At 63.9% G+C, this 55,607-nt stretch carries 57 protein-coding genes and 2 pseudogenes; 26 read left to right on the plus strand and 33 right to left on the minus strand.

Annotated features, from left to right (window positions below; translation table 11 throughout):
• Positions 1-307: 307 nt before the first annotated feature.
• A complete protein-coding gene (gene carB, locus RFM41_RS00005) occupies positions 308-3,811 on the plus strand; it encodes a carbamoyl-phosphate synthase large subunit (RefSeq protein ID WP_320245496.1) in 3,504 nt (1,167 codons plus the stop codon).
• 146 nt (positions 3,812-3,957) lie between these two features.
• Positions 3,958-4,239 (plus strand): hypothetical protein, encoded by a 282-nt coding sequence (locus RFM41_RS00010; protein WP_320245497.1) that lies wholly within the window; start codon positions 3,958-3,960, stop codon positions 4,237-4,239.
• Here the strand turns inward: RFM41_RS00010 and RFM41_RS00015 are convergent.
• Complete coding sequence (locus RFM41_RS00015; protein WP_320245498.1) at positions 4,226-4,828, minus strand: hypothetical protein; 603 nt, start codon at positions 4,826-4,828, stop codon at positions 4,226-4,228. The two genes, RFM41_RS00010 and RFM41_RS00015, sit on opposite strands and share 14 nt — an antisense overlap.
• A 333-nt stretch (positions 4,829-5,161) precedes the next feature.
• Between RFM41_RS00015 and RFM41_RS00020 the strand changes: the two genes are divergently transcribed.
• A complete protein-coding gene (locus RFM41_RS00020) occupies positions 5,162-5,578 on the plus strand; it encodes a hypothetical protein (RefSeq protein ID WP_320245499.1) in 417 nt (138 codons plus the stop codon).
• A 241-nt stretch (positions 5,579-5,819) separates the two neighbouring features.
• On the opposite strand, the pseudogene RFM41_RS00025 reads toward RFM41_RS00020, so the two are convergent.
• The 8 genes and pseudogenes from RFM41_RS00025 to RFM41_RS00060 form a co-directional block, all read right to left on the minus strand.
• Positions 5,820-6,105 (minus strand): annotated as a pseudogene (locus tag RFM41_RS00025) (Rid family hydrolase).
• Positions 6,106-6,186: 81 nt separating this feature from the next.
• The gene (locus RFM41_RS00030; protein WP_320245500.1) at positions 6,187-6,741 is read right to left on the minus strand and encodes a DUF4142 domain-containing protein; all 555 of its coding nucleotides are present in this window, start codon (positions 6,739-6,741) and stop codon (positions 6,187-6,189) included.
• Positions 6,742-6,854: 113 nt separating this feature from the next.
• Complete coding sequence (locus tag RFM41_RS00035; RefSeq protein WP_320245501.1) at positions 6,855-7,610, minus strand: DUF899 family protein; 756 nt, start codon at positions 7,608-7,610, stop codon at positions 6,855-6,857.
• Positions 7,611-7,734: 124 nt separating this feature from the next.
• Positions 7,735-8,559, minus strand: coding sequence for a carbohydrate ABC transporter permease (locus RFM41_RS00040; protein WP_320245502.1), 825 nt, complete (start codon positions 8,557-8,559; stop codon positions 7,735-7,737).
• A 1-nt stretch (position 8,560) separates the two neighbouring features.
• Positions 8,561-9,475 (minus strand): carbohydrate ABC transporter permease, encoded by a 915-nt coding sequence (locus RFM41_RS00045; protein WP_320246188.1) that lies wholly within the window; start codon positions 9,473-9,475, stop codon positions 8,561-8,563.
• A gap of 23 nt (positions 9,476-9,498) precedes the next feature.
• The gene (locus RFM41_RS00050) at positions 9,499-10,755 is read right to left on the minus strand and encodes an ABC transporter substrate-binding protein (protein WP_320245503.1); all 1,257 of its coding nucleotides are present in this window, start codon (positions 10,753-10,755) and stop codon (positions 9,499-9,501) included.
• Positions 10,756-11,172: 417 nt separating this feature from the next.
• A pseudogene (locus tag RFM41_RS00055) lies at positions 11,173-11,669 on the minus strand (GNAT family N-acetyltransferase).
• Positions 11,670-11,709: 40 nt separating this feature from the next.
• Entirely contained in the window at positions 11,710-12,702 is a 993-nt protein-coding gene (locus RFM41_RS00060; protein ID WP_320245504.1) for a transglycosylase SLT domain-containing protein, read from the minus strand.
• Between the two features lie 164 nt (positions 12,703-12,866).
• Here RFM41_RS00060 and RFM41_RS00065 point away from each other — a divergent pair, with 164 nt between their 5' ends.
• Positions 12,867-13,436 carry a methylated-DNA--[protein]-cysteine S-methyltransferase gene (locus tag RFM41_RS00065; RefSeq protein WP_320245505.1) on the plus strand — a complete coding sequence of 190 codons (570 nt, stop codon included), beginning with the start codon at positions 12,867-12,869 and terminating at the stop codon, positions 13,434-13,436.
• A 15-nt stretch (positions 13,437-13,451) separates the two neighbouring features.
• Here the strand turns inward: RFM41_RS00065 and RFM41_RS00070 are convergent, their stop codons facing one another.
• Positions 13,452-13,778 carry a hypothetical protein gene (locus RFM41_RS00070; protein ID WP_320245506.1) on the minus strand — a complete coding sequence of 109 codons (327 nt, stop codon included), beginning with the start codon at positions 13,776-13,778 and terminating at the stop codon, positions 13,452-13,454.
• A 339-nt stretch (positions 13,779-14,117) separates the two neighbouring features.
• Between RFM41_RS00070 and RFM41_RS00075 the strand changes: the two genes are divergently transcribed.
• On the plus strand, positions 14,118-14,330 hold the full coding sequence (locus RFM41_RS00075; RefSeq protein ID WP_027168154.1) for a cold-shock protein: 213 nt from the start codon (positions 14,118-14,120) through the stop codon (positions 14,328-14,330).
• A gap of 611 nt (positions 14,331-14,941) precedes the next feature.
• Here the strand turns inward: RFM41_RS00075 and RFM41_RS00080 are convergent.
• The 3 genes from RFM41_RS00080 to RFM41_RS00090 form a co-directional block, all read right to left on the minus strand.
• A complete protein-coding gene (locus tag RFM41_RS00080; protein WP_320245507.1) occupies positions 14,942-15,550 on the minus strand; it encodes a glutathione S-transferase family protein in 609 nt (202 codons plus the stop codon).
• A 117-nt stretch (positions 15,551-15,667) separates the two neighbouring features.
• A complete protein-coding gene (locus RFM41_RS00085) occupies positions 15,668-16,528 on the minus strand; it encodes an EAL domain-containing protein (RefSeq protein ID WP_320245508.1) in 861 nt (286 codons plus the stop codon).
• Positions 16,525-17,427, minus strand: coding sequence for an EAL domain-containing protein (locus tag RFM41_RS00090; protein ID WP_320245509.1), 903 nt, complete (start codon positions 17,425-17,427; stop codon positions 16,525-16,527). Before RFM41_RS00090 ends, RFM41_RS00085 begins: the two co-directional genes overlap by 4 nt.
• 219 nt (positions 17,428-17,646) lie before the next feature.
• Here RFM41_RS00090 and RFM41_RS00095 point away from each other — a divergent pair, with 219 nt between their 5' ends.
• Positions 17,647-18,849: a pyridoxal phosphate-dependent aminotransferase gene (locus tag RFM41_RS00095; RefSeq protein WP_320245510.1), complete on the plus strand. Its 1,203-nt coding sequence runs from the start codon at positions 17,647-17,649 to the stop codon at positions 18,847-18,849.
• Between the two features lie 68 nt (positions 18,850-18,917).
• On the opposite strand, the gene RFM41_RS00100 is transcribed toward RFM41_RS00095, so the two are convergent.
• Positions 18,918-20,435: an MFS transporter gene (locus RFM41_RS00100; RefSeq protein WP_320245511.1), complete on the minus strand. Its 1,518-nt coding sequence runs from the start codon at positions 20,433-20,435 to the stop codon at positions 18,918-18,920.
• Positions 20,436-20,575: 140 nt separating this feature from the next.
• On the minus strand, positions 20,576-20,971 hold the full coding sequence (locus RFM41_RS00105) for a (R)-mandelonitrile lyase (protein WP_320245512.1): 396 nt from the start codon (positions 20,969-20,971) through the stop codon (positions 20,576-20,578).
• Positions 20,972-21,278: 307 nt separating this feature from the next.
• Between RFM41_RS00105 and RFM41_RS00110 the strand changes: the two genes are divergently transcribed.
• From RFM41_RS00110 to RFM41_RS00120, 3 genes are all read left to right on the plus strand, one after another.
• The gene (locus tag RFM41_RS00110) at positions 21,279-22,808 is read left to right on the plus strand and encodes a putative bifunctional diguanylate cyclase/phosphodiesterase (RefSeq protein WP_320245513.1); all 1,530 of its coding nucleotides are present in this window, start codon (positions 21,279-21,281) and stop codon (positions 22,806-22,808) included.
• Positions 22,809-23,030: 222 nt separating this feature from the next.
• Positions 23,031-25,079, plus strand: a complete 2,049-nt coding sequence (locus tag RFM41_RS00115; protein ID WP_320245514.1) for an elongation factor G — start codon at positions 23,031-23,033, stop codon at positions 25,077-25,079.
• 679 nt (positions 25,080-25,758) lie between these two features.
• Complete coding sequence (locus RFM41_RS00120; RefSeq protein WP_320245515.1) at positions 25,759-26,256, plus strand: methyltransferase family protein; 498 nt, start codon at positions 25,759-25,761, stop codon at positions 26,254-26,256.
• Between the two features lie 15 nt (positions 26,257-26,271).
• Here RFM41_RS00120 and RFM41_RS00125 read toward each other — a convergent pair whose 3' ends face one another.
• Positions 26,272-27,168 (minus strand): LysR family transcriptional regulator, encoded by an 897-nt coding sequence (locus tag RFM41_RS00125; RefSeq protein WP_040989587.1) that lies wholly within the window; start codon positions 27,166-27,168, stop codon positions 26,272-26,274.
• 72 nt (positions 27,169-27,240) lie between these two features.
• Positions 27,241-28,215 carry a thioredoxin-disulfide reductase gene (gene trxB / locus RFM41_RS00130; protein WP_320245516.1) on the minus strand — a complete coding sequence of 325 codons (975 nt, stop codon included), beginning with the start codon at positions 28,213-28,215 and terminating at the stop codon, positions 27,241-27,243.
• 220 nt (positions 28,216-28,435) lie between these two features.
• On the opposite strand from trxB, the gene RFM41_RS00135 reads away from it, so the two are divergent.
• Positions 28,436-28,912: an Lrp/AsnC family transcriptional regulator gene (locus RFM41_RS00135; protein WP_278049391.1), complete on the plus strand. Its 477-nt coding sequence runs from the start codon at positions 28,436-28,438 to the stop codon at positions 28,910-28,912.
• A gap of 69 nt (positions 28,913-28,981) precedes the next feature.
• Here RFM41_RS00135 and RFM41_RS00140 read toward each other — a convergent pair whose 3' ends face one another.
• The 6 genes from RFM41_RS00140 to RFM41_RS00165 all read right to left on the minus strand — a co-directional run bounded on the left by RFM41_RS00140 (position 28,982) and on the right by RFM41_RS00165 (position 33,124).
• On the minus strand, positions 28,982-29,611 hold the full coding sequence (locus RFM41_RS00140; RefSeq protein WP_320245517.1) for a D-glycero-alpha-D-manno-heptose-1,7-bisphosphate 7-phosphatase: 630 nt from the start codon (positions 29,609-29,611) through the stop codon (positions 28,982-28,984).
• Positions 29,604-30,176: a D-sedoheptulose-7-phosphate isomerase gene (locus RFM41_RS00145; protein ID WP_320245518.1), complete on the minus strand. Its 573-nt coding sequence runs from the start codon at positions 30,174-30,176 to the stop codon at positions 29,604-29,606. Before RFM41_RS00145 ends, RFM41_RS00140 begins: the two co-directional genes overlap by 8 nt.
• A gap of 7 nt (positions 30,177-30,183) precedes the next feature.
• Complete coding sequence (rfaE1, locus tag RFM41_RS00150) at positions 30,184-31,668, minus strand: D-glycero-beta-D-manno-heptose-7-phosphate kinase (RefSeq protein WP_320245519.1); 1,485 nt, start codon at positions 31,666-31,668, stop codon at positions 30,184-30,186.
• 148 nt (positions 31,669-31,816) lie between these two features.
• Positions 31,817-32,449 (minus strand): LysE family translocator, encoded by a 633-nt coding sequence (locus RFM41_RS00155; protein ID WP_320245520.1) that lies wholly within the window; start codon positions 32,447-32,449, stop codon positions 31,817-31,819.
• 32 nt (positions 32,450-32,481) lie between these two features.
• Complete coding sequence (locus RFM41_RS00160) at positions 32,482-32,895, minus strand: hypothetical protein (RefSeq protein WP_320245521.1); 414 nt, start codon at positions 32,893-32,895, stop codon at positions 32,482-32,484.
• Positions 32,888-33,124, minus strand: a complete 237-nt coding sequence (locus tag RFM41_RS00165) for a type II toxin-antitoxin system Phd/YefM family antitoxin (RefSeq protein ID WP_320245522.1) — start codon at positions 33,122-33,124, stop codon at positions 32,888-32,890. The genes RFM41_RS00160 and RFM41_RS00165 overlap by 8 nt, the downstream gene beginning before the upstream one ends.
• Before the next feature lie 140 nt (positions 33,125-33,264).
• Here RFM41_RS00165 and rfaD point away from each other — a divergent pair, with 140 nt between their 5' ends.
• Genes rfaD through waaC form a run of 3 tightly spaced genes read left to right on the plus strand, consistent with a single transcriptional unit; the run spans position 33,265 to position 36,187 of the window.
• Entirely contained in the window at positions 33,265-34,215 is a 951-nt protein-coding gene (rfaD, locus tag RFM41_RS00170) for an ADP-glyceromanno-heptose 6-epimerase (protein ID WP_320245523.1), read from the plus strand.
• A complete protein-coding gene (gene waaF, locus RFM41_RS00175; protein WP_320245524.1) occupies positions 34,188-35,195 on the plus strand; it encodes a lipopolysaccharide heptosyltransferase II in 1,008 nt (335 codons plus the stop codon). Before rfaD ends, waaF begins: the two co-directional genes overlap by 28 nt.
• Positions 35,192-36,187: a lipopolysaccharide heptosyltransferase I gene (waaC, locus tag RFM41_RS00180; RefSeq protein WP_320245525.1), complete on the plus strand. Its 996-nt coding sequence runs from the start codon at positions 35,192-35,194 to the stop codon at positions 36,185-36,187. The genes waaF and waaC overlap by 4 nt, the downstream gene beginning before the upstream one ends.
• Here waaC and greA read toward each other — a convergent pair.
• Positions 36,180-36,653, minus strand: a complete 474-nt coding sequence (gene greA / locus RFM41_RS00185; RefSeq protein ID WP_027168132.1) for a transcription elongation factor GreA — start codon at positions 36,651-36,653, stop codon at positions 36,180-36,182. The genes waaC and greA overlap by 8 nt on opposite strands.
• Before the next feature lie 260 nt (positions 36,654-36,913).
• On the minus strand, positions 36,914-37,450 hold the full coding sequence (locus tag RFM41_RS00190; RefSeq protein ID WP_320245526.1) for a tetratricopeptide repeat protein: 537 nt from the start codon (positions 37,448-37,450) through the stop codon (positions 36,914-36,916).
• A gap of 178 nt (positions 37,451-37,628) precedes the next feature.
• Between RFM41_RS00190 and RFM41_RS00195 the strand changes: the two genes are divergently transcribed.
• From RFM41_RS00195 to RFM41_RS00230, 8 genes are all read left to right on the plus strand, one after another.
• Positions 37,629-38,054: a DUF3775 domain-containing protein gene (locus RFM41_RS00195; protein WP_320245527.1), complete on the plus strand. Its 426-nt coding sequence runs from the start codon at positions 37,629-37,631 to the stop codon at positions 38,052-38,054.
• Between the two features lie 114 nt (positions 38,055-38,168).
• Positions 38,169-39,176 (plus strand): extensin-like domain-containing protein, encoded by a 1,008-nt coding sequence (locus RFM41_RS00200; protein WP_430691494.1) that lies wholly within the window; start codon positions 38,169-38,171, stop codon positions 39,174-39,176.
• Between the two features lie 167 nt (positions 39,177-39,343).
• Positions 39,344-40,171 (plus strand): extensin-like domain-containing protein, encoded by an 828-nt coding sequence (locus tag RFM41_RS00205; RefSeq protein ID WP_320245529.1) that lies wholly within the window; start codon positions 39,344-39,346, stop codon positions 40,169-40,171.
• A 64-nt stretch (positions 40,172-40,235) separates the two neighbouring features.
• Positions 40,236-40,943, plus strand: coding sequence for an LssY C-terminal domain-containing protein (locus RFM41_RS00210; protein ID WP_320245530.1), 708 nt, complete (start codon positions 40,236-40,238; stop codon positions 40,941-40,943).
• A gap of 168 nt (positions 40,944-41,111) precedes the next feature.
• Complete coding sequence (locus tag RFM41_RS00215) at positions 41,112-42,422, plus strand: hemolysin family protein (protein WP_320245531.1); 1,311 nt, start codon at positions 41,112-41,114, stop codon at positions 42,420-42,422.
• A gap of 49 nt (positions 42,423-42,471) precedes the next feature.
• On the plus strand, positions 42,472-42,648 hold the full coding sequence (locus RFM41_RS00220) for a hypothetical protein (protein ID WP_320245532.1): 177 nt from the start codon (positions 42,472-42,474) through the stop codon (positions 42,646-42,648).
• 98 nt (positions 42,649-42,746) lie between these two features.
• Positions 42,747-42,971: a hypothetical protein gene (locus tag RFM41_RS00225; RefSeq protein WP_320245533.1), complete on the plus strand. Its 225-nt coding sequence runs from the start codon at positions 42,747-42,749 to the stop codon at positions 42,969-42,971.
• A gap of 286 nt (positions 42,972-43,257) precedes the next feature.
• The gene (locus tag RFM41_RS00230; RefSeq protein WP_320319240.1) at positions 43,258-43,482 is read left to right on the plus strand and encodes a hypothetical protein; all 225 of its coding nucleotides are present in this window, start codon (positions 43,258-43,260) and stop codon (positions 43,480-43,482) included.
• Between the two features lie 30 nt (positions 43,483-43,512).
• Here the strand turns inward: RFM41_RS00230 and RFM41_RS00235 are convergent, their stop codons facing one another.
• The 4 genes from RFM41_RS00235 to RFM41_RS00250 all read right to left on the minus strand — a co-directional run bounded on the left by RFM41_RS00235 (position 43,513) and on the right by RFM41_RS00250 (position 47,893).
• The gene (locus RFM41_RS00235; protein ID WP_320245535.1) at positions 43,513-45,075 is read right to left on the minus strand and encodes a DHA2 family efflux MFS transporter permease subunit; all 1,563 of its coding nucleotides are present in this window, start codon (positions 45,073-45,075) and stop codon (positions 43,513-43,515) included.
• 7 nt (positions 45,076-45,082) lie between these two features.
• Complete coding sequence (locus RFM41_RS00240) at positions 45,083-46,171, minus strand: HlyD family secretion protein (RefSeq protein WP_320245536.1); 1,089 nt, start codon at positions 46,169-46,171, stop codon at positions 45,083-45,085.
• Complete coding sequence (locus RFM41_RS00245) at positions 46,168-46,716, minus strand: winged helix-turn-helix transcriptional regulator (RefSeq protein WP_320245537.1); 549 nt, start codon at positions 46,714-46,716, stop codon at positions 46,168-46,170. Before RFM41_RS00245 ends, RFM41_RS00240 begins: the two co-directional genes overlap by 4 nt.
• 169 nt (positions 46,717-46,885) lie before the next feature.
• Positions 46,886-47,893: a quinone oxidoreductase family protein gene (locus tag RFM41_RS00250; protein WP_320245538.1), complete on the minus strand. Its 1,008-nt coding sequence runs from the start codon at positions 47,891-47,893 to the stop codon at positions 46,886-46,888.
• On the opposite strand from RFM41_RS00250, the gene RFM41_RS00255 reads away from it, so the two are divergent.
• A complete protein-coding gene (locus tag RFM41_RS00255) occupies positions 47,883-48,440 on the plus strand; it encodes a winged helix-turn-helix transcriptional regulator (RefSeq protein ID WP_430691485.1) in 558 nt (185 codons plus the stop codon). The genes RFM41_RS00250 and RFM41_RS00255 overlap by 11 nt on opposite strands.
• On the opposite strand, the gene RFM41_RS00260 is transcribed toward RFM41_RS00255, so the two are convergent.
• Positions 48,437-49,042, minus strand: a complete 606-nt coding sequence (locus RFM41_RS00260; protein WP_320245540.1) for an NADPH-dependent FMN reductase — start codon at positions 49,040-49,042, stop codon at positions 48,437-48,439. The genes RFM41_RS00255 and RFM41_RS00260 overlap by 4 nt on opposite strands.
• Before the next feature lie 90 nt (positions 49,043-49,132).
• Between RFM41_RS00260 and RFM41_RS00265 the strand changes: the two genes are divergently transcribed.
• Positions 49,133-49,501, plus strand: a complete 369-nt coding sequence (locus tag RFM41_RS00265; RefSeq protein WP_320245541.1) for a winged helix-turn-helix transcriptional regulator — start codon at positions 49,133-49,135, stop codon at positions 49,499-49,501.
• A gap of 169 nt (positions 49,502-49,670) precedes the next feature.
• Here RFM41_RS00265 and RFM41_RS00270 read toward each other — a convergent pair whose 3' ends face one another.
• Together RFM41_RS00270 and RFM41_RS00275 are read right to left on the minus strand one after the other, a co-directional pair.
• A complete protein-coding gene (locus tag RFM41_RS00270) occupies positions 49,671-49,874 on the minus strand; it encodes a hypothetical protein (protein WP_320245542.1) in 204 nt (67 codons plus the stop codon).
• A 118-nt stretch (positions 49,875-49,992) separates the two neighbouring features.
• The gene (locus RFM41_RS00275; protein ID WP_042646168.1) at positions 49,993-50,388 is read right to left on the minus strand and encodes an acyl-CoA thioesterase; all 396 of its coding nucleotides are present in this window, start codon (positions 50,386-50,388) and stop codon (positions 49,993-49,995) included.
• A 188-nt stretch (positions 50,389-50,576) separates the two neighbouring features.
• Here RFM41_RS00275 and RFM41_RS00280 point away from each other — a divergent pair, with 188 nt between their 5' ends.
• From RFM41_RS00280 to RFM41_RS00290, 3 genes are read left to right on the plus strand one after another with little or no spacing between them, the layout of a single operon-like run.
• On the plus strand, positions 50,577-52,193 hold the full coding sequence (locus tag RFM41_RS00280; RefSeq protein ID WP_320245543.1) for a GMC family oxidoreductase: 1,617 nt from the start codon (positions 50,577-50,579) through the stop codon (positions 52,191-52,193).
• A complete protein-coding gene (locus tag RFM41_RS00285; protein WP_320245544.1) occupies positions 52,190-53,401 on the plus strand; it encodes a mandelate racemase/muconate lactonizing enzyme family protein in 1,212 nt (403 codons plus the stop codon). The genes RFM41_RS00280 and RFM41_RS00285 overlap by 4 nt, the downstream gene beginning before the upstream one ends.
• A complete protein-coding gene (locus RFM41_RS00290; RefSeq protein WP_320245545.1) occupies positions 53,398-54,315 on the plus strand; it encodes an NAD(P)-dependent oxidoreductase in 918 nt (305 codons plus the stop codon). The genes RFM41_RS00285 and RFM41_RS00290 overlap by 4 nt, the downstream gene beginning before the upstream one ends.
• A 73-nt stretch (positions 54,316-54,388) precedes the next feature.
• Here RFM41_RS00290 and RFM41_RS00295 read toward each other — a convergent pair whose 3' ends face one another.
• Positions 54,389-55,327 (minus strand): diacylglycerol/lipid kinase family protein, encoded by a 939-nt coding sequence (locus RFM41_RS00295; protein WP_320245546.1) that lies wholly within the window; start codon positions 55,325-55,327, stop codon positions 54,389-54,391.
• Between the last annotated feature and the right edge of the window lie 280 nt (positions 55,328-55,607).

The raw sequence follows: 55,607 nt of genomic DNA on the forward strand, positions 1-55,607 counted from the left end.
ATCGCTACATCAACATGGACGACCTGCGCGAGCACAAGAAGCTCGCCCTACGCCAAGCCGCATGACCAGCAACAGGGCCGCCCCTTTTTGCTGAACTTGACGCACACAACCCAACGCGCTCGAGCCCACCCCCTACTCCCCTACTCCCCTACTCCCCTACTCCCCCTCATTTTCGGGGTTACATCCGCCAAAACTCTTCCCTATAAGGCCCTCCTAGCCTGATACCAGAATCGCAAGCACAACCGGCCGGGTCCTCCCCCCCGTCCCGGTTTTTCGTGCAAGCCGCTCGCCGAACGGATTTTCGAATATGCCAAGACGCACCGACATCAAGTCGATCCTGATCATCGGGGCCGGCCCCATCGTCATTGGCCAGGCTTGCGAGTTCGACTATTCCGGCACGCAGGCCTGCAAGGCGCTGAAGGAAGAGGGTTTCCGCGTCATCCTGGTCAACTCCAATCCGGCCACCATCATGACCGATCCGGAGCTGGCCGATGCCACCTATATCGAGCCGATCACGCCCGAAGTGGTGGCCAAGATCATCGCCAAGGAGCGGCCGGACGCGCTGCTGCCCACCATGGGCGGCCAGACGGCGCTCAACACGGCGCTCTCGCTGCGCCGCATGGGCGTGCTCGACCGCTACAATGTCGAAATGATCGGTGCCGATGCCCATGCCATCGACAAGGCCGAGGACCGCGCGCTGTTTCGCCAGGCGATGAGCAAGATCGGCCTGGAGACGCCGCGCTCGATGCTGGCCAACGCCACCGACGTCAAGAACGCCGACCGCAAGACGCATGAGGCCGAGCGCGCGGCGCTTAAGGCGGAGAACCCGGAAAACCTCGATGCCGCGCTCGATGCGCTGGAAACGCGCTGGAACCTCGGCGAAGGCGACCGCAAGCAGCGCTATATCAGCCACGCCATGGCGGTCGCCGCCCAGGCGCTCGACCATGTCGGCCTGCCGGCCATCATCCGCCCCTCCTTCACCATGGGCGGCACCGGCGGCGGCATCGCCTACAACCGCGCCGAATTCTACGACATCGTCCAGTCCGGCCTCGACGCCTCGCCCACCACCGAGGTGCTGATCGAGGAGAGCGTGCTCGGCTGGAAGGAGTATGAGATGGAGGTCGTCCGCGACAAGGCGGACAATTGCATCATCATCTGCTCGATCGAGAATCTGGATCCGATGGGCGTGCACACGGGCGACTCGATCACCGTCGCGCCGGCGCTGACCTTGACCGACAAGGAATACCAGATGATGCGCAACGCCTCGATAGCGGTGCTGCGCGAGATCGGCGTCGAGACCGGCGGCTCGAACGTGCAGTTCGCCGTCAACCCGGCCGACGGCCGCCTGGTCGTCATCGAGATGAACCCGCGCGTCTCGCGCTCCTCCGCTCTCGCCTCGAAGGCGACCGGCTTCCCGATCGCCAAGGTCGCGGCCAAGCTCGCCGTCGGCTACACGCTGGACGAGCTGGAGAACGACATCACCGGCGGCGCCACACCGGCCTCGTTCGAGCCGACCATCGACTATGTGGTCACCAAGATCCCGCGCTTTGCCTTCGAGAAATTCCCCGGCGCCGAGCCGGTGCTGACCACCGCCATGAAATCGGTGGGCGAAGTGATGGCCATCGGCCGCACCTTCCAGGAATCGCTGCAGAAGGCGCTGCGTGGTCTCGAGACCGGCCTTACCGGCCTCGACGAGATCGAGATCCCAGGGCTTGGCCATGGGGACACCCCCGCCAGCCACGCCGACGACCGCAACGCCATCCGCGCCGCGCTCGGCACGCCGACGCCGGACCGTCTGCGCATGGTGGCGCAGGCGATCCGCATGGGCACGTCGCTGGAAGACGTGCACGCCATGTGCAAGATCGACCCGTGGTTCCTCGAGCAGATCGCCGGCATCATCGCCATGGAGGAGCGTATCCGCGAGCACGGCCTGCCGCAGGATGCCGTCAATCTGCGCATGCTGAAGGCGATGGGCTTTTCCGACGCCCGCCTCGGATCGCTGACGAAGACCGACCCGGAGGTCGTTCAGAAGGCCCGCGAGAAGCTCGACGTTCATCCGGTCTACAAGCGCATCGACACCTGCGCCGCCGAGTTCGCCTCGCCGACCGCCTATATGTACTCGACCTATGAAGTGCCCTTCGCCGGAGCGCTCGACAACGAGGCGCGCGTGTCAGCGCGCAAGAAGGTCGTCATCCTCGGCGGCGGCCCGAACCGCATCGGCCAGGGCATCGAGTTCGACTATTGCTGCTGCCACGCCGCCTTTGCGCTGCGCGACGCCGGCTATGAAGCGATCATGGTCAACTGCAATCCGGAGACGGTCTCGACCGACTACGACACATCCGATCGCCTCTATTTCGATCCGCTGACGGCGGAGGACGTGCTGGAGATCCTGCGCGCCGAGCAGGCCTCGGGCGAGCTCGTCGGCGTCATCGTCCAGTTCGGCGGCCAGACGCCGCTGAAGCTCGCCGACGCGCTTGAGAAGGCCGGCATCCCGATCCTCGGCACCTCGCCCGACATGATCGACCTGGCCGAGGACCGCGACCGCTTCCAGAAGCTCTTGCACAAGCTCAACCTCACCCAGCCGAAGAACGGCATCGCCTATTCGGTCGAGCAGGCGCGCCTCGTCGCCGGCGAGCTCGGCTTCCCGCTGGTGGTGCGCCCGTCCTATGTGCTCGGCGGCCGCGCCATGCAGATCATCCATGACGAAAGCATGCTGCAGACCTACCTGCTCGACACCGTGCCCGGCCTGGTGCCGGAGGACATCAAGCAGAAATACCCCAACGACAAGACCGGCCAGATCAACACGCTGCTGGGCAAGAACCCGCTGCTGTTCGACACCTATCTGTCAGGCGCCATCGAGGTCGATGTCGACTGCCTGTGCGACGGCAAGGAGACCTTCGTCTCCGGCATCCTGGAACATATCGAGGAGGCCGGCATCCATTCGGGCGACTCGGCCTGCTCGCTGCCGACGCATTCGCTGCACCCCGACCTTGTCGACGAGCTGGAGCGCCAGACCGCGGCGCTCGCCCGCGCGCTGAACGTCGGCGGCCTGATGAACGTGCAATACGCCATCCAGGACGGCACGGTCTATGTGCTGGAGGTGAACCCGCGCGCCTCGCGCACCGTGCCCTTCGTCGCCAAGACCATCGGCCGTCCCATTGCGAAGATCGCGGCCCGCATCATGGCCGGCGAGACGCTGGAAAACGCCTTCGCCCATTACGGCGCGATGCCCGACCCGCGCAATCCCGGCCACATCGCGGTCAAGGAAGCCGTCTTCCCCTTCGCCCGCTTCCCCGGCGTCGACATCCTGCTCGGCCCGGAAATGCGCTCGACCGGCGAGGTCATGGGCCTCGACCGCGATTTCGCGCTGGCCTTCGCCAAGAGCCAGCTCGGGGCGGGTGTTGATCTCCCCCGCGCGGGCACGCTGTTCGTCTCGGTGCGCGACGAGGACAAGAAGGGCATCCTGCCGGCGGTCAAACGCCTCGCCGGCCAGGGTTTCAAGGTGCTGGCCACCTCCGGCACCGCCCGCTTCCTCGCCGAGAACGGCGTGACGGCGGAAAAGATCAACAAGGTCCTCGAAGGCCGCCCCCACATCGAGGACGCCATCCGCAACCGCCAGGTCCAGATCGTCTTCAACACGACCGATGGCCAGAAGGCGGTGTCGGACTCGAAATCGCTGCGCAGGGCAACGCTGATGCAGAAGGTGCCGTACTATACGACGCTGTCGGGCGCTGCGGCGGTGGCGGAGGCGATTGCGGCGTTGCGGGCGGGGAACCTGGAGGTGAGGCCTCTGCAGGAGTATTTTGGGTGAGGCCACCAGCTTATCTCTCGCCATAAGCAAGCCCTGTGCTGTGCTAACTCAGACATTATTTAATAGGAATTTTCCTTCTAAGTCCGCGAATTGCGCATAGTTTAATTTCGAGTCATTCTACCCGCCGCCAACTACGGGAGGGGATGATGGCAAAGAAGCCAGGAAGAGTAGGCGAAGCAGATATCGGGACTGCCGTATTAGCGATCGTGGATGCGCAGCCCGGTCGTCAAATTACGACCACCAGACTGATTGCAGAGTTGCGGGATCGTATCCGGCTAAACGCCGAGGATGAAGAACAGCTCGACGGCCGAAACGACGATCGTTTTTCGCAGATCGTTCGGAACATCAAGTCTCATAGGAACCAGCCCGGCAACCTTATCTACGAAGGGCATTTGATTTCCATCCCCAGAGGGTTCAGGAGACCTTAGAGAACTTGGCCTTGTAACCAGGCTTGAACCACTTCAATTCTGTTTGAGTTTGGGCCTCTTTGTCCCAGACGAACCATGCATATGCTGTTGTTCCCGAACCACCTTGGACGGCCCCAGCTGGATAGAACGTAATCCGCTCGCTGAAAACCCAGACGCGAGACGGAGGGCATTTTGCAAAGATCGTATTCGCGCGGTTTGCACCCTCTAGGAAGGCAAGCCGAAGCAATAGCGCAAACTTCTTCCGGGCAAGTTTGACCCCGGAGTGCACAAACCCCTCAGCGCTATTATAAGGAGGATTCGTCACAATATTGTCGGCGGCGATCTTGGTTGCATTGAAATCTATGCCAATCTCGCCAAAGCCTCGATTATACAAGTCCGAACTGCGGACATAGTTCCCGTCGCGCGCCAGTACCCGGGACATCGCCCCATCTCCGCATGCGCACTCCCAAATCTCCCCACGAAAACGCTCGTTTTCCATAAGGGCATGCGTTGCCCAGGCAGGCGTTGGGAAGTAGTCGGGGCCGGCAAGATCAGCAAACCGCTTCATTGTCGGCTTGAAGCCGCCGTTGAGATTATACGTCGCGTCCATTTGATTCGACTCCCACTGATGGAAAAACATAACAGAATCATATGGTTAAATAGTTGTTAACGTGGTGCGGCGGATTGACTCAGCCAACTCATCAACGCACCTCGTAAAGCACTAGACCTGCGGCGGGAGGGCTTTCATGGTCACTCGACTCCATTAAGGACTCGTTAAGCATGACTCGCTCAAAAATCGATGGATTTCCGCTGACGAAGGCTTACTGCGCGTAGCAAAAGCCATGCCAGATGCATCCGACAGCTTTCGAGAGAGGACTCATTAACCATGACTCGGAGTCCGATTTTCCTTGCAACGGCGTCGGACTTGCGCTAGACTACCCTTATGGCTTCACTGAATGAATTTCTTGCCTTGCGGCACAGAGCATTGATGCGAGCACGCGCAGAAAGGCAGCTCGAACTTGCGTCCATAGAAGAGGAAATTGCACAGATTGAAAGAGCAGCAGAAGCCGCAAATATAAGCCTAATTGTTCCCGACGACGAGCATGGCTTTACAGAAAAATCCGCGCGTTCTCGAATACGACTACCGAAGACCATCAAGGATGCGGCTATCGAAGCTTTATCTGAAAAGAAATTAGGGATGACGGCGCACGATATTCTTAAAGTTGTAAATGAAAAACTTGGAACTGACTATCCAAGGTCTAGCTTAAGCCCCCAACTCTCGCGCCTCAAAGGTGAGGGTATCGTTTACAGAGAGGATGACCGCTGGGTGCTCGTACCTAACCGCAATTCGCCGGCCTAAGCGAGAAAGGGGCACCCGAAGATGCCCCACACACCTACGATCGTGAAAGATTACAGTCCGGGCGATCGGTGTTCTCTGACCCAAATAGAGAGGCCTTACATGCAGCCGCCTTAGTTCCAACCCTGGCTACGCATGACTCAGTCATCCGTAGCGAGCAGCCGGGGAGCCCGGCAGTGGTGGTGCGTGCCTGCAACACGCATCACCACACACTAGTTGATCATGCGGTCAACGCCGTTAGATTTCACGCCACCGCCACGCACTCAATCTCGATATCGAACTCCATCGGCCACGACGCCACCGGCACGAAACTGCGCGCCGGCGGATTGGTCGCAAAATACTTCGCATAGACTCGGTTGATGGCGCTGTAGAAGCCGGAATTGACAGCGTAGATGCGCACCATCACCACCTTGTCCAGCGAGGTGCTGGCCGCTTCCAGGCAGTGTTTCAGCGCCTTCAGCGACGCCTCGGTCTGGGTTTCGATGTCGCCACGCACCATCGCCGGTCTCCACCGCCGTCTAGCATGGCAGGCCGAGCGAGCGGACGTTGGAGGAGCGGCGAGGGAACGCCAGCCTTCACTTCTCCCCTTGCGGGAGAAGGAAAATGCGCCCTCACTGATGCGCCACCGCCAGGTCCTTCGCATGCTTCTCGTGCATCTTCAGCACCGGCAGCGTCTTCTTGGCGAATTCCTTCAGCGCCGGGTCGTCGCCGGACTTGGCGTAGGTGGAGAACAGCGCCACCGCATCCTTATGCGCGTCGGTCTGCATCTTGATGTATTTGGCGTCGAAGTCCTTGCCGGTGGCAGCCTTCAAATCGTCGAGCATCTGCTGCTCCTTCGGCTGCAGCGCCGGGCCGGCGGGCTTGATCGACGCAGTAGTCTGGCCCTGGCTCAGCGCCGCCTTGAAGTCCTCGCCGGCCTTGCTGTGATCCTTGATCATCTGCGCGGCGAAAGCCTTGACGTCGGCCGATGCCGACTTCTCTTCAGCCAGCTTGCTCGACTGGATCTCGAACGCGTTGGCGTTGGGCACCGTGGCGACGAAGGTCTGGGTGTCGACCTTGTTCTCGGTCACCATCGGTCCCACGGCATCTGTGTCGTTCGATTGGGCGAACGCGGCGGGCGCGCCGGCAACAAGCGCGACGGCGACCAGGGGCAGCAGCGTTTTCATCTCGATCTCCGGTCCGAAACAGCCCCTCCGCCTTCCCCAACGCGGCACCGGCCCCCTGGTTGCCTAGAAGGTTGCCTCAAAAAGAGCGTGCGGGCCGAGCGCCCGCGCCGCCTTCAGTGGCAGTGTGCGCTGGCGGGCTGTCCGGCATATTGCAGCTGCTCGTGCCAGTCCGGCCGGCCCTCCGGCGTGAAATCCATCAGGTTCCACAGGATCTCGCAGATGCCGATGGCGCGAGCGTCCTGGCCGGGTTCGGACGGCGCGAAGTCGAGCTCTGACGACCAGAAATGCCGGATGCCGTCGCCATCGCGGTGGAACACCGAGAGCAGCGGTATCTGCGCGCCTTCGGCGGTTTCGGAATTGTAGTCCCGCTTGAAACCATTGCCCGCCGAAGAGACCAGCCGCATGTTTTTCCAGCCGCGATCACGGCCGAGCGCCGTCAGATTGTCGAGGGCGGTCTTCGCCACCACGGCGAAGTTGAAGCCTGCGGCTTCGAGATGGCCGATCGCGCCGTCGAACTGGTCGAGCAGCGCGGTGCAGGACGGGCATGGCTGGTCCTGCCGGGCAAGCTTCGCTGTCTCGCCGCTCGCCGCCACCTCGCGCGTCTCCTGTGGATGGCGCGGGAACATCATCTGGTAGAGGATCAGCGTATCCTTGCCCGGCGCGAAGAGGTCCGACAGCTTGACCTTCGCTGGCTGGCCGTGGTCGTCCAGGGCGTCGAACACATAGTGCTGCGGCACCAGCCCGCCCGGCGGCAAGGCGCGCCTCGCTTCAGCGACCGCCTCCATGGCGCGGCGCAGCTCGATTTCCTTGCCCAGCAGCTTTTCGCGGGCCGTGCGGTATTTGGCGGATTCATTGGGAAAGGTGATCATGGTCGTCTCCTTGGCCTTTCGCGCCGGCGTCCCGGCGCGGGTTGCTCTACCGCCCAAGGACGCGCCACACGGAAGCGTTCCGACATTTCGGCACACGCTTTCCGGTCACTTTTTCAGGTCGCATCTAGCCTTTCACACCGCCAGCCGTGAGACCCGAAACGATGCGGCGCTGGAAGATCAGCACCAGCACCACCAGCGGCACGGTGACGATCACCGAAGCGGCCATGATGTTGCCCCAGGGGATCTCGAACTGCGAGTTGCCCGACAGAAGCGCGATCGCCACCGGCACGGTGCGCTGCGTGTTCGTGGAGGTGAAGGTGAGCGCGAAAAGGAACTCGTTCCAGGCGCTGATGAAGGCGAGCAGCCCGGTGGTGGCCAAAGCCGGCCACATCAGCGGCAGGAAGATGCGCGTGAGGATGATCCACGGCCCAGCGCCGTCGAGGATCGCCGCCTCCTCGATCTCGACCGGCAGGTCCCGCACGAAGGTGGTCAGCACCCAGACGGTGAACGGCAGCGTGAAGATCATGTAGGACAGGATGAGCGCCAAGAGCGAATTGTAGAGATGCAGCGCCCGGATGATCTCGAACAGCCCGGCAAGTGCCGCGACCTGGGGAAACATCGACACCGACAGGATGGCGAGCATCAGCGCCGAGTGCCCACGGAAGCGGATGCGCGCCAGCGCGTAAGCCGCGGTGACGCCGAGCAGCAGCGAGACCGCCACGACCGCGCCGGAGACGACGAGCGAATTGGCGAGATTGCGCAGAAAGGGACCTTCGGTCAGCACGTTGCGGTAATTGGCGAGGCTGAACGATCGCGGCCACAGGCTCGCCTGGAACAATTCGGTTCCCGATTTCAGGCTGGTGACGATAGCGTAGTAGAACGGAAACACCGCGACGAAGACGATCGCCAGGAGCAAAAGATAGAAGGCGGCGCGCTTCAGCATTTTCATGTCAGCGCTCTCCGTCGAAACTCAGCCGGCCGATCCGGATATAGGCGATGGTGAGCAGGCCGATGATCAGGAAAAGCAGCGTCGAGGCGGCCGAGCCATAGGCGAACTTGTCGAATTCGAACAGGTTCTCGCGCGCGAAGATCGACATCGACTTGGTCTGCACATTGTTCGGCGTCAGCACATAGATCAGGTCGAAGATGCGCAGCGCGTCGAGCGCGCGGAAGATCACCGCCACCATCACCGCCGGGCGGATCAGCGGCAAGGTCACCCGCCAGAAGATCTGCCACGGGTTGGCGCCGTCGAGCTTCGCCACTTCGAGGATCTCGCGCGGCAGCATCTGCAGGGCCGCCAGGATCAGCAGCGCCATGAACGGCGTCGACTTCCAGATATCGACGATGAGCACCGCGATCATCGCGGTGTCGGCGCTGGCGGTCCAGGCGATCTTGTCGTGGATCAGGCCGAGATTGAGGAGAACGACATTGATAATGCCGAACTGGTCGTTGAGCATCCACTGCCACATCTTGGCCGATACGATGGTTGGGATCGCCCAGGGGACGAGGATCGCAGCGCGCACGATGCCGCGTCCCGGGAATTCGGCGTTGAGCGCCAGCGCGACTACCATGCCCAGCACCGTCTCGCAGGCCACCGAAACCACGGCGAAGCGAACCGTGTTCCACACCGCGCGCCACCAGACCGGATCGACGAGCAACCCGTTATAGAGCACCCGGCCGCTCGGCAGTCGCAACACCGAGAAATAATTGTCGAAGCCCACCCATTGCCGGGCATCGAGATCGGCCAGCGAAGCGTCGGTGAAGCCGTAATAGACCGTGCGCAGGAACGGCCAGCCGGCGACGACGGCGAGCGTAAAAAGCATCGGCGCCAGAAACAGCCATGCCGTGCGCACGCGCCGGCGCATCAGCGGCGATCGCCTTGCCGCGGTCACCAGCCCTTGCCTTTCAGCCTGTTCAGCCTTGCCTCGAGCTCGGCCAGGTTGTCGGCGGCGGTTCCGTTCCCGGAGATCGTGTTGTGCACGGCCGTCCAGAACTGGCTCGATGCCTCGTTGTATTTGATCCTGGCGGTTGCCGAGGGACGCGGCTGCGCGTTGAGGAAGATCGGCTTCCAGCGCGGCACGATTGGCTGCTGTTTGGCGATGTCGGGGTCGTCATAGAGGGCTGCGATGGTCGGCAGGTTGGACGTTTTCAACGTCCGGTATTTCTGCATTTCGGGCGAAGCGATGAACTTGACCAGGTCGATCGCCTCGTCCGGATGTCTCGAATATCTGGAGACGGCAAGGTTCCAGCCGCCGAGCGTCGCCGCCGGCCGCCCGCCGTCGCCGGCCGGCAACGGCGCCACGTCGAACTTGCCCTTGATCGGTGAATTCTCGCTGTTGCCGAGCGCATAGGCATAGGGCCAGTTGCGCATGAAGACCGCATTGCCGGTCTGCCAGACGCCGCGCGCTTCCTCCTCCTGATAGGCAAGCACGCCCGGCGGCGCGATCGTGCCGATCCAGCCCTTCACCATGTCGAGCGCGGCGGCCGCCTTTGGATTGTTAATGGAGATTTCGCCGTCCGGCTCGAGGATCCGGCCGCCGCCATTCGACATCACCCATTCGAGCGCGTTGCAGGTCAGCCCCTCATAGGCGTTGCCCTGGAAGACGTAGCCCCAGAGGTCCCTGTTGCCGGCCGCCCGCTCCTTGTCCATGACAAGCTTCGCGGTGTCCTGCAATTGCTGCCAGGTGGTCGGCACCTTGGCGCCATATTTGTCGAGGAGATCCTTGCGGTAATAGAGCGCCGGCGCGTCGGTGAAGATCGGCAGCGCGACCAGCCTGCCGTTGACCGTCTGCGATTGGATGATCGACGGGAAATGCTCGCCCACCACATCCCTGGTCGCCTCGGTCAGGTCGACCAGCTGGCTGGCCAGTTGCGGCGCCCAGATGACGTCGGTCTGGTAGACGTCGATATCGCTGCTGCCGGCGGCAAGCCAGAGCCGGTATTGGCCGAACTGGTCGGTGCTCGAAGGCGGGATGACGACGATGTCGGCCTTGTTGCCGCTCTTCTTCTCATAGGCGTCGAGTATCTCGCGCAGCACCTTGATGCCGTTGCCGGTATCGCCCGACACGATCGACAGTTCCACGGCTCGCGCTTGAACAGCGCCCAGCATGATGCCGGCGGCCAGGAACGCGGAAACAAGTTTCACGGAAATTGCGGACCTCCGTCGGCGGCCGCGACGCACAGGTCGCGGCTCATCAAGGCCCCTGCGATGAATGCGCGACGCCGCTTAGGGTTCCCGTGCTTGTGCATGTGGATCAGGCGGCGGGTTGGTGAAGCCGATCTCGGTTGGCTTGACCGCTTCGGTGGCCCGTTCCGTCCGCTTCGCTTCACGCAAAGCGGACGGGCTCCGAAACCCCCGCCCCGGAGCCCGCCTGGGAGTGGCTGACGCATGCCGGCACAGCCGCCTCCGACGCCTTGCCAGCGTCGATCCGCCGATCGGCCGCCCGGCACGACGAGGCATTAGCATGCCCTAACGTCAGCCTATGTGAAGCCGTTCACAATGCCGGGGCGCAGGTGGCTGCAACGCCGCGCCGTGGACTTTCACTGCGTCGCGCTTTGGGCGTCAGCCTTCCCAGTCGACCGGGATCATGCCGAGCCGCTCGTAGAGCCTGAAGGCCGCAGTGTTCTTCACCGTGTTGGTCTTGAGATCGACATGGGCCGCCCCGCGCTCGCGAAAGGTCAGGAACACGTGCCGCATCAGCGCTTCGCCGATGCCTTGCCGTCTGGACTCCGGATGGACGGCGAGGTCCTTGACGAAGCCGGACGTCCAGCAGAGTGCTGCGCCCGCAAGCAGGCCTCTGCCGTCGATCACCAGGAAACAGAGGGCGGGGTCGAATTCCGCATCGCCGGCAATGCGCGCCCACCAGTCGTCGAACGGTCCGTCGGCGCCGTCGTCGAACACCTCTTCCAGCAGCGCATGGAGCGCGTGCGCGTCACGGCGCTCGAACGCGCGCATGACAAAACCCTCAGGCCAATGCGGCGCGGCGAGCGTATCGTCGAGGACCTTGGCAGGCGGATGTCGTTTGGAGCCGGCGGGCGGGGCGTCGTGTTCTCATGCATGGCGCTGTCTCGAACGCCGCGCGCGACCTGGCCCGTCGGCTCAGGCGTCGGGTTGCAGGCGCCGCCGCTTGCGGTCGACGCCGAGGCCCGTCGCCTCGAGCAGGCCCTTGCGCTTGGCGTCGTAGTAGTAGCCGGTCTGGTAGAGCATGTCGGCCCGCTTGGCGTTGCCGCCCGAAACCAGCCAGGCGCCGCGCAGATATTTCACCGCGTATTTGAGATTGGTCTCGGCGTCGAACAGGCCAGCCGCGGGCCCGTCATAGCCCATGCCGCGCGCCGTCGCGTGCTTGATCTGCATCAGCCCCCAATGACCGTGATTGTAGGCTTTCGGGTTGAAGGTGCTCTCGCGGTTAACGACATGGCGCACCAGCTCGACCGGCACTTCGTAGATCACCGAATATTTTTCGATCAGCCGCTCGATCTCGCCGCGCGGACCGCTGGCATGCTGCTCGGGCTGCCCGGGTGCGGCCAACAGCGCCGGATTGTCCGGCGCCACAAAAGCAACCTGCTGGACGCCGGGCATCGGGGCGATTTTCGCCGACTGGCCGGTGACCGGCATGGCGACGCCCGCGGTCCTATAGAGCGCCGCCTGCTTGATGGATGCCGCTTGCTTGATGGATCCTGGACCGGTCGGCGAGCCACCGGCCGTCAGCACCGGCGGCGGCGGAAACTGGCCGGCCATCGGCGTCGCTCCGGCGAAAGCTGCGGGCTGAGCCATAACCATGGCAGATTGGGGCGAGCCGGGTTGGACAGGCGGCGGCAGAGGCGCGGCCGTCGCCAGCGCGCCGGGCGTGGTGGTCATGGCGACGGCATCGCCGGCCAGCGCCGCGGTCTGTACCTGGGCAAGGCCCGAAGGCTCCGGCAATACCGCCACCGTTTCGGGCAGCGCGAGGGTCGGCGTGTCGTCCGCGACAGCAGGCGTCGAGGCTACCGCAAGCGCCAGCGCGGCCTTCATCTGCGAGGTCGAGGTGCAACCGCTGAGACCAGCAGCGGCAACGAGCACGCCGAGCGCGGTGAATATGATTTTAGCGGGCAAGCCGTGCGGTCCGGTTTGTCGGTTGTTAAGGAGTCCTTACACCAGCGATTCACACCCCGCAATCGGGGCCACCCGGCGGTTTTCGGGTGGCGATGACAGGGCGGAAATGCCATATTGTTCTGGATATGTACTGGTTTTTCGCTGTTTTGCGGAAGGAAAACGCCATGAAACCCACATCTGCGATCACGGCCGGCCACGCAGTGTTAGAAACAGTGATCGGCTTCATGGGCATCGCCTGGAGCGAGAAGGGCCTGATCCGGCTCTGCCTGCCGGAACGCAGCCGCGAGGCGATCGAGCGCCGGCTGTTCCGCCATGCCGGCGTCTCGACCTCGACAGACCAGCCGCAGTGGGTGGTCGAGCTGATCGCCTCGATCAAGGCCTACGCGGCCGGCGAGGACGTCGACTTCTCCGGCGTGCCGGTCGACCTCGACGGTGTCGACGATTTCCGCCTAGCCATCTACGACGCAGCGCGCAAGCTCCGCTTCGGCGAGACCACCACCTATGGTGAGTTGGCCAAGCGCGCCGGCCATGCAGGCCTTCCGCGCGAAACGGGCGCGGCGCTCGGCGCCAACCCGGTGCCGCTTGTCATCCCCTGCCACCGTATCCTGGCGGCCGGCGGCAAGATCGGCGGCTTCTCGGCGCCCGGCGGCTCGGCCACCAAGGAGAAGATGCTGGCCATGGAAGGCGTTCGCGTCGGCCCGCCGCCCGCCGCGCAGGCCTCATTCGGTTTCTGAGGTTCCGCCGAGCTGTCAGTGGCGACGGAGGAATCGCCGGCGGAAATGGTCGAAGTCCGGCCGCTTGCAGACATAGACGGCACAGGATTTCGTGTCGGCGCTGGGCACATAGGCCCGTGATCTCACTTCGCCCGCATTGCAGAAGCGTTCGTCGCGCACATAGCGATCGTAGAGCGGCAGGCCGGGCACGCGCGCCGACTGGTAGCGCAGGATGACGGCGCCCTGTCTGGCGATAGTCGCCTGCACCCGCTCGCAGCTCATGCGCGTCGGATCGTAGCGCGACACCGCTTGCGCCTCCGCGGCCAGCAGCAGGAAGCAGGCGGCAAGCAGGATTGTCTTCATGGTCCCTCTCCTAAAGCAATCCAGGAAAAGTGCGTAGCGGTCAGGTTCGGCGTCTTCGCCGTAGCCTTCTATCCGGATTGCGTCGAACCGCTGTCGTACGGCACGCATCTCATCCCTCCACAACGCGTGGCCGCTGTCAAAACTTCCATGCAGCCGTGAGCGGCACGCCGGCAACCCGTCTTGTATTCTTTCGCAAACTGTCCTATATGCGGTGCATTGAATTTGGCCGATCGATCGGGCCTCGCGATCCTTCGCGTTTGCTGACGTCTCCAAAATTTCGATACCACCGACCGGACTTTGGGTCTGGTCAAACGAAGCAAATGTGGAAGGGCATTTTACATGGCAACTGGTACGGTCAAGTGGTTCAACGCCACCAAGGGCTACGGCTTCATCCAGCCTGACAATGGCGGCGCGGACGTTTTCGTCCACATCTCCGCTGTCGAGCGCGCTGGCATGACCAGCCTCGCTGAAGGCCAGAAAATCAACTTCGAGATCGAGCAGGACCGCCGCACCGGCAAGTCCGCTGCTGGGTCTCTGAGCAAGGCAGCCTGATTTAGCGCAGGGCGCGCGCCGGACGAAGGTTCGGGGCGCGCGGCAAGTCACGGATGTACTGACGGTCGCGCGAGAAGCGCGCCGGAGCGAAAAGACCCGACAAGCTGGAACAGCAGATAGCTGCCAGCCCGGACCAGACGCTCCCGATCAGGCTACCGGCATAGGAAGGCGGGCATTGCCCGCCTTTTTTGTTGTCTGGATTTTGGTGATTGGCCGCCTTCTCCCCGTTTACGCCACTCTGTGCACTCTTCTGTGACTGGCGTGACTGATCAGGCCGAGGCTTGATTGCCACGTGGTTCCCCCAATCCGTCGCTGCTTCGCAGCGCCACCTTTCCCCCCTCCGGAGGGAAAGGAAGGGAGCCTTGCCGGACGAGCGTTGACGGTAAAAGGCTTGGCGCCCTTCCTCTACCCCGTCGATCGGGGGAGAGGTGGCTCGGCGAAGCCGAGACGGAGTGGGGGTCGACCAGCGCTACATTAGACAATGCATGCGCCAGCTGCCATGCACGCTATCGCCAAAAACCAGCCGCTCGGAAATGTGTGTATGCCGTAGCCCGTAAACGGGGAGAAGGGACGCTGCCGCCTACGCTTTCGCCAATCTCCGATGCCGCGCCTTAAGGCACCCACTCGATCGGCGCATGCCCCTTGTCCGCCTCGACGCGCTTCAACCACTCCACGACGGCCGGATAGGCGTCGAGTTGGAAGCCGCCCATCTCAGCCGTATGGGTATAGGCATAGAGCGCAATGTCGGCGACGCTGTAGGCGCTGCCGGCGAAGAACGCGTTTTGCTGCAGGTGGCTGTTCATCACGCCGAGCGCCTTGTTGCCGCGCTCCAGCGTCTGCGCCAGCCGTTCCGGCGTCGCGTCCTTCGCCCGTTCCGGGAAAGTCAGCAGCGCCTTGCGCACCGCGATATAGGGCTCATGGCTGTATTGCTCGAAGAACAGCCATTGATAGGCTAGCGCCCGCTCATATTTGTCGGCCGGCAGGAAGCGCGTGCCTTCGGCAAGATAAAGCAGGATGGCGTTGCTCTCGGCGATGCGCCTGCCGTCGTCGAGCTCGAGCATCGGCACCATCGCGTTCGGATTCTTGGCGATATAGTCGGGCTTGCGCGTTTCGCCGGTATGCGAGCTCACCTCGACCCGGGTGAAGGGGATGCCGAGCTTGGCCATCAACAGCCGCGGCTTGTAGCAATTGCCGCTGTCGGCCATGTCGTAAAGGATCATGCCTCTTGCCCTCTCTGAGTTCTGCCGGAGGGCTCTAACGCGCTGGTCGGGCCTCATCCAGTGATTTGTTTTTGAGAAAAACCATCAGCGGCGCTGATGCGTTTTTTCGGGTCTGCATCAGCGATGCTGATGCAGTGGCACGATCTTGTTGCCGGCGCCAAGCAGGGCATCGATGGAAAGCGGCTCTTCGTTGAAGATCGTGCCGGCAAGCGCCGGGCGGGCGAGATGGAAACCCTGGAGCAGGTCCACGCCGCCCTCGAGCGCGACGCGCAAATGCCGGGCGTTCTCGATGCCCTCGACCAGCACCTTGGCGCCTCGCTCGTGCAGCGTCGCCACCAGCGGCCGGAAGAAACGCTCCGCCGCCGCATGGCGGCAGAGCTCGCCGAACCAGGCGCCATCGATCTTGACGATGTCGGGCGCAAGCAGGTTGATGCGCGCCTCGGTCGAATGCCCCGTGCCGAAATCGTCGATGGCGATGCGGATGCCGTCGCGGCGCATTTCGCGCACCAGGCTGGCAAGAACGTGGTCGTCGGCCGCCTGTTCGGTGATCTCGCAGACCAGCAGGCCGGGCTCCATCTCGAAATCGCTCAGATGCCTGGTCATCAGCCGGATCTCGGCCAGCGCCCGTCCGAGATGGTCGTTGATTTTCGGATTGTAGTTGAAGAACAGCGTCAGCCCCTCGACGCCGATGTTGCGATAATTGCCGAGATGCAGCATCCGGCACATCGTTTCGACGAACAGAAGGTCGGACGCGGGAACGCCGCCGAAGAAGATCGAAGGGGCTACCGGCTGGGCAATACGGCGCGGCTCGATCAGCCCTTCGACGGCAACCGCCCTGAGCGCCTTGCCTTCCGGCGCGAAGATCGGCTGATAGACGCTCCACAGGCGGAACTCGCCATAGACGCCGAACTGGAGGCCGATGTCGTCGGCGAAGATCGCCCCGGCGACATTGCGTCGCCTGTCCGGTTGTTGGCTCATGGCGCGACCTTGCGCCCGAACACTCTCGCCGGCCGCGGTTGCCGGATCGGTGCCGCCGGGCTTGCAGCGGCCGGCCCCTTGTCCGCTGTGGCCGCGGACGGCTGCGCACCTTTGCCGAAGACGCGAAAGCTGGTGGGGGCAAGTTCAGGCCGGGCGAGCACATAGCCTTGCACCATGGAGGCGCCGGACCTCTCTGCAAGCTCCAGCTGCCAGCCTTCCTCGATGCCTTCGAACACGGTGCGAATGCCCTGGTTCTCGAAGCTCTGCACCATCGCCGTCAGCAACGCGAAGCCGGCGCCGGACTCCATCAGATGGGTGATCCAATGCGCATCGAATTTGACGATGTCGGGCTTGAGTTCCTTGACCCGGTTGATGTCGGATTCATCGGCGCCATAGTCGTCCACCGCAATGTGGAAGCCGTTGGCCCGCAGCGCCTCGACGAAGCCGTAGAGCGTTTCCTGCGAGGCCGATTTCTGCTCGGTGACCTCGCAGACGATGCGGCGCGGATCGATGCCGGCTTCGTGCAGCACCAGCCGCATGTCGCGCAGCGCCTTGTCGGCGATGTGGCGATCGGTGAAGACCGACGGGTCGAAATTGACGAAGATGGACGCCTCTTGCGGCAGGCAGGCGCCGGCGTTCAGCAGATGCAGCGTGCGCGTCAGGGCCTCGATATGCAGCCGGTCGGCCGCCGGGCAGGTGCCGAAGAATGCCCCCGGCGATTGCAGCTCGCCGTCGCGGAACGGCCGGATCAGCCCCTCGAAAGCGGCGATCGAAAGCTTGCCCTCCTTGAAGGCGAAGATCGGCTGGAACGCGCTCTGCAGCGTATAGATGCCCCAGACACCCGTCGAGGTGCCGTCGTCATGGCGGATGATATGGGCGAGCCCGATGCTGCGCGACAAGGTTTCCCGCTCCGCGAATAGGCGCGATCCGATCTGCGATCTTGCCAGCCAAGGGTTTACCGGCCGTTGATGAATTTAGCGTTGCCGCTCACGCAGGCTGAGTTTGGTCACGCCTCCTTGACCTCTGGCTCATCGCACAATGCTTGCGCTCGGCGCCATGATGCGACATGAGAGGCGCCGCGGCCGCTCCTGGCCGCTTTTCCTAGGAGACATTTGGTCATGGCCTTTCTCGCCGACGCCCTTTCCCGCGTTAAGCCTTCCGCGACCATCGCGGTGACGCAGAAAGCGCGCGAGCTGAAAAATGCCGGCCGTGACGTGATCGGCCTCGGCGCCGGCGAGCCGGACTTCGATACGCCTGACAACATCAAGAACGCGGCGATCGAGGCGATCCGCCGCGGCGAGACCAAATATCCGCCGGTTTCCGGTATCGTGCCGCTGCGCGAGGCGATCGCGAAGAAGTTCAAGCGCGAGAACAATCTCGACTACCGGCCGGAGCAGACCATCGTCGGCACCGGCGGCAAGCAGATCCTGTTCAACGCCTTCATGGCGACGCTGAACCCGGGCGACGAGGTCATCATCCCGCGCCCTTACTGGGTGAGCTATCCCGAAATGGTGGCGATCTGCGGCGGCACGTCGGTCTTCGCCGATACCTCGATCGACAACGGCTTCAAGCTCACCGCCGAAGTGCTGGAAAAGGCGATCACGCCGAAGACCAAATGGCTGTTGATGAACTCGCCGTCCAACCCGTCGGGCGCCGCCTACACCGAAGCCGAGCTGCGGGCGCTGGCCGACGTGCTGCTCAAGCATCCGCATGTCTGGACGTTGACCGACGACATGTACGAGCATCTGACCTATGGCGACTTCGTCTTCAAGACCATCGCCGAGGTCGAGCCGAACCTCTATGAGCGCACGCTGACCATGAACGGCGTGTCGAAAGCCTATGCCATGACCGGCTGGCGCATCGGTTATGCCGCCGGGCCGGTGCCGCTCATCAAGGCGATGGACATGATCCAGGGCCAGCAGACCTCGGGCGCCTGCACCATCGCGCAATGGGCTTCCGTCGAGGCGCTCAACGGGCCGCAGGATTTCATTGCCAAGAACAAGGCGATCTTCCAGGGCCGACGCGACCTCGTCGTCTCGATGCTCAACCAGGCGCGCGGCATTTCCTGCCCCTCGCCCGAAGGCGCCTTCTACGTCTATCCGTCCTGCGCCGAGCTGATCGGCAAGAAGACCGGGACGGGCAAGGTGATCGACAATGACGAGGCCTTCTGCTCCGAGCTGTTGGAGGCAGAAGGCGTCGCGGTGGTGTTCGGCTCGGCCTTCGGCCTTGGACCGAACTTCCGCATCTCCTACGCCACGTCGGATGCCTTGCTGGAGGAGGCCTGCACGCGCATCCAGCGCTTCACCGCGTCGCTGACCTGACCGACTCAAAGTCGCCAAATAAGAAAAACCCGGCTTCAAGCCGGGTTTTTCTTGAGCGACGATCGACTTCACGCCTGCTGCTTCGCTTGCCTGGCCGCTCGGGCCTCGGCCGGCGCCAGCACGGCAATCAGCAAGGCCGCGGTGAGGAACGCGCCGATCGCCGCCGTCAGCATCGCGGCATGGAAGCCGCCTGCATAGGCAATCGTGAAAAGCTCGTGCACGCCGCTCTCGCCGATCGCCGCATCGGTGGCGAAATCATGCCGCGAGATGGCCGCACGAGCCACCGCATCGGCATTGGCGACGCCGGCATCGCCAAGATAGCCGGCGAGCAGGCCGGTCGCCCGCATGCTCATCAGCGCGCCGAGCAGCGCGATGCCGATGGCAAGGCCGCTCTGGCGGGTGGCGTTGACCACTGCCGACACCATGCCCGAACGCTCGCGCGGCGCGTAGGACATGGCCGCCGCGCTGCCCGTCGGGATCGACAGCGAGTTACCGAGACCATTGACGGCAAACAGCAGGCACAGCACCGCGTAGGACGTCGAAGGCCCGGCCCAGCACATGCCGAGCATGGACAGGCCGATCAACAGATAGCCCACCGTCATCAAGAGCGAATGGCCATAGCGCGCGCTGAGCCTGCCGATCCAGGGCGACACGACGATCTGGACAATGAAGGACGGGGCCATGCGCAGGCCGGTCTGCGTCGGCGACCAGCCCTGCACCTGCTGCAGGAACATCGAGAAGAAGAAGACGCTGGTGTAGGAGGTGAAGCCGAGCGCGAACGAAGCAATGTTGGCGACGGTGAAACGCACGTCGCGGAACAGGCCGAGCGGCAGCATCGGCCGTGGCGTGCGCGCCTCGAAGCCAAGGAAGACCGCCAGGCCGACGACGCCAACGACAAGCGCGGTGACGGTCTTCGGATCGCTCCAGCCGGTTTCGCCGGCCGAGATCAGGCCGAAGGTCAGGGCGCCGAGCCACAGGATGCTGAGCGCAAGGCCGACCAGATCGAGGTGCGCATGCTCCGGATGCGCCGTCTCGCTGATGGAGACCGCGCCAAGAACGACCGTGACCAAGCCGAGCGGCAGGTTGATCAGGAAGATGCTCTGCCAGCCGACAGTCTGCACCAGGATGCCGCCCAGCACCGGGCCGACCAGCAGCGAGACGGCGGCGAAGGAGGCCCAGCCGCCGATCACGCCGGCCCGCTCTCGCGGATCCGGGAAGGCCTGCGTCAGGATCGACAAGGCGCCCGGGATGAGCAGCGAGCCGGCAATGCCTTGCACCACCCGGCCGGCGAGCAACGCCGTCAGGTTCGGCGCCACCGCGCAGATCAGCGAGCCGGCCACGAAGATGCCGACGCCCCACAGCCAGGACCGCTTGCGGCCGTAGCGGTCGCCGATCAGCCCGGACGACAGCATGAAAGCCGAAAGGCAGAGCGTGTAGGCATCGACCACCCATTGCAGGCCGCCAAAATCGGTCTGCAAGGCCTGCTGGATCGTCGGCAGGGCGACATTGACGATGCTGACGTCGAGAAGCGCCACGAAGGAGCCGAGATAAATGGCGGCGACGAGCGGCAATCGGTTCTTCGGCATTATGAATTCCAACGTGACTTGACCGCGACCGTGCTTCTCCAAGAGCTGCATCGGTGGCGATACGATTGAGTGCGGCACACGGAACAAAGCCGAGCTGCTCGCCCTTTCCAGAAGTGCCGGGAGTCGCGAGCGGCGCCCGTTCAGCCGCTATACTGTTCGTTGGAAACTTCTTCCAGCCAATCGGCGTGGACGCCGTCCAACGCCTCCTGCATGGCGATATGGGTCATGGCGGTTGTCAATCCGGCGCCATGCCAGTGTTTCTCGCCCGGCGCGAAGGAAACGACGTCCCCTGCCCTGATCAGTTGGATCGGCTCGCCCCAGGTCTGGGCAAGTCCGGCGCCGGCGGTCACATAGAGCGTCTGCCCCAGCGGATGCGTGTGCCAATAAGTACGCGCCCCGGGTTCGAAACTGACCAGTGTCGCTCTGAGCCGCGCTGGCGCTTCCTTCTCGATGATCGGCGTCTGCAGCACCTGCCCGGTGAAATACCGCTTCGGCGCGACGATCGTCGGCACGCTGCCGCACGCAATGATCTTCATTATTCAAATCCTCGATGTGTTGGCTGGCCAAAAGGCCGCGCAGGTATCCCGTGGTGCAGTTTCATCCTGCGGAGAGGCCGTTGCAACGAGCTTGAGACTGTTGCCGGGCCGCCGCCTCGGCTTCGCGCTCAACCATAAAGTAAGTCGCCGTGTTAGGATGTCTAAAAACTGTCATAAATCATTGCTTTTTAACCATAAAAACTTGCCCGCCATGCAGGCGCGAAAGAACAGGTCGAGGCAGAAGCCGCACTCAGTCTTTCTTAACGGCTGAGGTCCTAGCCATGGCGCGTGCTGTGGGGGCGCGGACATGAGCATCTTGGCGACAATCAAGGATCACAGCGGCCGTATCTATCGCGGCATCCAGGCCTTGCTCGTGATGAGCATCGCCGCCGCCGCGCTTGCCGCCTTCGCGCTGACGGAGAACGCCTCCCGTGCCGGCGCGCTTGCGGTGTCGGTGGCATCGACCTTAATGGCGCTTCTGGTGCTGATGTATATGCGCTCGAGCGTCGTCCAACGCCTGCAATCGGCGGCGGACGCCGAGGACGAGAAGCACCGCTTCCTCACTGTCGATGCCATGACCGGCGCCACGGCCCGGCGCTATTTCATCGAAGCGTTGGGCGACTGGCTGGGCGGCTTGCGCAGCCGTCGCCAGGCGAGCCTGCTTCTGATCGATCTCGATCATTTCAAGCAGCTCAACGACACGTTCGGTCACCAGTTCGGCGATCTGGCGCTGGCCCATCTGGTTGCGGAAGCGCGGCGCATTTTCGAGGACGGTGTCATCGGGCGGCTCGGCGGCGACGAGTTCGGCGTCATGGTTCCGCATGCCGACGTCGCCCTCATCAACAGGGACGCGCGCCGGCTGCTGGATGCCATGCGCGCCGGCAAGAGGCACGAAGGCAAGATCATTCCCCTGTCGATCTCGGTGGGCGTGGCGCTTGCGCCGCTGCATGCCTCGAATGCAACCGAATTGATGCTTTTGGCCGATCTCGCGCTATACGAAAGCAAGGCTGGCGGCCGCGGCCGCGTCACTGTCTTCGACGAGGAGATGCTGTCGGACAAACGCTATCGCCGGCTGGTTGAACGCGAGTTGCGCGCCGCGATCTATCTCGGCGAGTTGGAGCTGCACTACCAGCCGATCGTCGATCCCGACGGCTCCGTCGATGCGCTGGAAGGATTGATCCGCTGGCGCCATCCCGTGCGCGGCCTGATCTCGCCGGCGGAATTCATCCCGATCGCCGAGCGCTCGACGCTGATCGACATGATCGGCGAATGGGTCTTCAAGCGCGCCTGTGCCGATATCGGGCATTTTTCCGGACGGCGCATCTCGATCAACGTCTCCGGCGAGCAGCTGAAGCGCGACGAGATCGTGATGATGTGCGAGCGGGTCCTGCGCGAAACCGGCCGGTCTGCCTCGCAATTCATCATCGAGATCACCGAGACGGTGGCGACGGCCGCGACGCCCGAGGTGCTGAGACGCCTGGAGGCGCTGCGCGGCCTCGGCTTCCACATCGCGCTCGACGACTTCGGCACCGGCCATTGCGGCTTCAACTACCTGAAGTCGCTGCCCATCGACAGCGTCAAGATCGACCGCTCCTACATCCGCAGCCTCGCCCATGACCAGGTGGCGCAGATCTTCGTTTCGGCGCTTGCCCAGATCGCCCGCATCCAGGAGATCGCCATCGTCGCGGAAGGCGTCGAAACCGCGCAGGAATTCACCCTCGCCCGAACGGCCGGCTGCAGCCGCTTCCAGGGCTATTTCTTCGGCAAGCCGGCCCCGCGCGACAAGGCAAGCGCCTTGTGTGTCGCCGGCCGCGAGCCGCTCGCCCTTACGGCCTGACGAACAGGAAATGGCGGCCTGCCGGACCCAAGCCGGCGAACATCCTATTTTTCTTGCCCTCCATGCAAACCCGTGTGACGATGGTTTTGGGAAGAGGTGAAAACCCCGCCCGCGACGGCCGAACAGGCCGGCCGCCGCTCTGCATAGGGTGCGATCGGACGCAAACCGGTTTCCACTTTTGCTGATCGCTCTCTTGGGAAACGCCTGAGTGGAGGTTCAGCCATGGGTACTCGCGCCGGAGGACGACGCACGGGACCGAAATGCATCGCCATAGTCGGTCCCTTTGCAAGCGGTAAGACGACACTTCTCGAAGCAATCCTCGCCCGCACGGGCGCCATTCCCCGCCAGTCACCCGTATCATCGGGCAGCACCGTTTCCGATCATTCGCCCGAAGCCCGCGCCCACGCCATGAGCGTCGAGGCGACCTTCGCCACCACCGATTTCATGGGCGAGCAGATCACTTTCGTCGACTGCCCCGGCTCCATCGAATTCGCCTTCGAGGCCGAACCCGTGCTTGCCGCCTGCGACCTCGCGGTCGTCGTCGCCGAGGCCGACGAGAAGAAGATCCCGGCGCTGCAGCTCATCATGCGCAAGCTCGACGATCTCGCCATTCCGCGCATCCTGTTCCTCAACAAGGTCGACAAGGCGATCGCGGGCGTGCGCGAGACGCTGAAGATGCTGCAGCCGGCAAGCTCGGTACCGCTGCTGCTGCGCCAGATTCCGGTGCGCAAGGACGGTATCGTCATCGGCTCGATCGATCTGGCGCTGGAACGCGCCTACATCTATCGCGAATATGCCGAAAGCCAGGTCGCCGAGATCACGAACGACGACAAGGCGCGCGAGCTGGAAGCGCGATTCTCCATGCTGGAGACGCTCGCCGACCACGACGATCACCTGATGGAGCAATTGCTGGAGGAGATCGAGCCGCCGAAGGATGCGATCTTCGACGATCTCTCGGCCGACCTGCGCGCCGGCGCGGTGACGCCGGTGCTGATCGGCACGGCCGAGAAGGGCAATGGCGTGCTGCGCCTTTTGAAAGCCATCCGCCATGACGCGCCGGACGTCGAGGCGACGAGGAAGCGCCTTGGCGTGCCGGACGGCCAGACGGTGGTGCAGGTGATGAAAACCATCCACACCGCGCATGGCGGCAAGCTTTCGGTGTCGCGCGTGCTTTCCGGCCAATTGGCCGACGCGGCGGAGCTCTTCCTCTCCAATGGCGACACGGCGAAGGTCTCGGGCATCTACAGGATGCTCGGCAAGGACCAGATCAAGCAGGCATCGGCCAAGGCCGGCGACACGGTCGCGCTCGGCAAGCTCGACAACGTCAAGACCGGCCAGACGCTGAGCTCGGCCAAGGGCGGCATCCGGCCATTGGTCATGTTGGAGCCGCCGCAGCCCGTCTTTGCCTTCGCCCTTCGTCCCAAGGAGCGCAAGGACGAGGTCAAGATGTCGGCGGCGATCCAGCGGCTTGCCGAAGAAGACCCATCGCTCAGCCTGCGCCACAACCAGGACTCCGCCGAAACCGTCCTGTCGGGCCACGGCGAAATGCATCTGCGCGTGGTGCGCGAGCGTCTGGAGGGCAAGAACCAGATTCCGATCGAGGGCCATGCTCCGGCGGTGCCTTACCGGGAGACGATCCGCAAAGGGGCGCAGCAGCGCGGCCGCCACAAGAAGCAATCCGGCGGCCACGGCCAATTCGGCGACGTGGTGATAGAGATCAAGCCGCTGCCGCGCGGTTCCGGTTTCCAGTTCTCCGACACGATCACCGGCGGCGTGGTGCCGAAGACCTATATCCAGTCGGTGGAGACCGGCATTCGCGACTACCTGAAGACGGGTCCGCTCGGCTTCCCGGTCGTCGATGTCGCCGTCAACCTGTCGGACGGCTCCTACCATGCGGTCGATTCCTCCGACATGGCCTTCCAGATGGCGGCGAAGCTGGCGATGAAGGAAGGCATGGCCGCCTGTTCGCCGGTCCTGCTTGAGCCGATCATGAAGGTCGAGATCGTCACGCCCTCCGACGCGACCTCCAAGATCATCGCGCTGATCCCGCAGCGGCGCGGCCAGATCCTCGGCTATGACGCAAGGCCCGACTGGCCCGGCTGGGACGTCGTCGAGGCGACCATGCCGCAGGCCGAGATCGGCGACCTGATCATCGAGCTGCGCTCGGCCACCGCCGGTGTCGCCAGCTACAAGGCCGGCTTCGACCATATGGCCGAGCTCACCGGCAGGCTGGCCGACGAGGCGATGAACGCCAACGGTAAGGCTGCCTGAGCAGGTCGGCCTGCCTGATAGGGGCGAAATGAAAACGGCGTCCGGATGATCCGGACGCCGTTCCTATTGCGGACCGTTTTCCTGGGAGGCAACGGATGGTCCGCCGCATCCGGAAAAATGGTTCGGACGCGGTGCTTGCCTGAGCCCGGTCTTCCGAGTGATGCCCCCATCTCCCGAACCGACCAACCGCGTCCTATGGTCTACTTAAACCATAGACTGCGTCTGCGACATGTTACCCGATGTTACATGTCACTGTTACGTGGCGGATTTGGTCGTTTTTTGCCGGCTCGAAGGCATGCGGGCAACAAAAAAGCCGGATCAATAAAGATCCGGCTGAGTTTGATTGGAAGTGCCGATTAGGGCTAACCTCCAGAGGGGAACACTCGAGGGCGCTAATGGGAGGAGAACGCGCCCTGGAGATGGCACTATATATGTGCTCATCATGCCCAAGAAACAAGCATCTATTTTGCAACACACGCATGCAAAAAGACGCAGGCTGTGGTCCAACCTATCCTTGGAACTCATAGGACCAGGAAAATCGACGGTTCCGGGGCGTTTCCGACCCTAAAAGCGACTGCTTAAATGCAAAATCGAGCCGATTTTGCTCAGAAATAGGCGAGTCGGCGAAATGATGTTGATTTCGGCAAGCCGAGTTTATTTTTGCGGCAGGAGACCGATGATGCGAACTTTTTCGGCAATCGCCGGCAGCGCGCTATTCCTTGTGGTGGCGCCAGGCGTTGTCACCGGACTGCTGCCATGGCTGCTGACCGACCATTATCACAAGCCTTTGTCTCTGCCGGGCTTCGTAGCTGCGGGCTCGATTCTTGTGATTGGAGCGGCCGCCATCCTGCTTCATGCCTTCGCCCGCTTCGCCCTCGAAGGCCTTGGCACGCCCGCCCCAGTGGCGCCCACCGAGAAGCTGGTCGTCGGCGGCATCTACCGCCATGTGCGCAACCCCATGTACGTGGCCGTGCTGGCGATCATCCTTGGCCAGGCGCTGATCTTTTCGAGCTGGGCGGTGCTGGTCTACGGCCTCATCGCCGCGGCAGCGATGATCTCCTTCGTCAAGCTCTACGAAGAGCCGACGCTCGCCAGCCGCTACGGCGAAGAATACGAGATCTATCGCCGCGCCGTGCCCGGCTGGCTGCCGCGGCTGACGCCTTGGCGTAGACAGTAGTCTCGGCCAGCCATTTCAGTAAGACCAGCTGCGCGCCTTCGCGATGATGAAGTCGCGAAAAACATGCAGCTTCGCCTGGTTCTTCATCGCGTCGGGATAGGCGAAATAGGTGTCGAAGGACGGCACCTCGGTCTCCGGCAGCAGCTGGACCAGGTTCGTGTCCTTGCTGATCACATAATCGGGCAGCATGGCGATGCCGGCGCCGCCCTGCACCGCCCGCTTGATCGACAGGATGTCGTTGATCTGCAGCGTCGGCACCCTCTGCGCGCCCTCGAAGTCGCCCACCGTCTCAAGCCAGTTCAACTCCGACAGATGCGAGGGCACCGGCACGCCGAAAGTGACGATGCGGTGGTTCCTGAGCTCGGCGATCGAGGCCGGCTTGCCGAACTTCGCGATATAGGACGGCGCGGCATAGAGGTGGAAATGCACCGTGAACAGCCGGCGCTGGATGAGGTCCGGCTGCTGCGGCTGGCGCAGCCGGATGGCGCAATCGGCCTGGCGCATGGTGAGGTCGAGCTCCTCATTGGCGAGGATCAGCTGCAGGCTGATCTCTGGATAGAGCTCGATGAATTCCTGCACCCGTTCGGTCAGCCAGCCGGCGCCCAGGCCCACCGTGGTCGTTACCCTGAGCACGCCCGACGGCCGGTCCTTGGTCTCGGTCAGGCGCGTCTTGATGGTTTCCAGCTTCATCAGCACGTCATGCGCCGTGCGGAACAGCATCTCGCCTTGCTCGGTCAGCACCAGGCCGCGCGCATGGCGGTGGAAGAGCGCGACGCCGACGTCATGCTCCAGCGCGCTGACCTGCCGCGAAATGGCCGATTGCGACAGATGCAGCGTCTCGGCGGCATGGGTGAACGACCCAGCCTCCGCCGCTGCGTGGAATACGCGTAATTTGTCCCAGTCCAGCGCCATGATTCCCCTCGCGTTGCCTTTGGCGTCTGAATGAAAAATCAGGCTTTTAAACGGCTTTTTTCAGCCGATCTGTCATTCCGCCGCTTCGCGGTGAACCTCGATGCCCGCCAGATATTTTTCCGCCTCGAGCGCCGCCATGCAGCCAAGCCCGGACGCCGTCACCGCCTGGCGGTAGACGTCGTCGGTGACGTCGCCGGCGGCGAACACGCCGGGCACGTCGGTGCGCGTCGAGTCCGGCGCCGTCCACAGATAGCCGTTCGGCTTCTGCTTCAGCTTGCCGACGAAGAGCTCGACCGCCGGCGCATGGCCGATCGCCACGAACACGCCGTCGACCGGCAGCTTCGATTCCTGCCCGGTCACGACGTTGCGCAGCGTCAGGCCTTCTACGGAAGGCGGCAGCGGCGCCTTGCCGGGACGCCCAGTGATCTCGTCGACGACCGTGTCCCAGATGACGCGGACATTGTCCTTCGCAAGCAGCCGCTCGCGCAGGATGCGCTCGGCGCGGAAATCGCCGCGCCGGTGGATGACGGTGACGCTCTTGGCAAGGTTCGACAGATAGAGCGCTTCCTCGACCGCGGAATTGCCGCCGCCGACCACCGCGACGTCCTTGCCGCGGTAGAAGAAGCCGTCGCAGGTGGCGCAGGCCGAAACGCCAAAGCCCATGAAGGTCTGCTCCGACGGGATGCCCAGCCACTTGGCCTGCGCGCCGGTGGCGATGATCAGCGCATCGGCGGTGTAGACGGTGCCGGAATCGCCGGTGGCGCGGAACGGCCGCACATTGAGGTCGACCTCGGTGATGATGTCGTTGATGATATCGGTGCCGACATGCTCGGCCTGCTTCAGCATCTGCTCCATCAGCCAGGGGCCCTGGATCGGATCGGCGAAGCCCGGATAGTTCTCGACATCCGTGGTGATCATCAATTGGCCGCCCTGCTGCAGGCCGGCGATCAGCATCGGCTTCAGCATGGCGCGGGCGGCATAGATCGCCGCCGTGTAGCCGGCCGGGCCGGAACCGATGATAAGAACGGGCGCATGTTTGGTGTTCATGAAAGTCCCCTGCGGCGCGCAGCCGTGGTTTGTCGCGCGTAATGTAAGTGTTGCCCGTGGGACCAGCAAGGCAAGTTGGCCTTCGTCCCCGGAAAGCTTCGCCGCCTGCATATCGGGCCATATTGCCCCGCGTCATCAGAAAAATGATCGTAAAAGGTATGGCCTCGCAGGCGAAACCAAATTACAAAATCGCGAAAGATTCTTGCGCGAAAAGCCGACCATGCCGCTCAAAGCCGATCTCGACGCCATCGACTGGAAGATCCTGCGCGAGCTGCAGGGTGACGGCCGCATGACCAATGTCGAATTGTCCAACCGGGTCGGCATCTCGGCGCCGCCTTGCCTGCGTCGCGTCAGGCGGCTGGAGGAGGCCGGCATCATCCGCGGCTATCGCGCGCTCCTGAACGCGCCGGCGCTCGGCATGGATGTCGTCGCCTTCTGCCTGATCGGCCTGCATCACCAGGCCGACGCCGAGCTGAAGACCTTCGCCGAGCGCACGCGCGGCTGGCCGATCGTGCGCGACGCCTGGATGGTTTCGGGCGAATCCGATTTCCTGCTGCATTGCGTGGCGAGCGACCTCGGCACCTTCCAGACCTTCGTCATAGAGGAACTGGCCTCGGCCCCGAATGTGGATACGGTACGCACCGCCCTGACGATCCGACGGGTCAAGGACGAAGGGCTGGTGGCCTTTCAAACTTAATGTGCCGGCTTCCGAAAATTCGACTGCGCAAACAAAGGGCTTAGCGCCAGGTTTTGAATCAATCCGCGATCAGAGCGACCGTATCGCGGTGAGCAGACCTTCGATGTCCGGCGCGTCGCGCAATGGCGAAACCGAGAGCCCGCCCATCGTCGAGATTTCGCCCTCGACAAGCCAGCCGCGCTTGAGGCCGGCGCGCTGTCCGGCTTGCATATCGGCGGGCTTGTCGCCGACGATCAGCGACCGCTTCAGGTCGAGCCCGAGCCGGTGGCCAGCCTCCAGCAACATTCCCGGATTGGGCTTGCGCATCGGATGGTCGGCAATCGCCAGCGGACCCCTGCCGGCTTCGTGATAGGCGCAGGCAAGCACCATGTCGACAAACGCGTTTTGTTCAGCGAGCAGGTCGAGCACGCGCCCGTTGACCAGCGCGAACGCATCCCAGCCGAAATAGCCGCGCGCGATGCCGGACTGGTTGGTGACGACAACGGTCGGAACACCGCGCTGGTTCGCGGCCTCGATGACCGGCGCGATGCCGTCGCGCAGCACCATGGCCGCCGGATCGTCGGGATAGCCGGTATCGACATTGATCGTGCCGTCGCGATCGAGGAACAGCGCCGGCCGGCCGGCCGGAAAATTCCTATTGCCGACTCGCTCGACCCATAGGCCGGGCTCGGCCAGCGGCAAGCTCGCCGTCTCAGCCATTGCTGAGGCGCGCTTCGACCGCCTCGCACAGATGGTGGTAGAGGCACAGATGCCCCTGCTGGATGATCGGCGTCGAGCTCGACGGCACGTTGAGCAGGATGTCGGTCAGCGGCTTGAGCTTGCCGCCGGTCTCGCCGGTCAGGCTGATCACCGTCATGCCCATCGCCCGCGCCTGCTCGGCCGCGGCAAGGATGCTCGGCGAATTGCCGCTGGTCGAGATCGCCAGCAGCACCGCGCCTTCCGACCCATGCGCCTCGACCTGGCGCGAGAAAACGGTGTCGAAACCGTAATCATTGCCCCAGGCCGTCAGCACCGCGGCATTCGCCGGCAGCGCGATGACGTTATAGGCCTTGCGCTCCTTCAGGAAGCGGCCGACCAGCTCGCCGGCGATGTGGATGGCATCGCTCGCCGAGCCGCCATTGCCGCAGATCAGCAGCGCCTTGCCCTGCGAGAGCGCCGTCACGACCGTGCTCACCGCGCGTTCCATCTCGCCAGTGAGGTCGCGCTCGACCATCGCCGAGATCGCCGCCGCGGAGCGGACCAGGTAGTCGTTCAAATCGGACATGAGACCCTCAGTTTGCGGCACGCAGCTTGCCGATCGTGTTCGTCGTGCTCTTGCCGGCGACGAGATCGACCAGCACCACGCGCCCGCCCGCCTTCTGCACGACATCGGCGCCGACCACGGTCTCGACCGTGTAATCCGCGCCCTTGACCAGGATGTCCGGCAAAAGCGCCTCGATCAGCTTCAGCGGCGTATCTTCCTCGAAGACGACGACGGCGTCGACCGAGGCAAGTGCCGCCAGCACGCAGGCGCGGTCGTGCTGGTTGTTGACCGGGCGTCCCGGACCCTTCAGCCGGCGCACCGAGTCGTCGCTGTTGAGGCCGAGCACCAGCCGGTCGCACTGGCTGCGCGCGGCATGCAGCAGGCTGACATGGCCGGCATGAAGGATGTCGAAACAGCCATTGGTGAAGCCGACGGTCAGCCCCTCTTCCTTCCAGGCGGCGACCATTCTGGCCGCGGCATTGGCGTCAAGAATGGCATCGGTATGAGCCGTCGGCCCATGTGAGCGGAACAGCGCGCCGGACAGTTCCTCGAGGTTCAGCCGCGCCGTGCCGCGTTTTCCCACGACGACGCCGCCGGCTGCGTTGGCGATGACGGCGGCATGCACCCGGTCGGCGCCTGCAGCGAGCGACAGCGCGAAACTCGCGATGACCGTGTCGCCGGCGCCGGAAACGTCGAACACCTCGCGCGCCTGGGTGGAGATGTGGCGGGCATCCTCGGCGGAGACCACGCTCATGCCCTTCTCGCTGCGCGTGGCGACGATGAACTCGAAATCATGCGCGGCGATCAGGTCGCGCGCCGCGGCGACGATCTCGTCGTCGCCGAACACCTTGCGCCCGACCGCCTCGCCGAGCTCCTTGCGGTTCGGCGTCACCGCCGTGGCGCCGGCATAGCGCGCATAGTCGCGCCCCTTCGGATCGACCAGCACCGGCTTGCCGGCATCGCGGCAGATCGCGATCAGCTCGCCGGCGACACCGTCGAGCAGGATGCCCTTGCCGTAGTCGGAGAGGATGACGATATCGGCGCGGCCAAGCGCCGCCTGGAAATGGTCGATGAGCTTCGCCCGCTCGGCGGAGGTGAGCGGCTTGATCTCTTCCTCGTCGAAACGCAGTACCTGCTGGTTGAGCGCGCTGAAGCGGCTTTTGGACGACGTCATGCGGTCCTGGCGCTGCAGAAGTCCGTCGGTGTCGACACCGATCTCGCCGAGCATCCGCATCAGATTGTTGCCGGCCTGGTCGGCGCCGATCACCGACACGGGTATGGCGGCGGCGCCCAGCGAAACGATGTTGGAGACGACATTGCCGGCACCGCCCATGTTGAGCGTTTCGCCCCGTCCATGCAGCACCGGGATCGGGGCTTCCGGCGAGATGCGCTCGATCACGCCGCTGACGAAGCGGTCGAGGATGAAATCGCCCACCACCAGCACGGTGACGTCGCCGAACCGGGCGATGGTGCGATGCAAAGGTTCCGGAGAAGGCGGATTGTGCTTGATCATCTCACTGGCGCACGCCTGACGGCGGATTCTGGTCGGTTTGAAGCTCGGGACTGCCGGCATTCGTCATGTTCGCGATGCCGATATACCGCAAATCGGGCGAGCGCAACGGCAGGCACTGCGCGAATCCCAGCCGGAGCCGGCCGGGCAATCAGCTCCTCTGCAGGGCGACATGGACGCCGAGGCCAACCAGCACCGCGCCGCCCGCGCGCTGCATCAGCCGCTGCGCGCGTCCTGAGCGCCGCAGCCGCGCAATCATCGCGCCGGCAAGGAAAACGCAAACGATGTCGGCGGACGAGAACATCAGATTGACGATCGTTCCAAGCACGACGAACTGCAACCAGACCGGGAACGCCGCCGATGCATCGATGAATTGCGGCAGGAACGCCATGAAGAAGATCGCGGTCTTCGGATTGAGCACTTCGACGGTGATGCTTTCGAAAAAGGCGCGACGGGCCGATTTCCGCTCGATGACGGGCAGCGCCGTATCGCCATCCATCCGCTTGCGGAACATGGAGACGCCGAGCCAGATCAGATAGAGCGCGCCGCCGAGCTTGACCGCCAAATAGAGCGTCGGCACTGCATGGAACAGGACGGATAGCCCCGCGGCGGCAGCGAAGACATGCACATAGCCGCCGAGATGGATGCCGAGAGCCGCCGTCAGCCCCGACCAGCGCCCGCGCGCCATCGTCTGCGCGGCGGCGTAGAGCATGGCAGGACCGGGAATGTAGGCGAAGATCGCGGTGGTGGCGAAAAACGCGATGAGCAGTTCGGTCGACGGCATCTTGGTTCCCTCATGATCCGCATGCAGCCTGTTCAGTCCGCACGCGGAATGGCTTTGGATTGGCCTTTGCGGACAACCGCAATGAACGCAGCCATGACTTTCTTGTGGAATGACGGACTGAACGCGCCGATGTGCGCGCCCGGTTCGAAATAGGCCGACGTTTCCAGGATATCGTGGTTGTACTCATCAACTATGACCCACAGAGGGATAGGGTCAAGGCCGGCGCGGCGGCGTTCAATTTCGGGAATGGCGACGGCGACACGATCGCGACCCGGCTGCGTGAAGGTGATTGCAAGGATGAAGAGGTTCGTACCGCCGTCCTTCCCTGGAAGGACGGCCACGAAGGCGACGGGTCGTTTCTTGCGGCCTTCGGTCTCGCCGCCGCCATGCTGGCGATGCCACAGATATGGATATCGCCAAACGTCGGCGGCTATGGGCCTAATCACGATCCGGCTCGGCAGTGTATTGCTCGAGCATCTCGACATGTTCGGCCGGGGCGTCCTTCGCCGCGTAGGCGCGGCGGCCGTCGTTGGCGAAGTGAGCCTCGTAGGTTTCGATGCTCATCAGGACGTATCTCGGCTTATTGTGGCGGGTGATGGAGACAGGCTGCTGGCTCGCGGCCGCAAGCACGTCTCCGAGATTCTGTTTCAGATCGGTCGATGGGTAGTGTTTCATGGGCGCTCCGTTTGTACATAATAGACAAAAAAGACAAAATAGACAAGTCTGGAGAGCCTAGGATGGGTCGACGCCTGCTTTGTCGACAGCCCGGCTGGCCTCCCCTATAAGAGCCGGAATCGCAAGCAGCGGAGGCGTTCATGATCATCGTCACGGGCGGCGCCGGCATGATCGGCTCCAACATCGTCGCCGCTCTCAATGCCGAGGGCCATGACGATATCGTCGTCGTCGACGACCTGACCGACGGCCACAAGATCGCCAACCTCGCCGACCTTCGCATCGCCGATTATCTCGACAAGGACGATTTTCTCGCGCAACTCGAGGATGGCGGGCTCGGCCGCATCGAGGCCATCTTCCATCAGGGCGCCTGCTCGACCACCACCGAGTGGAACGGCAAGTTCATGATGGAGGTGAACTACGCCTATTCGAAGCGGCTGCTGCATGCCTGCCTCGCTCTGCGTGTGCCCTTCCTCTATGCCTCGTCGGCTTCGGTCTACGGCGGCGGCAGCGAGTTCCGCGAGGAGCCCGAGCTGGAGCGCCCGCTCAACGTCTACGCCTATTCGAAGAAGCTGTTCGACGATTACGTCCGCCGCAACGTCTTCGACACCGATCATTCCCAGGTCGCCGGCCTGCGTTACTTCAATGTCTATGGACCGCGCGAGGCGCATAAGGGCGCCATGGCTTCGGTCGCCTTCCATCTGTTCAACCAGGTCGAGCGCGGCGAAAACCCGAAGCTGTTCGGCGCTTATGGCGATTTCGGGCCAGGCGAGCAGAGCCGCGACTTCATCCATGTCGGCGACGTGGCGGAGGTCAATCTGTGGCTGTGGAAGCGCGGCTTGAGCGGCATCTTCAACTGCGGCACCGGCCGCGCCCAGCCGTTCCGCGCCATCGCCGACACGGTGATCGACACGCTCGGAAAGGGAGAGATTGAATTCATCCCTTTCCCCGACCATCTCAAGGGCAGCTACCAGAGTTTCACGCAGGCTGATATGTCCCGCTTGCGCGCGGCCGGCTACAATGGCCAATTCCGCACAGTCGAAACCGGCGTCAGGGACTATGTCGAATGGCTGAAGGCCCAACGATCCTCGTGATCGGCCCACGCTGGGTGGGCGACATGGTCATGGCGCAGTGCCTGTTTGCGGCGCTGAAGGAAAAACATCCGCACGCCGCGATCGACGTGCTGGCCCCGGCCTGGGCGGCGCCACTGGTCAAGCGCATGCCCGAGATACGCAGCCAGATCGACTTTCCCTTGATGCCGGGAGCGCTCGAAGTCCGCAGCCGCAGGCGCTTCGGCCGCCTGCTGCGCGGCCGCTATGACATGGCCTATGTGCTGCCGGGCAGCTGGAAATCGGCGCTGATCCCGTTCTTCGCCCGCATCCCGCACCGCGTCGGCAATCTGCGCGAGATGCGCTACGGCCTGCTGACGGATGTCGTGCCGCTGCCCGAAGCGCTGAAACGACGCACGGCGCGCGCCTATTTCGGCCTCGCGCGCGGCGGCACCTTTCGCGCGCCGCGACTTACCGTCGACAAGGCCAACCAGGCCGATCTGCTGGCGCGCTTCGGACTGAGCGGAGAAAAATTCGTGGCGCTCATGCCCGGCGCCGAATTCGGCCCCGCAAAACGCTGGCCGAGCGATCACTATGCCGGGCTTGCCCGCGACATGATGGCAAAGGGCCTGGGCGTCGCGCTGCTCGGCTCGAAGAACGACGCCGACGTGACGGCTGAGATCGCAGCACTTGCGCCGGGCGCCATCGACCTTGCCGGCAAGACGCGGCTGGAGGACGCCATCGACCTGATCGCCGCGGCAAAGCTTGCGGTCTCGAACGATAGCGGGCTGATGCATGTCGCGGCGGCCGTCGGCACGCCGATCGTCGCCGTCTACGGTTCGACCTCGCCGGAAAACACGCCGCCGCTCAGCGAGCGCTCCGAGCTGATCTGGCTGCACCTGTCCTGTTCGCCCTGCCACAAGAAGGTCTGCCCGCTCGGGCATCTCAACTGCCTCAAGACGCTCGATGTCGCCCGCGTCACCGCCGCGGCCGACCGCTTGCTCGAGATTCCGGCAGCGGCATGAAGGTGCTGATCGTCAAGACATCGTCGATGGGCGATGTCATCCACACCTTTCCCGCCGTCGAGGATGCGGTTCGCAATCGCCCCGATATCAGCTTCGACTGGTGCGTGGAAGAGCCGTTTGCCGGCATCGTGGCGTTGCATCCGGCGATCGGCACCATTCACAAGGTGGCGGTCCGGCGCTGGCGCAAGAAGCTTTTCGACAGCGAGACCTGGCGCGAGATGGCAAGTCTGCGGCGGGCGCTGCGAGCGGGAAACTACGATCTGGTCATCGACGCGCAAGGCTTGCTGAAGTCGGCCCTGGTCGCCACCCAGGCCGGCGCGCCGATTGCCGGCTTCGATCGGGCGAGCGCCCGCGAGCCTTCGGCGACGCTGTTCTATCAACGCAAATATGCCGTGCCGCGCGACCTGCATGCCATCGAGCGTACCAGGCGACTGTTCGGCCTGGCGCTGGGCTACCAGCCTGACCTGTCGACGCTCGAGTCCGGTATCGTGCCGCCGGCGGGCAACCTGCCCGGCATTCAGGGCAGAACCGCCTTCCTGCTGCACGGCACCAGCCGTGAAGACAAGAAATGGCCGGTCGAGGACTGGATCGAAACCGCGCGCGAGCTGGCCGGCCGGCAATTCACGCCGGTTGCCACCTGGTCGAACGAGGCGGAAAAGAAAGTGGCGGAAGCCATCGCCGCAGCCGTGCCAAGGACGGTGCTTGTCCCGAAATCGCCGCTCGCGGACGTCGCCGCGATCCTCGGCCGCTCGACGCTGGTCATCGGCGCCGACACCGGCCTCACCCATCTTGCCGCCGCCTTCGACCTGCCGACCGTCGCCATCTTCCTGGCGACGGAACCAGGCCTGACCGGCCCGCGCGGAAAGTTTGCATCGACCTTGATGGCACCGGCCGGCGGTAAAGTAACGCCGGCTGAGGTGATGGCGGACGCTGAGCGGCTTCTGGCGCTGCGCGCTATCTCCCCCCTTGTGGGGAAGATGGGAGCTAAATGAACTGCACCTGGACGATCTCGTAACCCCGTGCGCCGCCAGGAGCATTGACCTCGATGGCGTCGCCGACTTCCTTGCCGATCAGCGCCCGCGCGATCGGCGAGGAGATCGAGATGCGGCCGGACTTCACGTCCGCTTCCTGGTCGCCGACGATCTGATAGGTCTTCTTTTCCTCGGTGTCCTCGTCCACGAGCACCACCGTCGCGCCGAACTTCACCTTGTCGCCCGAAAGCTTGGAGACGTCGATGACCTCGGCGCGCGCAATTAGATCCTCGAGCTCGTTGATGCGGCCTTCATTGTGGCTCTGCGATTCCTTCGCCGCGTGATATTCGGCATTTTCCGACAGGTCGCCATGCGAGCGCGCTTCGGAGATCGCCTCGATGATACGCGGACGTTCCTCCTGCTGGCGCCAGCGGAGCTCTTCCTTCAATGACGCGAACCCCTCGCCTGTCATCGGGACCTTGATCATATGCCTGACCTTTCCTGCCGCCGCCCCCGTTTTCGGGAGCGGCCTTGTCGATAGGTACAAAAAGAAAACGGTCCGGCAGCCTCGGGCTAACGGAACCGTCTCACCACAATTTCCCTGAATATAGCAATCTTCGCGCGATTTTCACGCCCAAAAATGAAATTCGGCAAAATGATCACCGCTTTCGCGGGTCCGCTGCTGGCGGCAAATGAAAAAACCGGCTGCAATTGCCGCAGCCGGTTCGAGGAGCCTCGAAGCCCTGTTCAGCTCCTCAGGAAATGATCGATCTGCTCGGACAGCATGCCGTATTCGCGCGAGCCCTTGCCGGTCCGCTTTTCGATTTCCTGGAGCTGCTGCTGCGCGCCGGCGAGATCGCCGATCTGCAGATGCGCTTCGCCCAGATATTCGCGCACCAGCGTGTAGTTCGGGTCGATCCTCAGCGCTTCCTCGTAATAGCCGAGGCCGACCGTGACGCGGCCCGAATGGCGGTGCGAATAGCCGAGATAGTTGAGAATGCGCGGATCCTGCTTGTTGGCCGCGAGCGTCAGCACCGAGATCGCCTCGTCATAGCGCCCGGCCATCGCCAGGTCGTGGCCGGCCTCATAGATGCTGTCGTCGTCCAGCATGCCATATTGCGGCTTTACGCATTTGTTTTTCTTCTTGTCCCAGACCTCGCCTTTCTTGCAGGTGGTCGTCGTCTGGCCACCGCTACTGCCACTATCACCCGCCGTGAACGCGGGCGCTACGAACAGCGGCAGCGCCGCGATAGCCATGACCTGAACAAGCAAACGTCTGCGCATCGAAGCCTCCATGAGCGTGACAATGGCAGATTAACGCCGCCTCGCCGCGGTTTCATCCCGAAATGCGGGCGGCTGCCGAACTATTTTCGAAGGCCGGAAAGAAGCGTTTACCTCCAGACGTGACGCGCGTTTTAATTCCGCTATCATCGGAGCCAAGCGCATCACGTGGAGAAGGGCCGTGCAGCAGCGCCTCGAGAAAGAGTGGGAACTTTCGATCGATCCGGACACGGTGCGCCTGTTCATCCTCAAGGCGAAGGCGCTGAGCGCCGCCGTCAACGAGGACTATGACGACGGCGCCGAGCATGAGGTCGAGTTCGACGGCGACACGCATGCCAGCCACCACCATGACGGCCTTGTCGAGGAAGCCTCGGAAGATCTCACCGAGGAGGAATTCCGCGAGCTGATCAACGATCTCAACATCGACGAAGCGGCCGAACTGGTGGCGCTCGCCTGGGTCGGGCGCGGCGACTATGACGCATCCGAATGGGCGGATGCCGTGGCCGCCGCGAGGGAGCGTCCCAGGAAGCGCACGGCCAAATATCTGCTTGGCCTGCCGATGCTCGCCGATTGGCTTGAGGAAGGCCTTGAAGCCATCGGCGCGTAACGCGCCGGTAACCGATTGTGATCGGCAAGGCTGCCTACGCAGGCAACTTCGCGACACGATTGCCGTTTCGGGGCGATGGCAACGCTGAGCCTTTCACGACTTTGCAGACTGGCGCTGCCTGTAGTGGCCGCGATCCTGCTGGCTACGCCGGCCACGGCCAAGCATCATCACCGGCATAAGAGGCACTTGCCGCCGGCCAGCCAGAGCGCCGCTCCGGCCCCGGAAACGCCTCTGGCAACGCCGGTTCCAGCATCGCGTCCCCAGGACATGGAGAACGGCGCCGACAAGTCGGGGCAAGACAAAGGCCGCCTCGGCAGCAATGACGATTTCCTCAATCAGGAGAAGTCGCATCCGAAATGGGATGCCCGCCCGCCTCGTTCGAAAAGCGCTCGATCCGGGTCACGGGCGGAAGCCGAGCCGCGGACGCCGGATGTCGTGCCCACGCCGCCGCAGAAGCCCACCGAACTGGAGCCGGAGCCGCCGGAAACCGCGCCGCAACCATCGGAGAAACCCGAGCCGCCGGGCGAGGAAAAGATGCTCCCCGATCCGCGTTCCGCCGACGTGCCGGCCGACAAGATGCCGCCGGAAGAGACCGCATGCCGCGAACGGCTGAAGGCGCTCGGCGTCGAGTTCGAGGAGCACAAGGCAGAGCACGATCCCGAGATTGGCTGCTCGATCCCCTACCCAGTCGTCATAAAAACACTGGGCAGATCCATCGGCATCAATTCGGGCACCGAGCTCAACTGTCCGATGGCCGAGGCGGCGGCGCGCTTCATGGCCGATGTCGTCCAGCCCGTGGCAAAGGCCGAACTCGGCGCCGATTTGAAGTCGATCAACCAGGCCTCGGCCTTTGTCTGCCGGCCCCGCAACGGCACCCGCAAACTGTCCGAACACGCCTTCGGCAACGCGCTCGACATCGCCAGCTTTACCTTGTCCGACGGGAGGAAGATCGAGGTCGGGCCGGCGCCGCCCGATAAGGACGCAAAATTCCTCAACGCAGTGCGCAAGGCTGCCTGCGGGCCGTTCAAGACGGTGCTCGGGCCGGGCGCCGACCCGGACCACGCGCTGCATTTCCACCTTGACCTGGAACCGCGCCGCCACGGCGGCACCTTCTGCCAATAGGCATGATCCCGGAAGTTTCGGTCGCGGCCCGGCAAGAACAGCGCCGCAATTCCGCCCCATGCATGAATGGCGGTGCTGATCTTTCCTTTACTGTTGAGGGTTAACCTTGTGCCATCTGGATCATGATCCCAATTGGGATCAGATCTTGGGGACAAGGACGCCCTTCAATGGCTCGAAGACTTGGCGCTGTGCTGGTGGCGGCGCGACGGAACAAGTGCGCGCAAATCACGATCGTCGGGCTGGCCGCAGGCGCCATCGCGACGATATCGGCCTGCACGACCGGCGACGTCTTTGCGCTGCAGCCGGCCGTCGATGTCGGCAGCCAGACGGCGGCCATGCCGCAGCCTGACGCGCCGCAATATTCCGGCATGCAGCGCCTTGTTCCGTCCAACCCCTATATGACCCAGGCTGCCTATCCGCGCATGGATGAGCCGATGTCGCCAACCGAGCAGATGCCGGCGAGCGAGATCGACTGCCGCAACGAGCTGAAGCGGATGGGCGTCGTCTATCAGGACATCCAGCCGATCCATGAGGGCCAGTGCGGCATCGATTATCCGGTGAAGGTCACCGCGATCGGCAGCGTCGCCATGAAGCCGGCGGCAACGCTCACCTGCAACATGGCCGCCACCTTTGCCGCCTGGACGAAGAACGAGCTGCAGCCGGCCGCCCGCTGGCGCTATTTCTCCGGCGTCAAGGCAATCCACCAGGGCTCCAGCTATTCCTGTCGCAACATCGCCGGCGAAGGCGTGCTCTCCGAGCACGGCAAGGGCAATGCCCTCGACGTGATGAGCATTGAGCTCAACAATGGCGACGACATCGACGTGCGCAAGCCCGGGCTCTTCGCCTTCCGCACGCGCGGCTTCCTCAACAATGTGCGCGCCGACGGCTGCCAATATTTCACCACGGTGCTTGGCCCGGGCTACAATTACGACCACCGCAACCATTTCCATTTCGACATCAAGAACCGCAAGAGCGGCTACCGCGCCTGTCGCTGAGGCTCTGCCCAAATCGGCCAACGCCGCTTAAAATGGTCGCGCAAGGATTTGGGAGCGGTTTCTCGTGGGTGAACGAAGCCTGAGGCGGCGCGCGGCGATCTGGCTGGCGGCGTTGTGTGCCTCCTATCTGGCGCTCGCCTATGTCGCCGCGCCGGAGTTCTGGACGTGGCGGGAGCGTGGCTTCCGCACCCGGCCCTTCGAGATGGTGACGCATACGCCGCAGGGGATTCCCGGCGATCCGATCAATGTCGGCCTTGTCGGCACCGAGAAGGAAGTCGTCCACGCTTTCGCGGTCGCGGGCTGGGACACGGCCGATGCGGTGACGCTCAGGACCGCGATCGACATCGGCGAAAGCGTTTTGTTTTCCCGCCCCTACCCCGATGCGCCGATGAGCCGCCTTCTGTTCGAGGGCCGCGCCCAGGATCTTGCCTTCGAGAAACCGGTCGGCAACAGCGCCGACCGGCGCCATCACGTCCGCTTCTGGCAGACGGACACGGTCGGTGACGACGGCCGCCCGCTCTGGCTGGGCGCCGCGAGTTTCGATCGCGGCGTCGGCCTCAGCCACGACACGGGCGCCGTCACCCATCATATCGGTCCCGACATCGACGCGGAGCGCGATTTCCTGATCGGCGACCTGAAGGCCGCCGGTCTGCTGGCATCCACCAGCGAGATATCCGGGATCGGCGCCACCAAGACGGGACGCAACGGCGGCGGCGATCCCTATTTCACCGACGGCATGGCAGTGATCGGCGTGCTGAACACGCAGCAGTGACGGGTGTCTCACCTGCGCGCTGACGCCGAAGGTTCGCGTGGTCATCAATGCGCTTGTCGGGCCTTCTCAGTGCCGATTTGGGATGCCGCCTGAACACTGCGCCTGTCATCTGCCAAAAATACCGGCAGGCTATTTTCGAATGCACTGCAGCAATGCTATTGACCGCCCATGCTTTACGCTGAAATCGCCGTCGTTGCCGTCCTCATCTTGGTGAACGGCCTTTTATCGATGTCGGAGCTTGCCATCGTCTCGTCGCGGCCCGCCCGCCTCAAGGCGATGATCGACCGCAACGTCAAGGGCGCCGGCCGCGCGCTTGCGCTGGGCTCGAACCCCGGCAAATTCCTGTCATCGGTGCAGATCGGGATCACGCTCGTCGGCGTTCTCTCGGGCGCTTTCTCGGGCGCGACGCTTGGCGAAAGGCTGGCGCAATATCTGGCATCGACAGGCATCCGCGAAAACGTCGCCGACCCCGTCGGCGTCGGCATCGTCGTCGCTTTGATCACCTATGCCTCGCTGATCGTCGGCGAGCTGGTGCCGAAGCAGATCGCGCTCAAGGACCCCGAGCGCGTCGCCGCCCGCGCCGCGCCGGCAATGACGATCCTTGCCACCATCTCGGCGCCGCTCGTCTTCCTGCTCGACATTTCCGGCCGCGCCGTGCTGTGGCTGCTCGGCCAGGCCGGCGAGGCGGAAGAGAAAGTCACCGACGAGGAGATCAAGATGCTGGTCGCCGAGGCCGAGCATCACGGCACCATCGAATCCGATGAGCGCCGCATGATCGCCGGCGTCATGCGCCTCGGCGACCGCGCCGTGCGCGCCGTGATGACGCCGCGCACCGAGGTCGACTGGCTGAACCTGCAATCCGACGAAGCCGCGGTTCGAAAGCTTTTGATGGACACCCAGCACTCGCGGCTGCCCGTCGGCGACGGCAATGTCGACGCCATGGTCGGCGTCATCCAGACGCGCGACGTGCTGGCCGCTCTTCTGGCAGGCAGGGTGCTGGACCCGCGCCAGCATGTTCGCGCTGCCCCCATCGTGCATGACCAGGCCGACGCGCTCGATGTGCTGCAAAAGCTCAGGGAATCGGACGTGCCGATGGCGCTGGTCCATGACGAATACGGCCATTTCGAAGGCATCGTCACGCCGGCCGATATCCTCGAAGCCATTACCGGCGTGTTCCGCTCCGACCTCGAGGCCGGCGAAGAGGAGAACGCCGTCAAGCGCGACGACGGTTCCTGGCTGCTCGCCGGCTACATGCAGGCCGACGAGATGGCCGAGGTGCTGGGCATCGATCTTCCCGAAAACCGCGACTACGAGACCGTCGCCGGCTACGTGCTGTCGCATCTCCACCATCTGCCGACCACCGGCGAGTGCGTCGACGCGCAAGGCTGGCGCTTCGAGGTGGTCGACCTCGACGGCCGCCGCATCGACAAGCTGATCGCCACCCGCCTGCCCGACGGGCATCGCCCGGTCGCGCGCTGACCGGAACCTTGAGCGCCTGCTTGCAGTTTCAGGGCATGGGGAGAAATCCATGGCCGAAGGCAAGCGAGAACGCGACGAGCGACTGAAGGCGGAGAAGGAGTTCCGGGTCCGGTTTCTCATGAAGGAAACCGGCATCACCGAGGCCCAGGCCCGCGACCTTGTCGACATGATCGGCATCGATGCCAGTTCGCTTCTTCGGGAGGCGCGGCTGCTGAAGAAGAAATAGCGGGACTGCGAATTGACTCGTAACCGTCACATTTCGAGCATAGTATCTACTCGCCGTCCGTACCGAACACAGGCAAGCGGACGTTTGGAAGCGACATCATGCTTTCGCCCCTGTCCAAGGAGGCAAGCATGTCAGCGTACGGTGTGGCGGATTCCGTCCAGCTCGACATTCTCACAAAAGCCTTGAACGACTACTGCGCACGGCACCACGTCGCCGACAAGGATGAGCGCGAACGTATCGCGCTCAAGGTAATGGCGCTCTTCGGACAGGGCGTTTCCGACCCTGCCCGGTTGTCGGCGGAGCTTGAGCGCGGTTCCGCCTGATTGGCTTGGGCGCATGCGCGTGAGCGGACTATCGATTGTCAATGTTAGCCGCCGCGGGCGAAGCTAACCACGTGTTGCCCTGGGCGGCCAAGCCGCGGGGCAAGGTCCGGCCCGCAAATCCTGTGTCACCATGATAAGCGGGCCGGACCGCCTGGGTTCCGCCCGCCCCCTGTCACGGGTGTCGGTCACGACGACAGGTCGAAAAAGGCAACCAGCGGTCGCTGGAAACCATCCGACACCTATAGGAATTTAATCTTGGATGGGGCGATTCTCGCAGGAGGTCGCGGTGGTTCGGCGCAACAAGGCAAAGCAATTATCTGATGTGGAGCTGGAGCGATTCATGGCGGCCGCGGGGGAACTGCATCGCAGTATCGTGGACCCGTTGATATCGACGCAATGCGATCATTACCGCTCGATACAAACCCTGCACGAGGCACTGCTGAAAGCGGTGAAGGACATCACCGGCAAGGATGCCGCCTTTATCCGCTGGTTTGGGGCAGGGTCGCAGTAGATTGCTTCGCCCGCTGCACTTTCTATCTGCTCAATGCGCGTCCGGCGGCGGCGCCTTCGGCGCGACATTGCGCAGGAACGGCACCAGTGCGGTGGCGATGACGAAAGCCACCATGATGACCAGGAACGCATCCGCATAGGCCATGGTGGAAGCCTCGCGATAGGCGAGCTGCCAGAGCTGCTTCAGCGAGGCTGCATGGCCGTCATCGATGGCGCCGGGCAACTGGCCGTAGCGCTGCGCGACATTGTCGAGCATGCGCATGGCCGCTTCGTTCTGCGGCGTCAGATGCGAAGCGATCGTCAGGAAATGGAAGTTGGTGCGGTTGTTGAGGATCGCACCGCAAATGGCGATGCCGACCGCGCCACCAAGATTGCGCATGGTGTTGAACAGGCCGCTGGCATATTTCAGCCGGTCCGGCGGCAGGCTGCCGAGCCCGAGATTGACGCTGGGCGCCACAGCGAAGACCTGCGGGAAGCCGCGAAACAGCTGCGGGATGAGGAGTTCTGCCGAGCCCCACTGGCTGGTGATGGCGCTGAAGCTCCACATCGACGCGCCGAAGGAAGCCAGCCCGAACATCATCAGCCAGCGTGTGTCGAAGCGCTTGGCGAGGAAGATGTAGACCGGAACGCCCACCATCGAGGCGACGCCGGTGGAAAACACCGCCAGCCCGGTTTCGAGCGCGTTGTAGCCGCGCACATAACCGAGGAACAGCGGCGTCAGGTAGATCGTGGCGAAGATGCCGATGCCGGTGATGAAGGACAGGAAGCAGCCGATCGCGAAATTGCGGTTGCCGAAGGCGCGGAAGTCGACCACCGGCTGCGCGTAGGTCAGGCTGCGCACGACGAACAGGATGAGCGTCACCACGGCGACGACCGCGCCGTTGCGGATCGTGGCGTCGTCGAACCAGTTCCAGCGCGAGCCCTCCTCAAGGACATATTCCGCCGTGCCGAGACTGATCGCCATCAGCGCCATGCCGATATAGTCCGCGCCCTTCAGCAAGGACGGATCGGCCTTGTCGATCCTGACCAGCAGGGCGACCAGGATCGTGATGATCGCGCCGGGAACAACGTTCACATAGAATAGCCAATGCCAATTCAACGTGTCGGTGATCCAGCCGCCGATGACGGGGCCGAGCGTCGGCGCGATCGAGGCAATGCTGCCGACGACGGCGGCGGCATAGACGCGCCTCGGGCCCTGGAAATAATGGAAGGACGAGGTGAACACCGTCGGGATCATCGAAGCGCCGAGCAGCCCCTGCAGCGCCCGGAACACGATCATGCTTTCGATGTTCCAGGCGAACCCGCACAGCATGCTGGCCAGCGTGAAGCCGGCCGCCGAGATGGTGAAAAGCCATCTGGTCGAGAAGACGCGGGTGAGCCAGCCCGACAGCGGGATGACGATGATCTCAGCCACCAGATAGGAGGTCTGCACCCAGCCGATCTGGTCCTGCGCGGCCGACAGGCCGCCGCCGATATCCTGCAGCGAGGAGGCGACGATCTGGATGTCGAGCAGCGCGATGAACATGCCTACGCACATCACCATGAACGGCAGGATGCTGGCGATGAAGGATTGCGGGGCGGCCGGCGCAGACATGGCGCCCTCAGCGCGATCCGGTATCGACCGTGACGACCGTCGACAAGCCTGGCCGCAGCGCGACCTTGCCCGCCTGGTCGGCGTCGATCGTGATCCTGACCGGCACACGCTGCACGATCTTGGTGAAATTGCCGGTCGCGTTCTGCGGCGGGATCACGCTGAAGATCGCTCCGGTCGCCGGCCCCAGGCTGGTGACATGACCTTTCAGCGGCTGGTCGGGAGCGACGTCGGCATAGACCGTCGCGGCCTGTCCGTCGGCCATCGCGCGCAACTGGTCTTCCTTGAAGTTGGCGTCGACCCACAGGCCCGAAGCAGGCACGATGGTCAGTAGATAGCTGCCAGGTGAGACATAGGTGCCGACCTGCGCCAGCCTGTTGCCGACGATGCCGTCGATCGGCGAGCGGATTTCCGTGAAGCCGAGGTCGAGCTGGGCGGTGTCGAGATCCGCCTTGGCAGCCGCGACTTCCGCCGTCGCCTCTGAAATCTGGGTGTTGAGCACGCCCAGCTGTTGTTTCGACGCCGTGAGTGCCGCCCGCGCGGCTGCGACGAATGCCTGCGCCTGGCCGTCGGCCGCGGCGCTCTTTTGCGCATCCTGCTGGGAGCCGGTCCTGGCGCTGGCAAGCACCGCGTAGCGCCTGGCATCCTGCGCGGTGAACGCGGCGGCGGCACTCTTGGCCTCGAGATCGGCGCCGGCCTGTTCGATCAGCGAGTTCTGCAGCGACACCTGGGCGCGCAGATTGTCGAGCGCCGACTGCTTCTGCCGCACCGATGCCTGCGCGCGTTCCAGCGCCGCCTTGAACGGCCTGTCGTCGATGCGGATGACAGGCTGGCCGGCGGCGACATGCTGGTTGTCCTCGACCAGCACCTGATCGATATGCCCGGCGACGCGCGGCGCGAGCGGCGTGACATTGCCGCCGACATAGGCATCGTCGGTCGTCACCAGGAAGCGGTTGGCCTGCCACCACTGGGCGCCATACCATCCGGCGCCAGCGATCGCGATCAGCGCAGCGCCGAGCAGCAATGGCTTGCGCCTGGCCGGCGTCGGAATGTCGACGACCGTGGCCTGCAATTCGGCCGGGGAAAGAGCCTTGTTCATCTGCTTCTCGCCTCCTCCATGCTGCCAGAAGCGTTCTCGACCAGCGGCAGGCCCGAGCCCTCGCTGCTGAAGCGGTAGCGCTGCCGCATGCGGTCGTTGGCCCTGGGGCCTGTCGCCATGGTGAAGCCGCCGCCGTCGAGCTCCCTGCCGGTCTCGCGATCGACCAGAACGGGATCGGCCCAGCGTCCGTCCGCCGTGTCGACCACGACAAGGCTCGGGCCTTCGGGCGCCAGATGCCGGTTGCCCCAGGCAAGCAGCGTAAGCAGCACCGGCCGGAAATCGCGGGCCTTGGCGGTCAGCACATATTCATGGCGAAGCGGCCGCTCGCAGTAGGCGCGCTTCTCGAACAGCCCGCGCTCGACCAGACTGTTCAGCCGCCGCGTCAGGATGTTCGGCGCGATATCCAGGCTCTTCTGGAACTGGTCGAAGCGCGTGAGGCCCTGGAATGCGTCTCGCAACAAAAGGATGCTCCACCACTCGCCGACCTCGTCGAGGCTGCGGGCGATGGGGCATGGGCGCGTTTCGAAACTTGTCCTGGCAACCATTGTCGTGACTCACTATCAAGATGCAAGTCACAAATAGCAGCGTAAGTTGCATAATGCAAGTCACTGAGCAGGCTGGCTTGGGAACCCGGCCGACACAAAGTCGTGAGCGACCCGCTGCCACGTGCTGGGAAAGCGCTGCCGACGAAGTCATCGGTTAGGCGTGACGAAGTCATCGGTCAGGCGTGACGAAGTCATCGCCAGGCAGCAGCACGACCTTGCCGGTGGCGCGACGCTCTTCGAGCAATCGATGCGCCTCGCCTGCCTGATGCAGCGGAAAGCGGCCACCGATCACCACCTTCAGCCGGCCGGTCGACGCCAGCTCGAACAACGCGCCGAGACTGGCCTTGAGACTATCCGCCGACAAGAGCGGCAGCAGGGCAAAGCCCTTGAGCGACTGATTGCGGCCGATCATCGCTTCGATGTCCGGAGCCGACAGATGAAAGCGGCCGAGCGCCGCGAACACCAACTCGCCGCCGGGCGCCAGGAGATCGAGGAACTCCCTGGTCAACGCGCCGCCGACGGTGTCGTAGACGATGCCGGCACCCAAGCCGTCGCTCGCTTCGCGGACTCGCGCAGGCCAGTCCGCTTCGCTGGTATCGATTGCCGTATCGGCACCGAGCGACAGAGCGAAATCGCGCCTGGCCTTGCCGCCGGCCAACGCGATGACGCGACGAGCGCCCTGCCCTTTGGCCAGTTGGACAAGCAGTGAGCCGACGCCGCCGGCTGCCGCGGGAACCAGCACAATCCTGCCGGCCGGCGGGCTTTGCCGCAAAAGGTGCGAGGCGGTCAGCCCCTGCACCATCAAGGCGGTCGCATCTTCAAACGAAAGCGCATCCGGCAGCGGCACGACGAGGCCGGCATCGATCGCCACATACTCGGCATAGCCGCCGAATGGCCGGGCCGAGACGAACAGCGGCGCCGCGACGCGGCGTCCCGACAGGCCCGGATCGACGCCTTCGCCCAGCGCCTCGACAGTGCCGGCGACTTCGACCCCGGGAAAGACCGGCAGGCTCGGCGTGACCGCATAGCGGTCCGCGCGCATCAGCACTTCGAAGAAGTTGATGCCGGCGGCTGCGACCTTGACCAGCACCTCGCCAGGTCCCGCGACGGGCGTCGGCATGTCGACGACTTCAAACACCTCCGGGCCGCCGAAACGGCTGAACTGGATGGCTTTCATGACAGGCTCCGATCGCTATGGCGTCGGCCGCCCTTTGCCACTATCTGCGCAGTCGCCGCTACACACGGATTTGTCCGCTGCACACCAGGAGGTGACCATGGCCCGCACAATAAAGCGATTGCCGATGCTGCCTGCGGAACGCGCGCTGAAGGTGATCTCGGGCCGCTGGAAAGCGGTGATCCTCTATCATCTGTTCGATGGTCCGCACCGGCTTTCCGCGCTCAAGGCGCTGATGCCCGGCATCACCCAGAAGGTGCTGATCGACCAGCTGCGCGAGATGGAGGAGCACGGCCTGGTCAGCCGCGAGATCTTCGCCGAGATCCCGGCGCGCGTCGAATATTGCGCGACGACGCTCGGCCTCAGCCTCGAGCCCATCCTGCTGGCGCTTTGCCAATGGGGCCAGCACCACGCCGACGCGCTCGACGAGCGGGCGCATCTTGCCGACTGCATCATCAGGCCGAGGCCTGCCACCGGGGGCTTCGGCCAATTAAAAAAGGGCGGCGCAAGCGCCGCCCCTCGGGAGGATAGTACCACGCAAATTCTTTAAGCGGCCTGGGCTTCGCCGGTGATCGCGTCGGCGGCGCGGGCGGCCTTCAACACCTTGGCCCACCAGGCAACGTCGTTGACCAGCGCGGCGGCGGCCTGGTTCAGGTGCTCGATGTCCTCGAGCTTCTTCTCGCCCTGGCGAACCGCAAGGAAATCGCCCCAGGCGATATGGACGGCCGACTTGACCGGCGCCATCTGCAATTCGACGGCGATCAGGCGGAGCTGTTCGACCGCGCGCGCGCCGCCGACCGAGCCATAGCCGACAAAGCCGGCCGGCTTCTTGTTCCATTCATTGGCGGCGTAATCGATGGCGTTCTTCAAGACACCGGTCGGCGCGTGATTGTATTCGGCGGCGGTGAAGATGAAGCCGTCGAACTCGGCGACCTTCTTCTGCCAGCGCTGCGCCACCTCGTTCTGCGACGGCACCCAGGCGGAGGAAGCGACCTCGTCGAAGAAGGGCAGCGGCCACTCGCGCAGGTCGACGATCTCGACGTCGATATCGGCATGCGCCTTGGCGATCTTGGCAATCCACTGCGTCGGCACGTCGGCGAAGCGGGCGGCGCGCGTCGAACCGACGACAATGGCGATTTTGGGCTTGGACATAAGGGGCTCTCCTTGCGGGAATTTCTGGTATCGTTTGGATACCGGCGCTATATGTGATACTGACAACTTGGCGCGCAAGGAGGCACGTTTTTGTTACTGAGGCACCCGCACATCACCGAGGACTGCCGAGCCGTGTCGGAAATCCTGCAGCGGGTCGGCGACAAATGGACCGTGCTCGTGGTCGGCAAGCTGGGCGACGGGCCGTTGCGCTTCAACGAATTGCGCGCCGCCGTCGGCGGCATTTCGCAAAAGATGCTGACCACCACCTTGCGCGGCTTGGAACGCGATGGGTTCGTGACGCGAAAAGTGTTTCCGACCATTCCGCCACGCGTCGACTACGAGCTGACCGAGCTCGGTCATGAGCTGCTCGTGCCGGTCGGCGCGCTCGGCGAATGGGCCCGCAAGAACACCAATCGGGTCCGCGAAGCGCGCGCGAAATTCGATAGCCAGCAGGCCTGAAACCCTTGTAGTTCAATGGTTTCTGAACCATTGGGTGAACCGGGCGGCCCGGCGCCGGCCCTGTCTAGCGTTCCGCTTTGATCCGATCCGCCGCAGCCTCGTCGGCAGCCTCTTAGGCGTCGCTGCGCACCCGCCTCGGCAAGGATGACTGTCTTTAGCCGGCCACCGATCAAGCGCTTGGAGCGGTGCTGCCGCAGCACGCCGTCGAGCAATTCTCCGGCTGCGCGGCCCTCCTGCCGGCCACCGCGTGGTCCCGCATGCAGGCGACACGGGGAAGGTCTTTCCTGACCTCCATATAGGCCGTTATGCCGAGCAGGCAGACCAGAGCAATAAGGGCTGCGACGAGCCAGCCGTTCAGCATGTGTTGACGCATTGTTTTCCCCCTCGCGCCCTCAAACTGGGGCGCGAAGGCAACCATTGGATGTCGCGAAGCGGACCTCGCGCACGGGTGTTGTTACAAAACGGCAGGCGTAGGGAGAATCGGTGTCCCGTCAGCTCTCGGCCGGAACCGGCTTCGGCTTGCCTTCGCCGTCGAGCGCTACCATGACGAAATCGGCATGGGTGACCTTCTCCATCAGGTCGGAAAGGTAGCGCTGTGCCCAGGCCTCGACCTTGAGCACCATCGAGGTGCGGCCGACGCGCTCGACATGGGTGTAGATGCAGAGCGTGTCGCCGATCTTCATCGGCTTGGCGAAGGACATCTCCTTGACCGCGGCGGTGACCACCCTGCCCTTGGCGCGCTCGGCGGCGCGGATGCCGCAGGCAAGGTCCATCTGCGCCATCACCCAGCCGCCGAAGATATCGCCGGCGGCATTGGCGTCGGACGGCATGGCGAGCGTCCGTAGCGTGAGATCGCCAAGGGGTTTTCCGTCCGCGTAATGCACCATGGCGAAATCCTTAAAGGTCAGCAGCTGTTGCGTATCAATGCGACCGCCATGTCGCAAGCTCTGGTGAAAGCGAAATGTGCGCCACCGCGCCGGTCGCTTTTTTCACAAGCCATGCCGGAAGCCACGGCGACGCCGCAAGCCGCCAATGTCTAGGGTAAGCCCGACATTGCGGAGCCCGCTCGCCCACCATGCAGACTTACGATTTCATCATTGTCGGCTCCGGCTCGGCCGGCTCGGTCGTCGCGGACAAATTGTCGGCTTCCGGCCGTTTCTCGGTGCTGGTGCTGGAGGCCGGCGGAACCGACCGCCGCTTCTACGTCCAGATGCCGCTTGGCTATGGCAAGACCTTCTTCGACCCGGCCGTCAACTGGAACTACAAGACCGAGCCGGATCCCGGCCTTGCCGGTAACGCTGACCACTGGCCGCGCGGCAAGCTGCTCGGCGGCTCGAGCTCGATCAACGCCATGGTCTTCATCCGCGGCGCGCGAGAGGATTTCGATGCCTGGGCCGCCGCCGGAAATCCCGGTTGGAGTTACGAAGAGATCCTGCCCTCCTTCAAGGCGATGGAGGACAACGCGGCCGGCGCCGACCAGTGGCGCGGCGTCGGCGGCCCCTTGCACGTCACCGATTGTTCGCGCGCCGTGCATCCGCTGACCAAGCGCTACCTGGCCGCCGCCGGACAGGCGGGCCTGCCGTTCAATCCGGACTTCAACGGCGCCTCCCAGGAAGGCGTCGGCGTCTACCAGATCACGACCAGGAACGGCCGCCGCATGTCGGCCGCCCGCGCCTTCCTACGGCCGGCGATGAAGCGCGCCAACGTCCATGTCGAGACCAACGCGCTGGCGACGAAGATCCTGTTCGAGGGCAAGCGCGCCGTCGGCGTCGAATATGAGCAGAATGGCGAGAAGAAGACGGCGCGCGCCGGCCGCGAGGTGATCCTTTCGGGCGGCTCGATCAACTCGCCGCAGTTGCTGCAGCTTTCCGGCGTCGGACCGTCGGCGTTGCTCGGCAATCTCGGCATCCCGGTCGTCCACGCCAACGACAATGTCGGCGCGAACCTGCAGGACCATGTCGGCATCAACTATACCTTCAAGGGCAAGCTGCCGACGCTGAACCAGGTCCTGCGCCCTTGGTGGGGCAAGCTGCTCGTCGGCATGCAGTACATCCTCTTGCGCTCCGGTCCGCTGTCGCTGTCGATGAACAATGCCGGCGGCTTCTTCCGCACCGACCCGTCGATGACGCGGCCGAACATGCAGCTCTATTTCCAGGCCTTCTCGACCGTCATCCCGAAGAGCGGCGAGCGTCCGATCCTGACGCCCGACCCGTGGCCGGGTTTTTCCATCGGCCTGTCCAACTGCCGCCCGTCGAGCCGCGGCGAGATCATGATCCGCACGAACAATCCGCGCGACTATCCGAGGATCACGCCCAACGCCTATTCGACCAATGCCGATGTCGACGAGATGCTGGCGGCGGTGAAGTTCGTGCGCAGGATCGCCTCGATGCCGGCGATGGCCGAGATCATCGAGGAAGAGGTTCTGCCCGGCCCTTCGATCCAATCCGACGCCGACCTCGTCCATGATTTCAGGAAGCGCTCGGGCACCGTCTATCACCCGGTCTCGACCTGCCGCATGGGGCCGGACGCGTCGCGCGCCGTGGTCGATCCCCGGCTGAAAGTGCACGGACTGGAGGCCTTGCGCGTCATCGACGCTTCAATCTTCCCCGACAACATCACGGGCAACACCAACGCCGCCTCGATCCTGACCGGATGGAAAGGCGCCGACCTGGTTCTGGAGGACCACAAATGAAGATCACCGACGTCAAGACCTGGGTTGTCGGCAACCCACCGCCCGGCATCGGCGGCAAATATTTCATCTTCGTCAAGCTCACCACCGATGGCGGCGTGGTCGGCTATGGCGAGGCCTACAACGCGACCTTCTCGGCGCATGTCACCGCGAAGATGATCGAGGACATGGCCGAACGCTATCTCGTCGGACGCGATCCGCACGACATCGAGAATTTCTTCCGCCGCGCCTATTCCTCCGGCTTCACCCAGCGCCCCGACGTCTCCGGCATGGGCTGCTTCTCGGCGCTGGAAATGGCCTGCTGGGACATCATCGGCAAGGAGGCGAACAAGCCGGTCTACAAGCTGCTCGGCGGCCAGGTGCATGAGACGCTGCGCTCCTACACCTATCTCTATCCGCACACCGGCAGCGTCCATTCGGAAGATGCCCGTGGCCGGAACGTCTACAACGATCCTGATATGGCTGCCGCCTGCGCGCTTGAATATGTCGAACAGGGCTTCAACGCAGTGAAGCTCGACCCGGCCGGGCCCTACACCGCCTATGACGGCCACCAGCCGCGCCTGATCGACATCGATCTTTCGGTGCGTATGATCAAGGCAATCCGCGAGGCCGTCGGTAACAGGGCGGACATCCTGTTTGGCACCCATGGCCAGTTCACCGCCTCCGGCGCGCTGCGCATGGCGCGCGCCATCGAGCCTTACGACCCGCTGTGGTTCGAGGAACCGGTGCCGCCGGATATGCCGGAGGTGATGGCGCAGGTCGCTCGCGGCACCTCGATCCCGATCGCCACCGGCGAGCGGCTGACGACGAAATTCGAGTTCGCCCGCGTTATCGAGAACCGCGCCGCCACCATCCTGCAGCCCGACCTCGGCCGCTCCGGCGGCATCCTCGAAACCAAGAAGATCGCGGCCATGGCCGAGGCCTACCACATCCAGGTGGCGCCGCACTGCTATTGCGGCCCGATCGTCGGCGCCGCCAACATCCAGCTGGCGGTGACGCTGCCCAACTTCCTCATCCTGGAATCGCTGAAGCAGTGGGATGGCTTCCACGAAAAGCTGCTCAAGAAGAAGATCGAATGGCAGGACGGCAACGTCGTCCCGTCCAAGGAGCCCGGCCTCGGCGTCGAGCTCAACGAGGAGGTCTGCGAGGCCCATCCCTATAGCGGCAAGGACCTGCATCTGCAGATGATGCAGACGCCGTTGATGCCGTGACCCTCGCTTATGCCTTCATCGGGCTTGGCCATCTTGGCGGCAACCTCGCCGCCAGCTTGCTGCGCAACGGCTTCGCCGTCACCGTCTTCGACCGCGACCCGGCGGCGGTCGCGCGTCTCGTCGCGCTCGGCGCCACGGCGGCGGCGAGCCCGGCGGAAGCCGCTGCCCGCGCCGGCAACGCGATCACCTGCCTGCCCTCGCCGAAGGTCAGCGACGCCGTGCTCGCCGGTCCCGACGGATTGCTTCAAGGCCTGCCCGCGGGCGGCACTTGGATCGAGATGTCGACCAATGGCCGTGACGAGATTCTACGGCTCGCCGCCCTTGCTTCGAAAAAAGGCATCGAGACGCTCGAATGCCCGGTCACCGGCGGCGTGCATCTGGCTGCAGCGGGCAAGATCACCGCGCTCGTCGGTGGCGATGCAGCGCTCTACGAACGCCATCGCCCGGCCGTCGAGGCGATGTGCGCAAAGTCCTTTCTGATGGGCCCGGTCGGCTCGGCGGCGGTGATCAAGGTGATCACCAATATGCTCGCCTTCATCCATCTGGTCGCCGCCGGCGAGGCATTGATACTCGCCGATCAGGGCGGGCTCGACCTCGCCCAAGCCTACCACGCCATCGTCGCCTCTTCCGGCAACAGCTTTGTCCACGAGACCGAAAGCCAGCTCATCCTGAATGGTTCCTACGACATCGGCTTCACCATGGACCTGGCGCTGAAGGACCTGGGGTTCGCATTGGCCATGGCCAGGGAGTCCCGCGTGCCGCTCATGCTGGCACCGCTCGTCAACGAGATTTTCCAGGTCGGCAGACAGGAATATGGCGGCGATGCCTGGTCGACCAAGATCGTCAAGCTGCTCGAGGATGCGGTTGGGACGGAGCTTCGCGCGCCGGGCTTCCCGGCCAAGCTCGAACTGTAATCCGGCAAAAAATTTAGCCAGCTATTTCAATCGCCTGACCGCACCGGTTGAATCAGCCTCTCAGCCGGTTGATTCAACCTCGCAGCGTCAGCGCGCCGGGCAGGATCTCGAAAGTCGCCGGAATCCGGCCCGGCGACTCGCCGTCTATGTCGACCAGCGCGCCGTTCTTCTCGGCATCGCCCAATGGCTCGACCAGCACCTTGCGGCCGCGCAGGATGGTGATGGCCGGATGATTGCGATGCCGGCCGCCATAGAGCAGGCGGATGTCGCGGATCAGCCCGAGCTTGTTCGCCGCCCGCACGATGACGATGTCGAACTGCCCGTCCGACAGGTCGGCGTCCGGTGCGATCATCATGCCGCCGCCGAAGAACTTGCCGTTGGCGACCGCCACCAGCGCCATACGCACCTCGACCGGCTCGCCGTCGTCTATGGTGATCCTCACGTCCTGAAAGCGGTAGCGGAGGAACTCCAGCACCGTGCGCCAGAAGAACAGCGCCTTGACCGAGATCCTACCCTTGCGCTTGTCGGCATTGACGGCGCGATCCGTCGCGCCGGACAGGCCGAGGCTGGCGATGTTGATGAAGTGGCGGCTGGCCAGCGCGCCGTGATCGTCGATGTAGCAGATGCGGCCGGCGTCGATCTTCCGGCCCTTGGCATCCGCGATGTGCTTGACCGAGGCGCTTATGCCGCGCGGCATGCCGAGCCCGCGCGCGAAGTCGATGCCCGTGCCGCAAGGCAGAAGTCCAAGCGCGCTTTCATGGCCAGTCTCTGATTGTGCCTGTAGCAGCCCGTCGGCCACCTCGCTGGCGGTGCCGTCGCCACCGGCCGCGATCACCAGTTCGCACCCGCCGGCGGCAAGGTCGATCGCCAGCCGCTCGGCGTCGCCGCTGGCTTGCGTCTCGCGCAAATCGAAATCGCCGAAATTCGTCTTGAGCGATGCCGCCGCCTGCGCCCAATGCCGCTTGAGCCTGCCGCCTCCGGCAATCGGATTGAGAACCACCCCGACCTTCAAGCCGACCTCCCCCGAGGCACGTAGCGCAAGATGCGCGGCGGAGTCCTGGCTGGCTCCCGAAGTCTTTTGCCGGCCCAAACTCTTTTGCCGACATTGAAACGCGGACCGGGCGGCGGAGCAAGGCTCCAATATCCAGGGTCGCTAAAAAAGCGGGGGCAGGCTGTCTAAGGGGTTCGGCCGCTGAATTCCGAGGCTTTTGCCATTGATCCCCGATAATCCCGCAATCCACAGGCTCGCCGGCATTCCCCAAACCCCTTACCCGGCGTAGGTTAAACCCATC

It is taken from the genome of Mesorhizobium vachelliae (assembly GCF_033977325.1).
Taxonomy (GTDB): Bacteria; Pseudomonadota; Alphaproteobacteria; order Rhizobiales; family Rhizobiaceae; genus Mesorhizobium; species Mesorhizobium vachelliae.

Bases quoted from the DNA above. Each gene is read 5' to 3' on its own strand.
- RFM41_RS00255 (WP_430691485.1), top strand. From the start codon at position 47,883: ATGGCTTTCATGACAGGCTCCGATCGCTATGGCGTCGGCCGCCCTTTG.
- RFM41_RS00270 (WP_320245542.1), bottom strand. From the start codon at position 49,874: ATGCGTCAACACATGCTGAACGGCTGGCTCGTCGCAGCCCTTATTGCT.
- RFM41_RS00165 (WP_320245522.1), bottom strand. From the start codon at position 33,124: ATGAAACACTACCCATCGACCGATCTGAAACAGAATCTCGGAGACGTG.
- RFM41_RS00120 (WP_320245515.1), top strand. From the start codon at position 25,759: ATGCGAACTTTTTCGGCAATCGCCGGCAGCGCGCTATTCCTTGTGGTG.
- RFM41_RS00235 (WP_320245535.1), bottom strand. From the start codon at position 45,075: ATGTCTGCGCCGGCCGCCCCGCAATCCTTCATCGCCAGCATCCTGCCG.
- RFM41_RS00240 (WP_320245536.1), bottom strand. From the start codon at position 46,171: ATGAACAAGGCTCTTTCCCCGGCCGAATTGCAGGCCACGGTCGTCGAC.
- waaF (WP_320245524.1), top strand. From the start codon at position 34,188: ATGGCTGAAGGCCCAACGATCCTCGTGATCGGCCCACGCTGGGTGGGC.
- RFM41_RS00105 (WP_320245512.1), bottom strand. From the start codon at position 20,971: ATGAAGATCATTGCGTGCGGCAGCGTGCCGACGATCGTCGCGCCGAAG.
- RFM41_RS00110 (WP_320245513.1), top strand. From the start codon at position 21,279: ATGAGCATCTTGGCGACAATCAAGGATCACAGCGGCCGTATCTATCGC.
- RFM41_RS00215 (WP_320245531.1), top strand. From the start codon at position 41,112: ATGCTTTACGCTGAAATCGCCGTCGTTGCCGTCCTCATCTTGGTGAAC.
- RFM41_RS00155 (WP_320245520.1), bottom strand. From the start codon at position 32,449: ATGCCGTCGACCGAACTGCTCATCGCGTTTTTCGCCACCACCGCGATC.
- waaC (WP_320245525.1), top strand. From the start codon at position 35,192: ATGAAGGTGCTGATCGTCAAGACATCGTCGATGGGCGATGTCATCCAC.
- RFM41_RS00080 (WP_320245507.1), bottom strand. From the start codon at position 15,550: ATGATCCTTTACGACATGGCCGACAGCGGCAATTGCTACAAGCCGCGG.
- RFM41_RS00245 (WP_320245537.1), bottom strand. From the start codon at position 46,716: ATGGTTGCCAGGACAAGTTTCGAAACGCGCCCATGCCCCATCGCCCGC.
- rfaD (WP_320245523.1), top strand. From the start codon at position 33,265: ATGATCATCGTCACGGGCGGCGCCGGCATGATCGGCTCCAACATCGTC.
- RFM41_RS00135 (WP_278049391.1), top strand. From the start codon at position 28,436: ATGCCGCTCAAAGCCGATCTCGACGCCATCGACTGGAAGATCCTGCGC.
- RFM41_RS00095 (WP_320245510.1), top strand. From the start codon at position 17,647: ATGGCCTTTCTCGCCGACGCCCTTTCCCGCGTTAAGCCTTCCGCGACC.
- carB (WP_320245496.1), top strand. From the start codon at position 308: ATGCCAAGACGCACCGACATCAAGTCGATCCTGATCATCGGGGCCGGC.
- RFM41_RS00225 (WP_320245533.1), top strand. From the start codon at position 42,747: ATGCTTTCGCCCCTGTCCAAGGAGGCAAGCATGTCAGCGTACGGTGTG.
- RFM41_RS00145 (WP_320245518.1), bottom strand. From the start codon at position 30,176: ATGTCCGATTTGAACGACTACCTGGTCCGCTCCGCGGCGGCGATCTCG.
- RFM41_RS00205 (WP_320245529.1), top strand. From the start codon at position 39,344: ATGGCTCGAAGACTTGGCGCTGTGCTGGTGGCGGCGCGACGGAACAAG.
- RFM41_RS00275 (WP_042646168.1), bottom strand. From the start codon at position 50,388: ATGGTGCATTACGCGGACGGAAAACCCCTTGGCGATCTCACGCTACGG.
- RFM41_RS00065 (WP_320245505.1), top strand. From the start codon at position 12,867: ATGAAACCCACATCTGCGATCACGGCCGGCCACGCAGTGTTAGAAACA.
- RFM41_RS00125 (WP_040989587.1), bottom strand. From the start codon at position 27,168: ATGGCGCTGGACTGGGACAAATTACGCGTATTCCACGCAGCGGCGGAG.
- greA (WP_027168132.1), bottom strand. From the start codon at position 36,653: ATGATCAAGGTCCCGATGACAGGCGAGGGGTTCGCGTCATTGAAGGAA.
- RFM41_RS00045 (WP_320246188.1), bottom strand. From the start codon at position 9,475: ATGCGCCGGCGCGTGCGCACGGCATGGCTGTTTCTGGCGCCGATGCTT.
- RFM41_RS00040 (WP_320245502.1), bottom strand. From the start codon at position 8,559: ATGAAAATGCTGAAGCGCGCCGCCTTCTATCTTTTGCTCCTGGCGATC.
- RFM41_RS00100 (WP_320245511.1), bottom strand. From the start codon at position 20,435: ATGCCGAAGAACCGATTGCCGCTCGTCGCCGCCATTTATCTCGGCTCC.
- RFM41_RS00075 (WP_027168154.1), top strand. From the start codon at position 14,118: ATGGCAACTGGTACGGTCAAGTGGTTCAACGCCACCAAGGGCTACGGC.
- RFM41_RS00220 (WP_320245532.1), top strand. From the start codon at position 42,472: ATGGCCGAAGGCAAGCGAGAACGCGACGAGCGACTGAAGGCGGAGAAG.
- RFM41_RS00030 (WP_320245500.1), bottom strand. From the start codon at position 6,741: ATGAAAACGCTGCTGCCCCTGGTCGCCGTCGCGCTTGTTGCCGGCGCG.
- RFM41_RS00085 (WP_320245508.1), bottom strand. From the start codon at position 16,528: ATGAGCCAACAACCGGACAGGCGACGCAATGTCGCCGGGGCGATCTTC.
- RFM41_RS00070 (WP_320245506.1), bottom strand. From the start codon at position 13,778: ATGAAGACAATCCTGCTTGCCGCCTGCTTCCTGCTGCTGGCCGCGGAG.
- RFM41_RS00285 (WP_320245544.1), top strand. From the start codon at position 52,190: ATGAAGATCACCGACGTCAAGACCTGGGTTGTCGGCAACCCACCGCCC.
- trxB (WP_320245516.1), bottom strand. From the start codon at position 28,215: ATGAACACCAAACATGCGCCCGTTCTTATCATCGGTTCCGGCCCGGCC.
- RFM41_RS00260 (WP_320245540.1), bottom strand. From the start codon at position 49,042: ATGTCCAAGCCCAAAATCGCCATTGTCGTCGGTTCGACGCGCGCCGCC.
- RFM41_RS00115 (WP_320245514.1), top strand. From the start codon at position 23,031: ATGGGTACTCGCGCCGGAGGACGACGCACGGGACCGAAATGCATCGCC.
- RFM41_RS00035 (WP_320245501.1), bottom strand. From the start codon at position 7,610: ATGATCACCTTTCCCAATGAATCCGCCAAATACCGCACGGCCCGCGAA.
- RFM41_RS00140 (WP_320245517.1), bottom strand. From the start codon at position 29,611: ATGGCTGAGACGGCGAGCTTGCCGCTGGCCGAGCCCGGCCTATGGGTC.
- RFM41_RS00250 (WP_320245538.1), bottom strand. From the start codon at position 47,893: ATGAAAGCCATCCAGTTCAGCCGTTTCGGCGGCCCGGAGGTGTTTGAA.
- RFM41_RS00010 (WP_320245497.1), top strand. From the start codon at position 3,958: ATGGCAAAGAAGCCAGGAAGAGTAGGCGAAGCAGATATCGGGACTGCC.
- RFM41_RS00190 (WP_320245526.1), bottom strand. From the start codon at position 37,450: ATGCGCAGACGTTTGCTTGTTCAGGTCATGGCTATCGCGGCGCTGCCG.
- RFM41_RS00015 (WP_320245498.1), bottom strand. From the start codon at position 4,828: ATGGACGCGACGTATAATCTCAACGGCGGCTTCAAGCCGACAATGAAG.
- RFM41_RS00020 (WP_320245499.1), top strand. From the start codon at position 5,162: ATGGCTTCACTGAATGAATTTCTTGCCTTGCGGCACAGAGCATTGATG.
- rfaE1 (WP_320245519.1), bottom strand. From the start codon at position 31,668: ATGATCAAGCACAATCCGCCTTCTCCGGAACCTTTGCATCGCACCATC.
- RFM41_RS00280 (WP_320245543.1), top strand. From the start codon at position 50,577: ATGCAGACTTACGATTTCATCATTGTCGGCTCCGGCTCGGCCGGCTCG.